Below are 41,717 nucleotides of genomic sequence, written 5' to 3'. Positions count from 1 at the left end.
GTGTTCCAAGCCGCGTATGCCGACGCCTGCGATACGCTTCCCATCCGAGGAAATACAGCAAATTCAAGCAGAAAGCCTACCCGCGCACAGGTCTCCTAAAGCGTAAGAAGCGAATCTGAAAGATCGCGACGCGCTTTTAGGCGGGCATCAATGACAGACGGATCGATCATCCGTGATTACGCGACCTTGAGGTCGGCTCAAAATCGCTCCATCTCGCGGCCGACCTTCGTCAGAAATTGGCTGCGGGAACCTTCCGTCGAGCGGTTCATGTCGTAATGGGCGAGGAAGACGACCGGGGCGAAAGGCTTGATCTGGGCGCGCAGCACGCGCTTGACGATCTTCTTCGGCGGATTGCCGGCGATGAAGGCGCGAAATGGATCGGCGCCATAGGTCAAAACCGCGCCGAGCTTGCGGATATGCTGCAGCTTTGAGCGCACTTTGCCATCGACGAGTTCGAAGGAAACGCCGGGGAGCCAGACCCGATCGAAATAGCCCTTGAGAATGGCCGGAAAGCCGAAGTTCCAGACCGGAGTGACGATCACGAGAGCCTCGGTGCGTTCCAACCGTTCGACATAGGGCTTCAGCGCCTCGGTATTTTCGGGATAGTCGTGATAGATCAGCCGGTCATGGCGCGAGAGCACGGGATCGAAGCCCTCGGCATAGAGGTTGCAATCGTCGACTTCATGTCCCGCACGCTTCAGGCTCTGGATGGTCTGGCGATGCAGCGCGCCGCCAAAACTTTCCTCGACCGGATGGGAATGAAGGACGAGAACCTTCATGAGGCCTCCATCAGCGCGGCAAGGCCGGGGAAGAGGTAGTTCTTGCCGGATTTGAAATCGAAATTCGGGTCGTCCCAGGCGATCATCTTGCCCGGATTGAGTAGACCCTTCGGATCGGTTTCCTTCTTGAAGGCAAGCTGAACGGCATCCGTCTGCTTCATGCCGCCCTCCTCCAGCGTATAGCGGTGTGGATTGAAGATCGGGCAGCCGTGATCCTGATGAATCCTAATGATCTCCTCGAGCCGCGCCTCGGAGGTATAGCGCACAAGTGGCAGTCCGGAGCATTGGATCTGCCCGTCGAACTTGATGAATTCGAGATGGCCGGGCACCTCGTCACCGAAGATTTCGACCATCTTCCGGACCTTGGCGACATGGTCCGGCCCCGGATACTGCACCTGCAGATATGTGATCGACGGATCGACCTTGATGGCGCGCAGCGTCGTGTGGTTCCAGGCGAGCTCATAGGCATGCGGAATGCCCTTCATGCTTTCGACCTTGTCGGAGCGGAAGGTGATTTCGCCCTTCTGCTGCATGGTGAAGGCGACGAAAGGATCCATCGAGTGTGGCGCGATCATCAGCGCCACGATCGATTGCCCCTGACGGATGTAGGGCTTGTGGCGAGTAAAATAGTCTTGCGGGATGGGGGCGGCGATCGGCGCGATTTCCTTGACCAGAATGCCGTTGCATTTGGCGAGCGCGTCCGAAAAGCGCACTGCATCCATGAAGTCGTCATAGCCGACCAGCACGTCGATCCAGTCATAGGCCGGCGCCAGCGGCATCTCGATCTCGGTAATGATGCCATTGGTGCCATAGGCATGGCTGACCTTGGTCAGGTCCCAGCCGGTTAGATCAAGCGTGCGGGGCTCCGCCTCCATCGTCACGACGCGCAGCCGCAGGATATTGCCGAGATCGCGCAGGCCACCCCAGGTGATCGAGCCGACACCGCCCGACCCGCCGGCGATGAAGCCGCCGATCGTCGCGGTCTGTGCGGTCGAGGGGTGGAAGCGCAGCTCCTGGCCCGAATGGGCCTTGGTCTGGCGATCGAGCTCGGCAATGACGATGCCAGGCTCGCAGATAACGCGGCCGGGATGGATCTCTTTGATCCTGTTCATGGCGGCGAGATTGAGCACGATGCCGCCGGAAAGCGGCATGGCCTGGCCGTAATTGCCGGTGCCGGCGCCGCGCGGCGTGACGGGAACGTCGTGCGCATAGGCGACCTTCAACGTGCGGATCACCTCTTCCTCGGTTTTCGGGGTGACGACGAGATCGGCCGTGACATTGTCGAGCTGGGCCTTGAGGATCGGCGAATACCAATAGAAGTCCCGGCTTTTCTGGCGCACGAGCGCCGGATTGTCTTCGACGGCAATGCCTTCGAGTTCTTTCTTGATGCGCTGATAATCCGGCATGTCAGGCTCCAATGACGCTGTCGAGTTCACGATAATCCGGCAGGCTGCGATCGATCACCTTGCCCTTGCGAAGGACGACGCGATCGGACTGCGGACGGGAAAGGAATTCGCTCCAGCGTCGGGCGCTGAAAAGCACGAGGTCGGCGGGGTTGCCGACGGCGATCCGCCCGATATCCGGGCGGCCAAGTATCTCCGCGGGCGAGGTGGTGACGACCCTTGCGGCCGTATCCAGCGGATGGTCGAGATGCAGGATGCGCACGGCCTCACGGAACACCTCGACCGGATCGAGATCGCCATAGGCGTAGAAGGGGTCGCGGGTATTGTCAGAGGCGACGGCGGTTGGCACGCCGGCTGCGGCAAGCTCGTGCAAAAGGGTTACGCCGCGCCAGCGCGGTGTGCGCCCGGCATGGCGGTCCTGCAGATACATGTTGCACATTGGCAGCGAGACGACGGAGATCCCGGCCTTGGCGACGAGATCGATGGTGGCGTGGGCAATATTCTCGTCCTGTCGGGCAAGCGAGCAGCAGTGGCCCGCGGTCACCTTGCCGGTAAAGCCGTTGCGAAGCACGGCCTCGGCGATCGCCTTCAGCGTCAGCACCTGCCTGTCCTCGGTCTCGTCGACATGCAGATCAATGTCGAGGCCATTGTCGGCAGCAGCGCGGATCAGTTTGTCCAGTTGCGCGTCGATGTCCGGGTTCATTTGTGTGACGCCGCCCATGAGGCCGCCGGCGTCTCGAACGACGCGGAGCAGATCGGCAAAGAAGGCATCGTCGACCATGCTGTCGAGCGGGAAGAGGGCGACGGCCTGCAGCGCGATCTTGTCCTTCCAGGCCTCGCGGACCGAGGTGAAGACCTCGAAGGAAATGCGGTGCTGCGGAGCTAGTGAATCCAGATGGGTCCGGATCAGGCCTGTGCCATGGGCGTAGGCCGAGCGCAGTGAAAACTCCATGCGCTTGCGCACGTCGTTGGCCGACCAGTTGGCCTCGCGGTCGGTGCGCACGGCATCGAGCGCGCCCATGAAACTGCCGTCCGGGTTCGGCCGCCGTTCCCAGATGTGCCCCTTGTCGAGATGGGTGTGCATGTCGGCGAAAGTCGGCCAGACCATGCCTTCCTTCATATCGACCTTGGCATATTCCACTGGCGCGGTGCCAGGCGCGAGAATGCCGCTGACGAGACCGTCGGTGACGACGATATCGGCCTGGACGAGACCCTCGTTGCCAGGCGTCTTGGAGCCGGAAAGCGTCACAGCGGGAACGGTGGCATTGCTCAGCACGAAGCGGGCGGCATTCGGCGGCGACATGAAGGCGTGGGTCATTAGTTCTCCCGCTTGAGGCTGCTCTCATGCCAGCGATGCAGGCTCAGCCATGAGATGAAGGAGGTAAAGGCGAAGATGGCGACGCCGAGCGCAGACAGGAGAAGCAGGGCTGCGAAGAGCCGCGGCATGTTCTGGCGATATTGTGCCTCCAGCAGGCGGAATGCCAGACCTGAGTTCGGACCGCCGGAGCCGGCTGCGAATTCCGCGACCACCGATGCGATCAGCGACAGGCCGCCGCCGATCCTCAAGCCTGTCATGAAATAAGGCTGGGCTGCCGGCAGTTTCAGATGCAGCAAGGCCTGCCAGCGCGAGGCGCCGTAGAGATCGAAAAGGTTGAGCAGGTTATGGTCGACGCTCTTCAATCCCTGCACCATGTTGGAGAGGATCGGAAAGAAGGCGACGAGGAAGCCGCAAATTAAGAGCGCTGCTTCGCGTGTCGGCGCATAGATCAGGATCAGCGGCGCGATCGCCACGATCGGCGTCACCTGCAAGATGACGGCCAGCGGATAGAAGGCGAGTTCGATCCAGCGGGACTGCACGAGGAAGATCGCAAAGCCGACCCCGCCGATCAGCGCCAGGATCAGCGATATGAAGGTGATCTCAGTCGTCACCCACAGAGCCGGCCACAAGATGCCCCAGTCGGAAACGAGCGCCTTGGCGACGGCGATCGGGCTTGGCAGAATATATTGCGGAATGCCGGTGCCGACGACCAGAAGCTGCCAGAGGACAAGAAGCGCAAGGACGGTCAGGATGGGCACGAAGATGCCGAGCGCGCGTTCGATACTGCGCTTCCTGGCTGCGGGGGCTGCTGGCGCATTGGCCGATTCAATGGAAAGAGTGGCGGGCAGGCTGGTGCTGTCGCTCATCAATGGGCCTCCGGCCAGCCGATGGCCTCGATCAGGGAACGGGATACTTTTTCGCACACCTGCCGATATTCCTCCGATGAACGATAAAGAGGATCGCGCTCGCCGCTGGTTTCCAATGGAAAGTCGGTGTGGACGCGGCCCGGCCGAGCCTTCATGACGACGATGCGATTGGAGAGATAGGCGGATTCATAAACGGAATGCGTGACGAAAATGACGGTAATCCCCGTTGTCTGCCAGAGGCGCAAAACGTCGTCATTCAGCTTCTGGCGCGTGATTTCGTCGAGGGCCGCAAAGGGCTCGTCCATCAACAGCAGCTTTGGCTTCGTCACCAAAGCGCGGGCGATCGAAACCCGCATCTTCATCCCGCCCGACAATTCGCGGGGATAGGCTTGCGCAAAATCCTGAAGGCCGACGGTTGCCAGCGTCTCCATGATCTGATCGTGCGCCGCCGCTTTCGACACGCCCCGCAGCTTCAGCGGCAGATGGACATTGCCGAACACGGTCTTCCAGGGAAGCAGTGTCGGCTCCTGGAAAACGAAGCTGATATCGCCCTCCGGCAGACCCTTGGCGTTGATGCGCGAACTGGGCCAATCGATCCTGCCGCTGGAGGCACCGCCCAAGCCTGCAATGATCCGCAAGGCCGTCGACTTGCCGCAACCGGACGGGCCGAGCAGGCTGATGAACTCGCCACTTTCCACATGGAGCGACATGCCGGACAGCGCCAGCGTGCCGTTGGAGAAGACCTTGGAGACCTGTTCCATGACGACGAGCGGCCGCTTGCGTGTCTCGGTTTGAGTGGATTTGGTAGCTTCGGACACTGGCATGGTTTAGCTCTTTGTTGATCCACCCTCCCTTTGAGGGGGAGGGTCGGAGCGAAGCTCCGGGGCGGGGTGATTTGTTGCTATCTCAGGCTATCACCCCCACCCGCCGCTTTGCGGCGACCTCCCCCCTCAAGGGGGAGGTGCCTAGGCTTACTTCTTCAGCGACATGCCGATGCCCTTGCAGACAAACTGCGTGTCGAAGGCTTTCTTGTAGTCGATGTCGGCATCGAAGAGCTTGATCTGCACCATCTCGTCGAAGAACTTCTTGTAGTGAGCTTCGGTGATGCAGCCGATGCCCTTGTCGAGTGCATCGCCGGATTCCACGATGCCATATTCCTTCATCTTGGCGATGGAATAGGCGATCTGACCATCCGTCATATCGGGATTGTCTTTCTTGATCAGTTCGTTGGCCGCCTTGTTGTCGCCGTAGAGGTAGTTGTACCAGCCCTCGATCGAGGCATTGACGAAGCGTTGCACGAGATCCGGGTTCTTGTCGACCAGCGCCTTCTGCGCGGTGATCATCGTCGAATAGGGCGAGTAGCCGGCATCCGCGATCAGGAAGACCTTCGGCTTCCAGCCCGCCTGTTTCTCGATCTCATAGGGCTCGGAGGTGACATAACCCTGCTGCGCGGACTGCTTGTCGGCGAGGAAGGGTGCGGGACTGAAGTTATAGGGTTTGAACTGTTCGTCCTTGAAGCCCGGGAAATTCGCCTTCATCCACTCGAAATAGGTGATATAGCCATCCTTACTCAGGAAGAGCGTCGGCAGCTTCGCCAGATCCTCGAATTTTTCCACGCCGGCATCCGGATGGGCGATCAGCACCTGCGGGTCCTTCTGAAAGATGGCCGCGACATCCACGATCGGAATGCCCTGCTTGACCGCATCGATCTCCTGCTGCGGGCCGCCCATGTAGAAATCCAGCTTGCCGGAGATCAGTAAGGCCGAATTGGCCGCGTTGGGGCCGCCCTGGACGATCGTGACATCAAGGCCGTATTTCTTGTAGGTGCCGTCGGCGACCGCTTGGTAGAAACCGCCATGCTCGGCTTGCGCAAGCCAGTTCGTGCCATAGCTGACTTTGTCGAGCGCATTTGCAGGCTCAGCGGCCATGATCGCGGCGGCAAGCCCCATGGCGGCAAAGAATGTTTTTGTCTTCAAGGCTTTATACATGGCTGACTGTTCCCCTTATCTGCCATGGGACGTCGTGGTTGGCGCCCATTTCCTGCATTTGAGCGGTTGCGTTGCTCTTTGAAAAGCATCAAAATTCGTGCGCATTGATGCCTTTTCGGCATCTGTTCCCGGGTCTGTGCCTAAATTGTGCGGTCTGGGCAAAAATTAAGCAATGGGGACATGCATGCTGCACTCGCGACGGCTTCTCTATATCAATGAAATCGCCCGCTGCGGCTCGATCCGCAAGGCGGCGGCACGGCTCAATGTGGCCTCATCGGCGATCAACCGGCAGATCCTGGCGCTGGAGGAGGAAATGGGCGCGCCGCTTTTCGAACGGCTGCCTCGCGGGCTCAGACTGACGGCGGCCGGCGAGCTCTGTATCGAGCACATTCGTGAGGTTCTGAAGAATTACGAGCGGCTGGAGGGCCGCATTCGCAGTCTCAAGATGCAGCAAGCGGGCAAGGTTCGTATCGTCGCCACCGTCGGCCTGGCGTCAGGTCCGCTGCCCGAGATCATCGCGCGCTTTCTTTCCGAGCATCCCAGGGTCTTCGTCCAGCTGCGCAATGATGCCGGATCGACGACGATGGCGCCGGTCGTCTCGGGGGAAGTTGATCTCGGACTTGGCTTCAACATTCCGGCCATGCCGGGCATTCGCTCCCTTGCCAATTTCGACATACCGATCGGCGTCGTTCTGCCGCCCGGCCATCCGCTGATCGGGCCTGGTCCCATCAATCTTGCCGATGTCGTGGAGGAGCGGCTATTGCTTGCGCAGCCCGGTACCAGCCTGCGCGAGGTCATCAATCTGATGCTTTCGCGCCTTTCCGTGCAGGTCGAGCCGGTGCTGGAGAGCAATGCGTCGGAAATGTTGAAGCAGCTGGTAAAATGCGGAGCAGGGCTGACATTGCTCAATCCGCTCGATGTGCTGACGGAGTGTCGCCGAGGAGAGCTGGTCTTCCGGCCGATCGCCGAGCCGCATTCGCGGCCTCAACCGATGAAACTCATCGCCCGCGCGCGAGCACCGCTCGACGCCGCCACCAGCCTTTTCGTCGAATACCTGCTTGCTGAATTAGCCGGGATCGTCGAGGAGCTGCAGGCGAAGGGACATATCATCCCGCCCTCCGAACGACGCCGCGCGGACGCCTATTTCGAATAGAGGTTGGCAAGCGGGTAGTCGCGCAGATCCCGCAGCATCTCGATGAAGCCTGCGATCTCGTGGCGGCAGATGAGTGCGCCCTTTTCCGCCGTGCCATTGGCCGCATTGCCGACCACACCGTTCGGATTGAGATCATGCGCGATCCAGGCGAGCGAATGCGGCGGCAAGGGCTGCAGATACTTGGAATGTTCCTTCATCCATTCCGCCTTGGAGGCGAAATTCTCAGCCTTTTGCATCCGGACCAGATCAGGCCGGAAATGCAGCATGAGCGAGGTCTCGACGTCGCCGCCATGGATGCCAAAGCGCTGCTCGTGCTCGTCGATCATACCGTCAGGCGTACCGAAGCGGGTCCACTGCGTGGCGACGACGGCCATCTGGTAACGCACGCGCAGTTCGCGCGCGACGATGCTCATGATATCGACATTGCCGCCATGAGAGTTGACGATCACCATCTTGCGGATGCCTGCTTCAGCGACCTTCGCGCCGATTGCGGTCCAGACCGGGATCAGCAACTCTGCGCTCAGCGACAGCGTGCCGGGGCCGTAGACGTGTTCGTTGGCCTTGCCGATCTCCTGCAGCGGCAGGACCAGGAAATCGAGATCGTCCGGACGCTGGACCTTCAACTCGGCCAGCATGCCCTCGGCGATCGCGACATCCGTGGCAATCGGCAGATGTGGACCGTGTTGCTCCGTTGAGGCGATCGGCAGGATCGCGATGGTGGTATCGGGCGAGAGACCGGCGAAATCATAGGTGTTGAGTTCATTCCAATAGAAGGGCTTCGTCATTGCCATGTCCTCTCGTCAGCGCCTGGTCACTCAACGGATACGGCAAGGATGGTAACGGTGGAAAGCATCAATTTGCGCCCGTGCCGCTGCCTTTTTGCGTACGCCTGGAACGACAGCGGCATTTGCCAATCGAGGACCGATCAGGTCCGAAACTCGGATGGCCTCTTGATTGCTCCATCATTACGAAATTCCTCCACCTGTGCGTTGCAGATGAGGATTGACCTCACGGCCGATGCAGGACATGCGCGGCCTTCACTGCCGCAGATGCGCGGTTCTCGACACCGAGCTTCACATAGATTTGTTCCAGATGCTTGTTCACCGTGCGGGCCGAAAGGCCGAGGATCTCGCCGATGTCGCGGTTCGACTTGCCCTTGGCAAGCCATAGCAGCACCTCGGATTCGCGCTGCGTCAACGCAAAGCTCTGACGCAAGGTCTCGTCATCGGCGCTCTGATTGCTCGCCGTCAGGCGGAAGAGATATTCGTCGGCGCCGATGGCGCCGAGGAAGGTGAATTGCAACGCGGCCTGACGGCCATTGCTGATGGAAAGAAGATTGTCGCGTGCCGGGCCGAGCCGTTCGCGCTCGAGCATGAAGGCGGCGATGTGTTGGGATGCCAGTTCGAGGCCGTCGTCGCTGCCGGTGGCGGCGTTGATCAGGCGGGTTGCCTGCGGGGTAGACCAATGGATGGCGCCGTTGCCCTTCACGGCGAGGAGATGGCGTCCCGCAGCGTCGAGCGCCACCCTGGCGCTCTGGGCGGAGCGGGCATTGCGCAGGTGAACGCGGATGCGGGCACGCAGCTCGTCGACATTGATCGGCTTGGTCAGATAATCCACGCCGCCCGATTCGAGCGCATGCACCACATGTTCGGTTTCGGTGAGCCCGGTCATGAAGACGACGGGAATCTGGGCAATGCCTGCATTGGCTTTCAGCCGGCGGCAGGTCTCGAAACCATCCATTGCCGGCATGACGGCATCGAGCAGGATGAGATCGGGCGTGATGCGCTCGACGATGTTGAGCGCCGCCGAGCCCGAGGTCGCGATCAGCACGGAGAAGCCGGATTGCTCGAGCGCATCCGTCAGGAAGCCGAGCGCCTCCGGTGAATCATCCACCAGCAAGACTATATCGCGGGGAAGGGCGGGCTCAGCCAATCTGTTCTACCTTTTCGATGTCGAAGCTGCGTAGCACGTTTAGAAAACCATCGAGATCGAAAGCTTGGACATGCGCACGCAAGGCATCGGTGAAGGGTTTGTTTTCTTCAAGCTTGGCAAGATCCGCAAGCTTTGCCTCGATACCCCTGACATAACCGATCTCGCCAAGCCGCAGCAATTCGCGGACATGCTCGATACCGGGGCTTTTCAGGGGCGGTGGCGGCTTCGGCGCGACCGGGATGGAGGCATCGGCGTAGAGCCATTTCAGCCCGAGATGCAGCGCGAGTTTGTCGCGAAGCTGGCGGATGTCGACCGGCTTCGAGATGGCGTCGTTATGGCTGTCGTCACTGTCCGTCGCTGCGGCTGCATCACCGATATTGGCCGACAGCATGAGGATAGGCGCCGTCTGGCCGTTTTCCCTGAGCCGTGAAACGAGCTGCCAGCCGTTCATGCCGGGCATCGAGATATCGACAAGGAACAGATCCGGCTTGATGCCCTCGATCAGCGTCAGGCAGTCCGGCCCGCCGGCAGCGGTGAGCACGATGAAATCGAGCGGCGACAGGATCTCGCGCATCAGTTCGCGGTGATCCTCATTGTCGTCGACGACGACGACGGTGCGCCGCGGCCCCTCGTAGCCGATGATACGCTGTTCCTGCGCCGGTGGTTTCATCGGCCGGATCACGGCCGACAGCATCAGACGCACCCGAAAGGTCGAGCCGACGTCTTTTTCGCTTGTGACAGAAATCTCGCCGCCGAGCGTATTCGTCAGCAGCTGGGTGATTGTGAGACCAAGGCCAAGCCCCGGCATGGGCCTGACGCTGTCGGCCTCGCCGCGCTGGAAGGGCTCGTAGATACGCGTGATATCTTTCGCCGCAATGCCGCGGCCGGTGTCGGAAACGGTGAAGGTCGCGACCTGGTTTCTGTAGCCCACCTCGAAGCGGACGGTGCCTGCATCGGTAAACTTGATGGCATTTGAAAGCAGATTGACGAGGATCTGCCGCAGCCGTTTCTCGTCGGTGCGGACATAGTCGGGCAGTGCGGCGGAACGTTCATGGATGAAGCTTAACCCTTTGGCCTGCGCCTGAGGCTGGAACATGTCGACGATCTGGTCGAGGAAATCGTGGATGTTGATCTCGTTGGAATAGACCTGCAGACGGCCGGCCTCGATCTTCGAAATATCCAGCAGCCCGTCGATCAGACCCGACAGATGCTCGGCGCTGCGCCGGATGACTTTGAGGGAGGATTGCCGGGGTGCCGGAATGGTCTCGTCGCGCTCCAGAATTTGCGCATAGCCGAGCACGGCATTGAGCGGCGTGCGCAATTCGTGGCTGAGGCCGACCACGTAGCGGCTCTTGGCGCGGTTTGCCGCCTCCGCCGCCTCCTTGGCGCCCTGCAGAGCGGCATCCGTCTTCTTGTGGGCGGCAATTTCCTTCAAGAGCAGCGTGTTCTGACGCGAGGATTCCTCTTCGGCGACAACGCGGCTGTCATGGGCAAGCACATAGAACCAGCACGCGACGCCGGCGATGACGGCAAAGACGAAGAAGACGATGAGGATCGTGCGGTCGACCACCGCGGCGGTCTCGGGAGAGGCTGCGCCCACCTGATGCGCGATCATTGCTAGAATAGCGCCCATGGCGGTCAGCGCCACGGCGACGGCAATGCCGTAGCGACCGAGGCGCGTAGCGAGCTTGGCGACGATACTTTCCGGCAGCAAGGTCTTTGCGACCGTGCCAACCTGCGTATTGAGCCGAGCCTTCGGCTTGCACATGTCATGGCAGCGGCTGTCGAGTGAACAGCAGAGCGAGCAGATCGGCGCGGCATAGGCCGGACACCATGCCATGTCCTCCGGCTCGAAGGGGTGTTCGCAGACCGAACAGGTGATGGTGCTTAGATTCTTCCAGCTCTGGCGCGGCTTGCGGGCGAGGTAGTATTTGCCCTTGGTGGCCCAGGCGATGGCAGGCGAAGCGATGAGCGCGACGATCAGGGTGATATAGGGCGCAAGCGATGCGGCAATCGAACCGAAGGCGCCGAAATGCGCGATGAGGGCAATGGTTGCCGAAAGCGCCATGGCGCCGAGGCCGACCGGATTGATGTCGTAGAGATGCGCGCGTTTGAACTCGATGCCAGGAGGAGCCAGCCCGAGCGGCTTGTTGATGAAGAGATCGGCGGAGACGGTGCAGAGCCAGGCCATAGCAATGATCGAGAAGATGCCGAGCGTCTCCTCCAGCAGCCGGTAGATGCCGAGTTCCATCAACAGGAGCGCGATGGCGACGTTGAAGACCAGCCAGATGACGCGGCCCGGATGGCTGTGCGTCAGCCGCGAAAAGAAGTTCGACCATGCGAGCGAGCCGGCATAGGCGTTCATGACGTTGATCTTCAGCTGCGAAATCATCACGAAGGCGGCCATCAACAGCAACGCCGCATTGTGCCAGGGGATCATGTAGCCGAAGGCGGTCAGATACATCTGCGCGGGATCGGCGGCGCGGTCGGCCGGCACGCCTGACGTCAGCGTCAGGACGACCAGAAATGAACCGGCCAGCAGCTTCGGCGCCCCGATGATGACCCATCCCGGTCCGGCGAGGAAGATCGCCAGGCGATGACGCCATTTGCGGTGACCTTCCGGCGGTAGGAAGCGCAGGAAGTCGGCCTGCTCGCCGATCTGCGACATTAGCGCCAGGATGACGGCGGAAGCGGCGCCGAACTCCACCAGGTCGAAGGGAGCGGCGGTACCCGGTGCGCTTGCGGGATGATGGATACCGGCAAAGGCCCGCCAGAGATCGAATTTTTCCCAGTCGGCAAAGGCGATGAAGACGAAGGGCAGGATGTTGAGAACGATCCAGAAGGGCTGCGTCAGCAGCTGAAATCGGCTGATAAGACGGACACCATGGGTGACGAGCGGGATCACCATAAGGGCGCTGATGATGTAACCGATCCAAACGGGTATGCCCAGCGTCAATTCCAGTGCGCCGGACATGATCGAGGCTTCGATCGCAAACAGCATGAAGGTGAAGCTGGCATAGATGAGCGAGGTGATGGTCGAGCCGATATAGCCGAAGCTCGCGCCGCGCGTCAGAAGATCGATGTCGACGCCGTGGCGGATGGCATAGCGGCTGATCGGCAGGCCGACGGCGAGCATAGCGAGGCTTGCGACGATGATGGCGTAGAAGGCGTTGGTGGTGCCATAGGAGAGCGTTATCGTGCCGCCGATCGCCTCCAGCGCCAGAAAGGAAATGGCGCCGATCGCGGTTTGCGAGATGCGTTGCGAGGAAAACTGGCGGGCGCTCTTGGCGGTGAAACGCAGGGCATAGTCTTCCAGCGTCTGGTTCGCGACCCAGCGGTTATATTCGCGTCTTACTGGAATGATGCGTTGCCGCGCAGCCATGCTTACCCTTCAGCAGTCCCGCCATCGTCACTCCGGCAGTTCAGAGATGTCGTAACATGGATCGAGGTGGTGCTTAAGGGCATGAGAGTGCCGAAAACTGCACATTTCGCCCCGGCGCCTACGTCATTTTACGTATGTGGTTTCCAGAAGGAGCGCCGGATAGTCGCGGAAGGCAACGGTTAATCCTTGTTTACCGGCCGTTGCGGCAGACAAAAGAGGGGAACCACGGATGAAATTCAAGACTCTCGTCTCCGGCGCGCTGCTCGGCGCCATCATGTCCACCACAGCATTCCACGGCGCCTTCGCGGCCGACGACACCATCAAGGTCGGCGTCCTGCATTCGCTGTCCGGCACCATGGCGATTTCGGAAACGACGCTGAAGGATGCCATGCTGATGCTCATCGACGAGCAGAACAAGAAAGGCGGCGTTCTCGGCAAGAAGCTCGAGCCCGTCGTTGTCGATCCGGCCTCCGACTGGCCGCTCTTTGCCGAAAAGGCCCGCGAGCTGATCCAGAAAGACAAGGTCTCCGCCGTATTCGGTTGCTGGACTTCCGTGTCGCGCAAGTCGGTGCTGCCCGTCTTCAAGGAACTGAATTCGATCCTGTTCTATCCGGTGCAGTTCGAAGGCGAAGAGTCCGAGCGTAACGTCTTCTACACCGGCGCTGCCCCGAACCAGCAGGCAATTCCTGCCGTCGACTACCTGATGAAGAACGAAGGCGTGCAGCGCTGGGTGCTTGAAGGCACCGACTATGTCTATCCGCGCACGACCAACAAGATCCTCGAAGCCTATCTGAAGTCCAAGGGCGTCAAGGACGAAGACATCATCATCAACTATACGCCGTTCGGCTTCTCCGACTGGCAGACGGAAGTCTCCAAGATCAAGGCTTTCGGCGCGGCCGGCAAGAAGACCGCCGTCGTCTCCACCATCAACGGCGATGCCAACGTTCCCTTCTACAAGGAACTGGGCAACCAGGGTGTGAAGGCCGAGGATATCCCGGTCGTCGCCTTCTCTGTCGGCGAAGAAGAGCTTGCCGGCGTCGACACCAAGCCGCTTGTCGGCCATCTCGCTGCCTGGAACTACTTCCAGTCGGTCGATACCCCAGCCAATGCCGCCTTCATCAAGGAGTGGCATGCCTACACCAAGAACGACAAGCGTGTGACCAACGACCCGATGGAAGCCGCCTATATCGGCTTCAACATGTGGGTGAAGGCGGTCGAAAAGGCCGGCACGACCGATCCGGATAAGGTGATCGACGCGCTTGTCGGCGTCTCGGTGCCGAACCTGACGGGTGGCTACGCCACCATGATGCCGAACCATTACATCACTAAACCGGTCCTGATCGGCGAAGTGCAGGAAAACGGCCAGTTCGACGTCGTTTCGCAGACCCCCGCCGTGGTCGGCAAGGAATGGTCCGACTACCTGGCTGACAGCAAGGACCTGATCTCGGATTGGCGTATGCCGATGAACTGCGGCAACTTCAACGTCACCACCGGCAAGTGCGGCGGCAAGGGCTCCTGATATCAGCCGACGCAAGATCGCCGCGGGCAGGATTTTCTGGCCGCGGCAGCTTGAGGGGACTAGCGCAATGTTCGACAAATTCGTTTACCGCATCGCCCTGGCGCTGGTCGCCGGCTTCTGCCTGATGCTGGCGCTGACGGCGACAAGCCTGCGCGCCCAGGAAGAGGCCCACGGCCTCATCAATTCCCTCGGCCAGGCCAATTTCCAGAAGGCCGGGGATATCGTCCAGAGCTTGGCGAAGTCAGGTGATCCCAAGGTCGTGCCGGCATTGCAGGCCTTTTCCGACGGTGATCTCTATATCAGAAAATCCGACAATCAGGTTTTTATCGCCAAATCCTCCGGCGACATGATGGATCTGGTGGATCCCTTGACCGGCCAGGTGGTCGGCCAGGAGGCCAAGGACAATCTCGGCAAGATCAAGATCAACAACAATCTGCGCCGTGCGGTTCGCGCGGCTCTCGGCGGTCTGACGCTGATGAGCCCGGATCGCGCGACAAGGCTCGAGGCGGCGCAATCCATTCTGAAGGCACCGAGCGCGGATTCGCTCGACGCAGTCGAGACGGCGCTACAGAGCGAGAAGGACGCGGACATTCGTGGTGTGCTTGAACGCGCAAAAGCGGTTGCCGTGCTTGGCTCGGACCGCCCGATCGAAGACAAAAAGGCAGCGATCGAGACGATCAAGAACGAAGGCGGGCGGGATGCCATCGGCATTCTCTCGTCGGTTTCCGTCGATGATAGCCTGAAGCCCGATGTGGCTGCCGCCATTGCCGGCATCCAAGAGCAGTTGAAATTCTGGGATGCGGTGCAGAATGTCTGGTACGGCCTGTCGCTCGGCTCGGTGCTGCTTCTGGCCGCCATCGGTCTTGCCATTACCTTCGGCGTCATGGGCATCATCAACATGGCGCATGGCGAGATGGTGATGCTCGGCGCCTACTCGACTTTCGTGGTTCAAAGCATCATCCGCACCTCTTACCCTGAGCTCTTCGACTGGTCGCTGGCGATTGCCCTGCCGGTCGCCTTCCTCGTCACCGGCGCCGTCGGTCTCGTCATCGAGCGCGGCGTCATCCGCTTTCTCTATGGGAGGCCGCTCGAAACGCTGCTCGCCACCTGGGGCATTTCGCTGATCCTGCAGCAGGCGGTGCGCTCGATCTTCGGGCCAACCAATCAGGAGGTTGGCAACCCCTCCTGGATGTCCGGTTCCTTCGACCTCGGCTATCTCTCGGTCACCTGGAACCGGCTCTGGATCATCGTCTTTTCGCTCGGTGTTTTCGTGGCGCTCCTGCTGCTCCTCAAGCGCTCGGCTTTTGGATTGCAAATGCGGGCGGTGACGCAGAACCGGCGCATGGCGTCTTCGATGGGGATTCGCACCTCCTGGGTCGATGCCTTCACCTTTGCGCTGGGATCCGGCATTGCCGGCATGGCGGGTGTGGCGCTCTCGCAAATCGACAACGTCTCGCCAAACCTCGGCCAGAGCTACATCATCGACAGTTTCATGGTCGTGGTGTTTGGCGGCGTCGGCAATCTCTGGGGGACGCTCGTCGGCGCCTTCTCGCTCGGCATTCTCAACAAATTCCTCGAACCCTATGCGGGGGCGGTGCTCGGCAAGATCCTGGTTCTCGTCCTTATCATCCTCTTCATCCAGAAACGTCCGCGCGGCCTCTTCGCGCTCAAGGGAAGGGCGGTGGAAGCATGATTACGGCCTTCATTCTCCGTTCGCTCGACCGCCGAATCAGCATCGCCATCGCGATCCTGCTTGCCGTGGCGGTGCTCGTGCCGCTGTCGAACCTGGCTCTGCCGGAAACAAGTGCACTACATGTGCCGACCTATTTGATGTCGCTGTTCGGCAAATATCTGACCTATGCGCTGCTCGCCTTGGCGCTCGATCTGGTCTGGGGCTATTGCGGCATTCTCTCGCTCGGCCACGGCGCCTTCTTTGCGCTCGGCGGCTATGCGATGGGCATGTATCTGATGCGGCAGATCGGTTCCCGCAGCACCTACGGCAATCCGATCCTGCCCGATTTCATGGTCTTCCTGAACTGGAAGGAGCTACCCTGGTTCTGGTACGGTTTTGATCATTTCTGGTTCGCCATGCTGATGGTCCTCGTTGCACCCGGCCTGCTTGCCTTCGTCTTCGGTTGGTTTGCTTTCCGGTCGCGCGTTAACGGCGTCTATCTGTCGATCATTACGCAGGCGATGACTTATGCGCTGCTGCTAGCCTTTTTCCGCAACGATATGGGCTTCGGCGGCAATAACGGCCTGACCGACTTCAAGGATATTCTCGGCTTCAACATCCAGGCCGATGGCACGCGTGCCGTGCTGTTCGCCATCACGGCCGTGTTCCTGGCGCTGGTATTGATGCTGTCTTCGGCCATCGTGCGTTCGAAGTTCGGCAAGGTGCTCGTGGGCGTGCGCGATGCTGAAAGCCGCACGCGCTTCCTCGGCTATCGCGTCGAACACATGAAGCTCTTCGTTTTCGTCGTATCGGCCATGATGGCCGGTATTGCCGGCGCGCTCTACGTGCCGCAGATCGGCATCATCAATCCCGGAGAATTTGCGCCTGCCAATTCGATCGAAGTGGTCATCTGGACGGCCGTCGGCGGCCGGGCCACCCTGATAGGGCCTATCATCGGCGCCATCCTCGTCAACGGCGGCAAGACTGTTTTCACCGGCCTGTTTCCCGAGTTTTGGCTCTTCGCGCTTGGTGGCCTCTTCGTGGCCGTGACGCTATTCCTGCCAAGGGGCATCGTTGGCACCATCGCGCACTATTTCGGCAAGACACGCCGGCCGGCAAGCCCGCCGCCCAAGGCCGCGAAGGATGAAGCCGACAAGTCCGTACAGGCTGCGGAGTAGAACCATGATCCCGGATATCAAACCCAACAGCATGCTCTATCTCAACAATGTCTCCGTCTCCTTTGACGGATTCAAGGCTTTGAACTCGCTGTCCATCGTCATCGAGCCGGGCGAACTTCGCGCCATCATCGGCCCGAACGGGGCCGGCAAGACCACGATGATGGACATCATCACCGGCAAGACGCGACCCGACGAGGGCGAGGTGTTCTTCAACGGCCAGATCGACCTGACGAAGAAGGATGAGGCCGATATCGCCCAGCTCGGCATCGGCCGGAAATTCCAGAAGCCGACCGTCTTCGAAAGCCATACCGTCTGGGACAATCTCGAACTGGCGCTCAATCGCAATCGCGGTGTATTCGCGACGCTCTTCTATCGCTTGACGCCTGCGGATCGCGATCGCATCGACGAAATCCTCGAGACGGTACGTCTGTCGCATCGGCGCGACGAGTTGGCGGCCAACCTTTCCCACGGCCAGAAGCAGTGGCTGGAGATCGGCATGCTGCTGGCACAAGAGCCGAAGCTGCTCTTGGTCGATGAACCGGTGGCAGGCATGACGGATGCCGAGACGGCGGAAACCGCCGTGCTTTTGAAGGAAATAGCAAAGACGCGTTCAGTCGTTGTGGTCGAGCATGACATGGGCTTCATCCGCGACCTTGGCGTCAAGGTGACATGCTTGGCGGAGGGTTCGGTTCTGGCGGAAGGCTCGATCGATTTCGTCAGCAGCGATCCGAAGGTGATCGAGAATTATCTGGGGCGGTAGTGGGCTTTTTGTGGGTGGGGAGAGTCCCCTCATCCGGCCTGTCGGCCACCTTCTCCCCGAGGGGAGAAGGGGAGGATACACCTCCGATTACCCAATGACTGATACTGGCGAGGATACAGAGGTCATCCCCTCTCCCCTCGGGGAGAGGGTTAGGGTGAGGGGGCTCGAGGGAAAAGAAAGAAGATAAAGCCATGCTGATAGTCGAAAACGCAAACCTGCATTATGGCGCCGCTCAGGCGCTGCGCGGCATCTCCATCAAGGCCGAGATGGGCAAGATCACCTGTGTGCTTGGGCGCAATGGTGTCGGCAAGAGTTCGCTCCTGCGCGCCGTCACCGGGCAGCATGCCTTGTCGGCCGGCACCGTTGCCTTCAACGGCGTGACACTGAACGGCATGGCGCCGTTCGCGCGCGCCAAGCAGGGCATCGGCTATGTGCCGCAGGGACGCGAGATTTTTCCGCTGTTGACGGTGAAGGAAAATCTCGAGACCGGTTATGCGCCGCTTTCCCGCCGTGACCGAAACATTCCGGATGACATCTACAGTCTGTTCCCCGTGCTGAAATCCATGCTGTCGCGCCGTGGCGGCGACCTCTCGGGCGGCCAGCAGCAGCAACTGGCGATCGGCAGGGCGATGGTGACGCGGCCGAAGATCTTGGTGCTGGACGAGCCGACCGAGGGTATCCAGCCGTCGATCATCAAGGATATCGGCCGGGCAATCCGTTATCTTAGGGATTCCACCGGCATGGCGATCCTGCTGGTCGAACAATATCTCGATTTCTGCCGGGAACTTGCCGACTATGTCTACATCATGGATCGCGGCGAGATCGTGCATGAGGGGCTGGCGGAGACGCTGGATACGCCAGAGGCCCGGCGCCATCTGACTGTCTGAGCAAGGACATTCCTCACAGCCAGAGTCCGGATTGCCGACGCTTTAGCGGCAGTTTCAGGCGTTGTGGGCAGTTCGCCACAGTGTCGTCTCTCAGACCCTCTTACAGATGGACGATACGGGCTGTTTCGTACGATGATATGCGTTCCGTGGAAGCGGCCCTCACGCATTTGTGACAGTTTCCCGAATTCCTGGGATATCTTTGCGACAAATCGTGGCTAGAGTGCTGGCAATTGTTCTATCTCTTGAAGGCGCCCCGACTTTGAAAGAGAATCCCATGCAGCAACGTAAAAGTGTATCGGTCGAAGAGCTTCCGGAAAATACAGCACTTGCGATATATGAGCTAATCGGCGGTACGTTCCGCAACTATTCCGAGATCCTTTATATACGTGTACCGGATGTGACTGATGATGGCAGGTCCATGGGTGGCATCGAAATCACCATTCGCAAGACGGCTTCTGCTGCATCACTGCAATGAGCGCGGCTGAACACTTATAACAAGCCTTTCTTCTCTGGTAGAATCCGGGCATGTGTCAGCGCAGTTCAGCGGTTATACGCAAGCGATCTCCAATCTCATTGCAACTACGCGCTGACCGATAAATAACAGGCTCATCAACCGATGAGCGCGCATGCGTACATAGCGATACTCATAGTAATGATGCACATATATAAGATTGAGTGGATGATCGTATCTAAACCATATCTCGCGACATGATTTCGCAATTGGCCACGTCGAGACCAATTGACACACTTTGACCATTTTCCGGCAAAGCTATGCGACAAACCAAGAGTAATCCTGCTGTAAGAACATATTAGATAGGGCTTAAGGCAGTGATCATCAGCTTCATATCGAGCAATCCGACGAACAAGAAGGTCGGTTCAATCAGAGGGTGTGATGGCTCTGTGCCTGCGAGTTATCCATCTACTCCATGGAATGCCGATACAGACGTAACGGCGGAGATCGTTGATATCAGTCCTCACATGCTTATCCATCGGTTTGATCCACGTACCGATTCTTGCGCAGATCGATCGGATCTTCGCGAGAATATGTTCATTCAGCGAGAGCGATGAATAACATGAACCATGGTCCATCCGCTGCCTGCTCCACCATGTTCAACGGATCAAGAGCGCGCGGTATCGCGTCAGCAGTTGCAAATGCAATTGGCAGCCCAAGCAGAGCACGGGCGGGAAGCTACCCGATCGCGCCAGACAAGCTGCCGTATGCCCTATCCGAGCAGACTTGACGATGATTTCCGGAGACGATGGTCGCGAGTTTGCGCAGAGCCGTGCCGCCCGGGAAACAACCTTTTCGCTCCTTCCCTCCCTTCAGATTTAGATCCGCACGCAACGAGGAATATATGAAACGACATCTAACGCGGGCCGTGGTTTCAGGATTCGTGTTCACATTCTTGGCTGGTTGCAACCAGCAGCCGGCGGCACAGAATGGCGGCAGAACCGTGAAATCCGAGGTCAGTGCGATGACATTGCATCCGCAATCGGTCGCCATCACCGCCGATCTACCCGGTCGCATCAGCGCCAATCTGGTCGCCGAGGTTCGGCCTCAGGTTGGGGGCATCATCCGCAGCCGCAATTTCAAGGAAGGCAGTGAGGTCCGGGAAGGCGACGTGCTCTACGAGATCGATCCGTCGTCTTACCAGGCATCCTATGACAGTGCAGTTGCCGCCTTGCAGAAGGCGGAAGGTGCCGTGCCGAATGCCCAGGCCAAACTGGACCGCTATGCGGGTCTGAGTGCGCAAAGCGCCGTCAGCCAGCAGAATTTCGACGATGCGAAGTCCACCCTGGTACAGGCACAGGCCGATGTTGCCTCCGCCAAGGCGGCGCTCGAGACGGCACGGATCAACCTTAATTATACAAAGATCCGGGCGCCGATTTCCGGCCGTGTCGATGCGTCCACCGTCACGGTCGGCGCGCTTGTTACGGCTGAACAAACGACGGCGCTGACCACCATTCGCCAGCTCGATCCGATCAATGTCGACGTCACGCAGTCGAGTACGAATCTCCTGAGATTCCGACGTGCGGTGGAGGAGGGGCGCCTGAAGACAAGTGGCGACAATGTTTCGGTCCATCTGACCTTGGAGGATGGGACCCAGTATAAGGAAAGCGGCACGCTGGAATTTGCCGAGGCGGCCGTAGCCGAGACGGTCGGAACACTCAATGTCCGCGCCAGCTTCCCCAATCCGCAGCGGATTCTGCTGCCAGGCATGTATGTTCGTGCCACCATTCAGGAAGGCATTGCCGAAAACAGCTTCCTCGTGCCGCAGCGCGCCGTGACCCGCAACACGAAGGGCGAACCGATCGCTTTCTTCGTCAGTGCGGATGGCAAAATCCAGCAGCGTGTGCTGACCGTTCAGCGCAGCATCGGCAACAGCTGGCTCGTAGGTAAAGGAGTAGAGGAGGGAGATCGTGTCGTTGTCGAAGGCATACAACGTGTGCGTGACGGCCAGGACGTGAACGTCGCGCTGGTGACGGTCGATGATGCCAGCGGAAATCTTGAACAGGCATCGGCGGCCGGCACATCCCAATCCGGCCAGCAGGGCAAGGCCGACGGCACGGACAAGGGCGCCGTCACCGGTTCGACGAATTGAGGGTAAAACATGTCTCGTTTCTTCATCGACCGGCCGGTCTTTGCCTGGGTGATCGCCATCGTCATCATGCTGGCGGGCGCACTTTCGATCCTCACGCTGTCGGTCGCGCAATATCCGCAGATCGCACCGACGACGGTGCGCATCACCGCCACCTATTCCGGCGCCGACGCCGCAACGGTCGAAAACTCGGTGACCAAGGTCATCGAGCAGGGCATGACCGGTATCGACAATCTCGACTATATGGCGTCGACCTCGACGGCGACAGGGCAAGCCTCGATTTCGCTGACCTTCACCAACAAGGCCAATCCCGACGTCGCGCAAATGCAGGTACAGAACAAGCTGCAGCTCGTCACCGCGCAACTGCCGCAAGTTGTCCAGAATACCGGCATCACCGTTTCGAAATCGACCAGCAGCTTCTTCCTTGTTGCGGCGTTTGTGTCGACGGATCGCAAGCTTATGCCGACCGATCTAGCCGATTATGTTGACAGCACCCTCAACGATACTTTGAAGCGGGTTCCAGGCGTCGGCGACACCACGCTCTTCGGTGCGCGCTATGCCATGCGCATCTGGGTGGATCCGGACAAGCTTGTCAAATACCAGCTGATGACATCGGACGTCGTCTCCGCCATCCAGGCGCAAAACGTGCAGGTCTCGTCCGGCCAATTGGGTGCCCTGCCGCAGCTTGGCGGCCAGCAGCTCAATGCGACGGTCACCGCCGGCAGCCGCTTCCAGACGCCGGAGGAATTCGAGAACATCATCCTCAAGAGCCTGCCTGACGGCTCCATGGTTCGTGTCAACGATGTCGCTACCGTGCAGCTGGGCGCCGATAGCTACGTCACGTCGGGTGTCTATAACGGCATGCCTGCCGCAGGCCTTGGCATCAGTCTGGCGACCGATGCAAATGCGATCGATACGGCGGCGAGGGTCCAGTCGACGATCGATAGCTTGCGCAGCACGCTGCCGCCGAATGTCGAGATCGTCTATCCCTACGATACGACGCCGTTCGTGAAGCTGTCGATCGAGGACGTGGTCAAGACGCTGTTCGAAGCCATCGTGCTCGTCTTCATCGTCATGTTCGTCTTCCTGCAGAATCTGCGCGCCACGCTGATCCCGACGCTCGCCGTCCCCGTCGTGCTCCTCGGCACCTTCGGCGTGCTGGCGATGTTCGGCTATTCCATCAACACATTGACCATGTTCGGCATGGTGCTGGCGATCGGCCTTCTGGTCGACGACGCCATCGTCGTCGTCGAGAACGTCGAGCGCGTGATGGAGGAAGAGGGATTGTCGCCGCGTGAGGCGACGATCAAGTCGATGCAGGAAATCACCGGCGCACTGATCGGCATCGCCACGGTGCTTTCGGCCGTGTTCATCCCGATGGCCTTCTTCTCCGGTTCCGTCGGCGTCATCTACCGGCAGTTTTCGGTGACGATCGTCTCGGCGATGGTGCTGTCCGTCGTCGTCGCTCTTATCCTCACGCCAGCCCTGTGCGCCACCATTCTCAAGAAGCCGGCGCATGGGATACGTGAGCGCGGCCTGTTCGGCTGGTTCAATCGCAATTTCGAGCGGGGAACGCGCGGTTATCAGCGCACCATCCATGGCATGATCCGCCGTGGTGCCGTGTTCCTCGTCATTTTCGTGCTGATCGGCGTCGGTGTCGGTTATCTGTTCAATCGCTTGCCGAGCTCCTTCCTTCCGGAAGAGGATCAGGGACGCCTTCTGACCAGCATTCAGCTGCCCCCCGGCGCGACCGCTGAACGCACCCGCAAAGTGCTCGATCAGGTCATGAATTATTATCTCAACAACGAGAAGGACTATGTCGACGGTGTCTTTGGCAGCGTCGGTTTTAATTTCAGCGGTCAGGGCCAGAACGTTGCCGTTGCCTTCGTAGATCTGAAGGACTTCGATCAGCGCAGGGCGCCGCAAGCCTCCGCCCAAGCGATCGCCAGACGCGCGATGGCCGCCTTTTCCAAGATCAAGGACGGCAATGTCTTCGCGCTGGCGCCGCCGGCAATCCCGGGCTTCGGCAATAACAGCGGCTTCGACTTCTACATCAAGGATATCAACGGCGCAGGTCACACCGCATTGATCGCCGCCCGCAACCAGTTCTTGGGTGCGGCGTCGGGGAGCACGAAGCTGAGCGGCACGCGCCCGAACGGATTGGACGATACGCCGCAATATTCGATCCATATCGATCAGGAGAAGGCTCGCGCCTTGAATGTCGATCTGGCAGATATCAATGGGACCTTGTCGACCGCCTGGGGCGGCACCTATGTCAACGACTTCATCGATCGCGGCCGCGTCAAGAGAGTCTATGTGCAGGCCGACAGCAAGTTCCGCATGCAGCCGGAGGATTTCGATCGCTGGTATGTGCGCAATTCCAGTGGCGACATGGTACCGTTCTCGGCCTTCGCCTCAGGTATCTGGACCTATGGTTCGCCGCGCCTGGAGCGTTATAATGGTGCTTCTGCCGTCGAAATTCAGGGTGCTGCTGCTCCCGGTGTCTCCTCGGGCGACGCCATGAACGAGATCGATAGGATCATGGCGACACTGCCGCCCGGCTTCAGTCATGATTGGACCAGCCTGTCTGCCCAGGAAAAGCTCTCGGGCAACCAGGCAAGCCAGCTCTATGCGATCTCGATCCTGGTCGTCTTCCTGGCACTCGCCGCCCTTTATGAGAGCTGGTCGATCCCGTTCGCCGTCATGCTGTCGGTGCCGATCGGCATCTTCGGCGCGTTGCTGGCCGCAACCATTTTCGGCCAGTCGAACGACGTCTACTTTAAGGTCGGCCTGCTGACAACAATCGGTCTGGCGGCAAAGAACGCCATCCTGATCGTCGAATTCGCCATCGAGCAGCAGAGTAAAGGCAAGGGCCTGATCGATGCGACGCTCGAGGCGGCAAGGCAACGTCTGAGGCCGATCCTGATGACCTCATTCGCCTTCATCCTCGGCGTGCTGCCGCTGGCGATCGCAAATGGGGCCGGTTCCGGCAGCCAGAACTCGATCGGCATCGGTGTCATGGGCGGCATGATCTCGGCAACCGTGCTCGGCATCTTCTTCATCCCGCTGCTCTTCGTCTCCGTCCGCCGTGTCTTCAAGGGCAAGAGATCGACCGATGCAACGGGGCAAGAACCGGACGTTGCCGCCGCGACGCCGGATACGCCGTAGCCAGCATGCATGTAGGCCCAGCGTCAAGGCTGGGCCTGCCGCAGCATGGGGAATGCCCTAGGAACGAGCTTACGTCGAGAGCATCGGAGATCGCCATTGCCTTCAGCTCATTCAGTTTTGATGGCTACTTTGTTTCGAGAGTGCAAAGCACCCCACACTCGCCATTTTCGAAGGCCGATTTGAACGTGAGCGCTTTCTCGTGTTCAGCGCCGGCTAAAGCCGGCAGGATTGCCTCGGTTTGAGCGACCAGTGCCGCCCTGTCGGCGCGAGGGGTTGAGGTGGCGATGACTGCGGCGTCGTCTGCAAGGGCACTCAGCAGGATGTCCCTATTGGCAGGGTTCAGACCCGGCGAGCGTACCATCAGGATCATGCTCGTGATCATTTCATTTATGCCGAGGCGTACTTGCTGTAATCCCGTCCGACGTGGCGCGGTCATTTCGCCGGCGGGAAGCGTGCTGACAAAGTCGGCAATTGCCTCGAGCTCGGCTGCTTGAACCTTTAACAGATAGGCGGCGGCCCGAGAGACCTCGTCCTGATACTTGGCCGTATTGGCGGCCGTATCGGGCAAAGCTCCAGGCTGAGATGTAAACAGCAAGTAGGTCTTGTAGAGCGCGCCCGCGCGATCAGCGATCGGCAAAAGTGCCGGAACATCAGACGATCTGTAAGGCGGGGCACCCAGCGTGGTCTTCACGTTCCAAAAGCGTTCGAGGACCCTGGCGTGATCCGGTATTGACCAGCGTGGCAAATCACCTTGCGCGCGGGTCTGGCGCGCCAGCGCATCAAGCGCTTGATACGAAGCCGCCGCCTCACTTTGGTTTGACGGCGACATGTTTGCAGAAGCCGTTGATGACAAAAGGCCGAACCAGATGGTGGCGAGAAGTGTTGGGAACGCGTATTTCAAAAAATCACCCTGGCTATTTCAGTGATGTTGATCGCCTTGACACATGTTCGTGTAAGTAGCGCGACCGTGATCCATGACAACCAGACGCCGATCACGCGTTCGGCGCTTTCTAGCCGTAGTTAAAGCTGTCTTCCTATTCGGCTACCGGGTCCCTCCATCAGCGATACGCTGCCCATTTTCGTCGAAGAGATGGACGGCGTTATGAGCCGGAGCGATACGCAACGTATCGCCGGGTGCGGCCCTGATCCGCTCGCGGAACACGCAGGTGATCGTCTGCGTGCCGAGGCGGGCAATCACCATCGTTTCGGATCCCGTCGGTTCGACGACGACGGTTTCCACCTCGATGCCGTCGGCCACCAGCTTGATATCCTCGGGGCGAATGCCATAGGTCACGGCAGTCGGCGGATACTGTTCGCTCGGCAGGATAAGTCCGTCGGTGGTGCGGAAACCGGCGTTGGTCATGCTGCCCTTGATGAAATTCATCGCGGGAGAGCCGATGAAACCCGCGACGAAGAGATTGACCGGGCGGTCATAGAGCTCGAGCGGCGATCCGGATTGCTCGATCAGGCCGTCCTTCATGACAACGATCTTGTCGGCCATCGTCATTGCTTCGATCTGATCATGCGTGACGTATATGGTTGTGGTCTGCAGCCGCTGGTGCATCTCCTTGATCTCGGATCGCATCTGGACGCGAAGTTTCGCATCGAGGTTCGACAGGGGTTCGTCGAAGAGGAAGACGGCGGGGTCGCGCACGATCGCGCGGCCCATGGCAACGCGCTGCCTCTGGCCGCCGGAGAGCTGCTTCGGATAGCGCTCGAGAAGGTTTTCGAGTCCTAGGATCTTTGCGGCATTACCGACGCGCTGATCGATTTCCGCCTTCGGCATCCGCTTCAGCCGCAGGGAGAAGCCCATGTTCTTGGCGACAGTCATATGAGGATAGAGGGCATAATTCTGGAAGACCATCGCGATATCGCGATCCTTCGGCGCGAGATCGTTGACGATATGCTTGCCGATCTGGATATCGCCCGAGGTGATCCCCTCCAGGCCGGCGATCATTCTGAGCAGCGTGGATTTTCCGCAGCCCGAGGGGCCGACGAGCACGACGAACTCGCCGTCGCGGATATCCACCGACACGCCCTTGATCGCTTTGAACGCGCCATAATCCTTGCGCGCGTTGTTCACTCTGACATGTGCCATCTTCCGTCCCTCCGGATAGCTTCAAAGCCCGTTCAAGACCTTTCGGAGATAGGCAAGGCCGAGGCGCTCGCCTTCCTTCCGTTGAGCAAGATCCTTGCCTGGCCAACCGAAAGCTGCATCCTCGTGCTCGATCGACAGCGTGCCGTCAAAGCCGTTGGTGCGCGCCTGACGCAGGAAACGCGGCCAATCGAGAAGTCCATGGCCCGGCAACTTGTATTGCCACCACCCCTTGCCATGATAGCCGACGGCCTGCTGAACGGCCGCGTCGATCGCGGTATCCTTGGCATGAAGGATGGCGATGCGATCCTTGACCGCATCCATGGCGGCATAGGGATCGATACCGATCCGGATGAGATGGGAGGGATCGAATTCGAGGCCAAAACGTCTGTCGGGAATTCGTTTGAAGAGCTCTTGCCAGCCTTTCGGCGTGGTGCCGATGAAATTGTCCCTGGGGCCGGGCCAGTTCTCGATCGCGAAGATCAGCCCGCTCGACGTCGTCCTGGCGATCAGCCGGTTGGCGAAGTCGGCGAAATCGCCATAGTTGGTCTCCTCGTCGGCGCTGTCGTCGCGGCCGGGAAAGATTATGAAGATCGGCACGTCGGCTTCGCCGATCGCGTCGGCGAATTCCTCAGTGATGGCTCGAAGCTCGCCGCGTTTGGCGCGATCGGCATCGAGCTGATTGCCGAAAAAGGCAATCGAGGAGACGAAGAGGTTTCGGTCGCGGGCAAGGGCGACCGCCGCTCGCACCTTGTCCGGCGTCTTGATATGGCCGCGGACATCGATTTCGATCGCATCGAATCCGGCTGAGGCGGCGAAATCCACCACCTCCTCGAATGGCCTGTCATTGAATGTCGACGTATAAAAACCGATCCTCATCAAAATCCTCCCTGCGGCCGCGACAGCCGGCTCAGTTGTTCAGGCGGTCCATGAATTTGAGTGGTGAACGCGTGCGCTGGACCTCGTCGGCCGAGGCGAGCATGAGGGCTGCCGCCATCGGCATTGCTGCAGCGCCGATCGCACAGGCGTCCTCGCCGAGCGAGGCACGGTGGATCGATGGCAGTGTTGCATCCTCCATATCAAGGTGGTCGTGGACATAGCGCAGCAGCTCATCGATCATGCGGATTGGCAGGCGACCGCCTAGGATAATGGCGTCGGGATCGACGATCATGCCGATGTGCTTGACCGCAACGGCCAGATGCGCGCTCATCGTCTTCAGCCATTGCGAGACCAGTTTCCTGCCGCGGGCATCCAGCGTGAGGAGGTCCGAGGGCACGCTTGCCTCGATGCCATGTTCGCCCAGGAACTTGTAGAGGAAGAAGAGCGAGAATATTTCGCCGAGAAGCTCGACTTTCTGGCCTCCCCTAGGGCGGGGATCGACGATTGGCAGCCAGCCGATCTCTCCGCTTAGGCCCATGGCGCCGCGATGGCCGGCGCCGTCGAGCACAAGCCCGCCACCGGGGCAGGCATTGACCGAAATATAGAAGAAGCTGCGGCTTTCGGCGCCAAGCCCGTAGTCGAGTTCGGCAAGTGCTGCCGCATTGGTTTCGTTCTCGATGAAGACGGGATGCTGTGTCAGGTTTTCCAATGCGGCCCGCACATCGAAATCCATCCACTCTCCGTAATCGTCGGGCTTGCCCAGGAAGGCGATCTCGCCGAGCCAGTCCGGCATCGCAAGTCCGATACCGGCGAGATGCGCGTCGTCGATCAGACGGCTTCGCTGGAAGTGCGATATCGCATCAGCGGTCAGCTGCATGAATTCGCCGGGCAGGATGTAGCGCTTCTCATGATGGACGCGGGCGCGCACGTTGCCGACAGCATCGGCTGCAAGGATCGTCAGATGATCGCGATCGATATTGATGCCGATCGCAAAGAAGGCGTCGGGGTTGATCTCAAGCTCAATCGCCGGCTGCCCCCTCAGACCGTGGCGCCGGCGGGCTTCGATGATCAGCCCTTCGTCCAGCAGGCGATCGACGATGCGGGCGATCGCCGGCTTGGTGAAGCCGGTCTGCCGGGCGATTTCCGCACGCGAAATCGGTGCCTGCCGGTGGATGCAGCGCAAAACGACGGCTCGATTATGTTCGCCCGCGTCCTCGACATTGGCTCCGGTCAGGTCGGGAGACAGTTTGACACCGGTCGTTTGGTTCATCGTCGGGATCCTTTATCAGTCTGGCACGCGCAAACCGGCCTCATCCCTTTACCGAGCCACTGGTCATGGAGCCAAGGATCAGCCGCTGCAGCGACAGGAACGCCATGATCGCCGGTACGACGGAGATGAGGCAGGCGGCCGCCAGCAGCTGGATGGACGAGTCGGTTTGCATGCCACGGAAGTTAAAGATCCCGACACCGATCGGCATCAAATTGTTTTGCGTGAGCAGCAGAAAAGGCACGAGGAATTGCGACCAGCCGGCAATCACGGTGATGATGAAGACGGAGGCGATGCCCGGTGCCGACAGGGGCAGCACGATCCGCCAGAAGACGGAGAAACGGTTGCATCCGTCGATCATCGCGGCTTCGTCCAGGCTGCGGGGAATTCCGTCGACCGTGCTCTTCAGGAGCCACGTCGCAAGCGGCACGCCGAGCGCGATATAGACCATCGTCACGGCGAAATGCGTATCGAGCAGGCCGAGGCGGTTCATGTAGCGGTAGAGCGGCACCATGATGACCAGCGGCGAGATCATCTGAAAGAGCAGAAGCCCCATCATCGACAGGCCCTTGCCCCGGAACTGGAAGCGCGAGAAGGCGTAGGCCGCGGGCATGGCAACGATCAAAACGCCGAAGCCGCTCAGAGCCGCAAGCTTCAGGCCGTTCCAGAGATAGAGCGGGAAGTAGCTGTTGTTGAGCACGGTGATGAAATTGTCGATGGTGGGATTGTGCGGGATATAGCGCGCCACGCCGCGATAGATCTCCCGTTTATCGCGTAGCGCCATCGACAGCAGGTAGGTGAGGGGGCCGGCAAAGAAGACGAACATCGCCAGCATGAAGAGATAGCTCAGGAAATCACCGAAGCGCGTGCCGGTGCGCCTGCTCATCGTTCATCCTCCTTCGGCAGGAATGATGCGTAGACGACGGCCAGTCCGAGGCTGATGATGAGCATCAGCACCGAGAGCACACTGCCGCCGGACAGATCGTAGTTGCGGAAGACGATGTTGAAGACATAGAGCGATATGACTTCGGTAGCGCGGCCGGGCCCGCCGCCGGTCAGCGTTATGATCGCGTCGAAAGTGTTGAGCGTCATGATGGTGATAAGGATCATGTTGACGAGAATGGCGGCGCGCAGCTGCGGAATGGTGATGAAGAAGAACTGCTGCGAGCCCGTCGCACCATCCACTTCCGCCGCTTCGTAGAGCGAGGGATCTATGGCTTTCAATGCGGCATACATGACGACCATCGAGAATGCCGTTCCGCGCCAGATGTTCGAAATCAGCGCCGACCAAGGTGCGATCGCAGGATCGGAAAGCCAGGCGACCGTCGGCAGGTGCATGAGCCGCAGAATGCTGTTCAGCGCACCATAGGGTGCTTCCGAAAACAGCATCTGCCAGATGATGCCGCCGGCAATGCCGGGCACGACCCAGGCGATGAGCGCCGTGGTTCTGAGAATCGTTGTGCCGAACAGGCCGCGCTTTTCTCCGCGAATGACGACGACGGCAACGGCAAGGCCAAGAATCTGCTGGCCGACGACGCTACCGCCGACGAAGACGAGGGTTGCCCAGAGAATGTCGGGAAGCTGCGGCGAACTCAGCATGTTCGCAATGGAAGCGAGCGTATAATCCTGATTGTCGCCGATCAACGTGGCGTTGGTGAAGGACAGGCGGAACACGTCGATCACCGGATAGAGATAGAAGATTCCGATGACGATGATCACGGGCATGATCCAGGGAAGCGGCGCTCCGGCGAAGCGGCGCATGAACGATCTGCTGTGCGGCCGGGTGGCAGCCTCGATGGCGATTGGGGTCATTGGGCTTCTCTGTCCGGGTTAGACACTGTCGGCAACGCCCGCAAGGGCGCTGCCGCGATCACAATCGTTAGAGACGCTTGTAAGCCTCCATCGTCGCCTTGAATGCCGCGTTTAGGGCTTCTTCCGGCTGCTTGGTTCCCGAGAGGACGTCGCCCATCATGATCTGGATCTGGTTGGAGATTTCCGGATAGATCGGCGCGCCCGGGCGGGCCTGGCCGTTGGCGAGAGCTTCGGCAAAGGTCTTGTTGGCTTCGGTCGCGAAGACCTCATATTTGTCGAATAGCGATTTGCGTGTCGGCAATTGCTGCTGCAAAGCATTGCCCGGCCCCATATAGATGTCGCGGGCAAGATTGGCGCACATCTCGACCTTATCCTTGTCCTTGCTGAAGGAGGCGATCGTCCAGCCGCCCGTGCCGGTCGAGCGCTGATCGGCCGTTGGGCCGGGAATCGGCGAGAAGGTCCAGTTGGCGAATTCGTCCGGGTCCAGCGTTGCCTTTAACTGGGCGAGCTGCCAGTTGCCGCCGATGAAGAGCGCCGTGGTTCCGGCAGCCGCCGCGGCGTTCAGGTCGTCATAGTTGCCAATCGTCGTTACGCGCTTGGGTGCGGCACCGGAATCGACGAGATCCTTGTAGTAGGTCAGCGCCTTGAGGAACTTCTCCTTGTTTTCGCCTTCGCCGAAAACAGGCTTGCCGCTATCGTCGACGAGCTTGCCGCCGAGCGCCCAATAGTTGGCAAGCCAGTCGAAGGTCGACCCTTCGTAGCGGGCGGCATTGAAGAGGATGCCCTCCATACCTTCCTTGACGGAGGCGAGGCCGGCCTTCTTCAGGTCGTCCCAGGTCTGCGGTGCATCGGGAACGATGGACTTGTTGCGATAGAGCACACGGAGATCAGTGTCCCACCACCAGGCGCGGATCGTCTGGTCCTTGTCGGTGATACCGTTGCGGATGAAGGGGAAGAGATCGGCGACTTCATCCTTCGAAAAATAAGGCGTGAAGTCGGCGAGCACATGATTGACCATGAACTGCGAGAGGACGAAGGAGTCGACGGCGGCGCAATCCGGAGCATTGCCGGCCTTTGCCTGTTCGAGCATTTTTGCCTGTTCTGTGCCGATATCAGCCGACATGAACTGCATCTGCAGCTTCCAGTCGGGATGCTTCTTGATGAAATCGACGAAGAGCTTCTGATAGCCCTGGGCGATGGCCGGATCGGCATTGTTCTGACTATCGTTCGTGAGCCGGACAGTGAGTGTTTTCGGCGCGTCGGCGAGGCCGATCCTGTCCTTTGTCGCCAATTCTTGGGCAAATGCGGCAGGCACTGAAAACAACATTGTGCTCAGCGCTAGCGCGCCGACGAACGCTCTCTTCATGATGGGTCTCCTCCCCATTTTAAACGGATACAGCATGGTGGCCAGTTGACCTCTCCTCATTTCCATGCTGCACTAATTAGATTAAGTTACTTTGGTTTGATGTCAAGTCGCAGCTCGGGAGGATTGAGATGCTGGTGACATTCGACAGCAGCTAGCGGCCTCAAGCCCCATTTCACGATCACGGAACAGTCGAGCCATCGTGGATATCGCGGTGGGTAGCGAGGCTTTTGCCTCGGCTGTGAAAATAGCCAAACCTGACATCTATGGAGGATCAGATGCGCCTACTCATTCTCGGCACGGGTGGAATGGCCAACAAGCATGCGGCAAGTTTCAAGGAGATCGAAGGCGTCAGCGTGGTGGGGGGCGTCGATGTCGTGCCCGAGCGGCTCGCCGCTTTTTGCTCGGAACACGGTATTCCCAATCGTTTTGCCTCGCTGGAAGAGGCCTTGGCCTGGGGCGAGTTTGACGCTGTTGCCAACGTGACGCCCGACGCTGTTCACCACCCGACGACGCTGCAGGCGATTGCGGCCGGCAAGCATGTCTTCTGCGAAAAGCCGCTTGCGACAGATGCGGCCAAGGCGATGGAAATGACCGAGGCTATCGAAAAAGCAGGCAAGGTCGGCATGGTGAATTTCACCTACCGCAATTCGCCTGCCTTGCAGAAGGGCCGGCAGATGGTGCTCGCCGGCGAAATCGGCGCGGTGAGGCATGTCGAAGCCTCTCATCTGCAGAGTTGGCTTGTTGGCCGGCATTGGGGAGATTGGAAGTCGGAGAGCAAATGGCTGTGGCGCCTCAGCAGGAAGCACGGTTCGAACGGCGCGCTCGGCGACATCGGTATCCATATCGTCGACTTTGCGTCCTATGGTTCCGGACTTGATGTTGCTCATGTTTTCGCGCGGCTGAAGACCTTCAGCAAGGCGCCGGGCGACAGGATCGGCGAATACGATCTCGATGCGAATGACAGCTTCACAATGAATGTCGACTTCACGACGGGAGCGATCGGCACGATCCAGGCGACGCGCACCGCCGCGGGGCAGATGGACCAGCTGCGCTTGAGGGTTTACGGCGAGACGGGCTCGATCGAGATCATCTACGACACAGGAAAATCGACGCTCCGCGCGTGTCTCGGCGAAGATGTTCACACGGCGACCTGGCGTGATATCCCCTTCGATGACGTTGAGACGAACTACCAACGCTTCGTTCAGGCCGTCAGGATGGGCAAGACCCAGGAACCCTCCTTCCGCCGCGCGGCAAACATACAGAAGGTCCTGGACAAGGCACTCGCCTCGGACATCAGCCATAAAGACGAGGCGCTTGCCTGACTCCAGAAGCGAGATTCAGCCGGAGACCGGCGGCAGAAGAGTGTTGAGGAAAGGCAGAAGTGCCGCTCCCAGCGCCACGCCGCCGCCGCTGAAGCTTGCCGGCTTCATCGGCGAAATCCAGGGCGTCAGGAAAGGCCGTTTCGACGTGTCGCGGCGCTCGACGGAAAGCTGATGGATCAGCGTCTCGATGACGCCGCGCGGCAGGTCGCCGCCGATCATGATCACGCTCGGCGCGATGAAGCCGGCAATCGCGATGATCGGGTCGAGCAGATGGCTTGCGGCCTCGCGTATCCACTGCGCTATCAGCGGGGAAGATGGCTCCTCGCCCGCCAGAAGGCGCCGGAATTCGTCGTCGCTTACCAATCTGCGCAGCGCATCGAAGCCGGCGACCGTGTTCAAGCGGATATTGTCGGGACCGGTGCGCATCTCGCCGATATTGCCCGCGCGTCCATGAACGCCCGAATAGGGAACGCCACGAACGAGAAATCCGGCCTGGACATCCTCGTCGATGATGATCATCGCGAGTCCGCCTCTCGGCGCCGGTGTGCCGATCGTGCGCTCGGCGAGCAGGCTTGCCGTGCATTCGTTCTCGACATAGGTGCGCGGGAGTTTCGATGCGGCATCCAGTTGATCGCTTTCTTCCGGGCTCCAGTCATTCGAGCCAACGCCCAGGCCGATGATCGGCAAGTCGGCATGGCGACCAATCATGTCCTCGATCGCCGAAAGGATCGATGCGACCCGCGTTGTCCGGGTGAGGGGAAAATAAATGCGGTCGTGAACCTGGCCGCTGAGATCGACGAGAACCGCTTCGCCGCGATTTTGACGCGCACGAATGCCGATCGAGAAGGCTCCTTCTGGCCGCAGGGCAAATTCAGTTGAGGTCGCACCGCCGCCGGCGCCATTGCGCCGATGCGATGTTACCAGCCCTTCATCGCCAAGCCGGCGCAGAATATTTGTAATTCCCGGCCCGGTCAGTCCAGAATGCTTTCCGAGCTCCATGCGGGTCAAAGGCCCGTGTCGGCGGATCGCCTCCAGGATGACGCGAATGTTTCTGTCGGCGATTTCTCCCGACCGCAGACCGAGTGTCTTGCCCCGCGTAACATCCGTCTCCTCCGGCGGGCGCCACCGTGGCCCGGATCGAAGATACCGCATGATCTATTTCCTTGCGCACCTTGACGCTTGTGTATCATGGACAAATGATGATGCCCCTAACTATCAGCATCGCCGGAAAAAATAATGCGCGGAACAAGACGTGGCTCTACGTCTCCATATGCTGATGACAGTTTTCGGCACCATTCTCATGGCCACTCTGAATGCTGATCTTTGCTGGTTGAATCGACTTGCCGTGTGCCTCGACTGATATTTTCGCGGCAGGCAACCGAAGAGGCGTGTCGGTCGTCTTTGGATTGCGATGGGAACGAAACGCCGGTCGCCGGAACTCCTCATTGATTAGTGTCATTCATAAGTTCATGCAAATTGCCGCGCCTAATCGAGGCATGGCCATCACACTATATTCGATGCCTCTGGCAAGCGATGAAGGATGACTATGAACTGGTCACAGGATGAGCTTTCGAAGATCGACGAGGCAGACGATCTGAAGATTGCGCCATTTCGCGAGGATGGTATCACCTACGGCACCCCGACCTGGATCTGGGAGGTCGTCGTCGATGGCAGTCTCTACGTGCGCGGCTACCATGGTCGGAGGTCTCGCTGGTATCAGGCGGCAGTCCGTCAGAAGGCCGGCCGGATCATCGCGGCAGGCGTGACACGAGAGGTCGCTTTCGAACCGGTTGAAGGGTCGATCAACGACCGCATCGACGATGCCTATCGCGCTAAATACGGCAAGAGCCAATACCTAGCTCCGATGATCAGCGCTCAAGCGCGTGTTGCTACCGTGAAGATCGTTCTGCGCGAGAATTTCTGAGGACGACGCCGGATCGGGATGATCTTCGCGCTACGCAATCGTCTGAGGAATGGAACGCGCCTGCCGCATCGCAGTGACGTCGGCCATTCGACAGCAACTCGAAGAAGGAGAGCAATATGATCAAGCGTAAACTGGGCCAGGGTCTGGAGGTTTCCGCCTTGTCGCTCGGCGCTATGGGCTACGGTAAGGCGCGCGAGCTTCCTGACCGGGCGGAAATGGTCGCCCTTCTTCGCACTGCGGTCGAACGCGGCATGGATTTTTTCGATACCGCCGAAGTTTATGGCCCGTGGACGAATGAGGAAATGGTGGGAGAGGCGCTCGCCCCCGTCCGCGACAAGGTCAAGATCGCCACGAAATTTGGCTGGGACATCGATCAGGAAACAGGCCGGCATCGTGGTGGGGTCAACAGCAAGCCGGCGCAGATTCGCCGCTCTGTCGAAGGCAGCCTGAAGCGTCTGCGCACCGACCATATCGATCTCTATTACCAGCACAGGGTCGATCCCGAAGTGCCGATAGAAGATGTCGCGGGGACGGTGAAGGATCTGATCGCGGAAGGAAAAGTATTGTGGTTCGGCTTGTCAGAAGCCGGCGCTCAGTCCATTCGGCGGGCACATGCCGTGCAGCCGGTTGCGGCATTGCAGAGCGAATATTCCCTCTGGACTCGCGAACCTGAGGCCGAAATCATTCCGACCATCGAGGCGCTCGGTATCGGGCTCGTTCCCTACAGCCCGCTGGGAAAAGGATTTCTGACCGGCACGATCGACGTCAATACCAAGTTCGACAGTTCCGATATCCGGGCCGAAACTCCTCGCTTCTCGGAGGAAGCCCGCATTGCCAACCAAAAGCTGGTCGACCTGATCCTCAAGATCGGCGAGAAGCATGGCGCGACACCGGCGCAGGTAGCGCTAGCCTGGCTCTTGGCCCGGAAGCCCTGGATTGTTCCTCTGTTCGGCACGCGCAAGCTCGAGCGGTTCGAGGAGAACATCGGCGCATTGGATATTGCTCTGGATCAGTCCGATCTCGACGAAATCGAACAGGCTAATATCGTGATCCAGGGCGCCCGCTATCCAGAGGCCATACTGCGCCGTTCTGGGCTCTGAGTATCGTCGATGCCAGGCCCAGGCCGCTTCGGCGGGCATACACTAACTCTCAGCTGATCGGCAAAGTCACGTCCATCCTCGTGCATGCGAGGCGTCTGACGGGATGGATGCTCGACAACAGTCAAATCGAAGGGAATGTCAATGAAACGGATCTTGGCGGCCACGGCGATCTCGCTCACGATGGGCGAGCCTGTCTTTGCTCAGGAAGGAATGGGCGGCGGAGCTATGCCAGAACGTGCCTCGTCATTGACGACCGGCGACATCCGTTCGGTATCGCCCGCTCTCGGCCGGTACACCGAAGAAGATGTGGTTGGAAATCTGTGGCAGCGGCCACAGCTCTCGCGACGTGATCGCAGCATTGTCACGCTGTCGGTCCTGATCGCCCGAAACCAGGGCTTCGATCTGAGGCATTATGTAAATGTCGCTCTCGATAGCGGCGTCACTCCGAGTGAAGTCTCGGAGATCATAACTCATCTTGCCTTCTATTCAGGATGGCCGAATGCCATGTCTGCCATCGCCGTGACGAAGGATGTGTTTGCCGAACGCAACATTGCGGCCACTGAGCTTCCCGCGGCTTCTCCACAATTGCTGCCTTTGAATGAGGAAGCCGAGCAGCAGCGCGCAGCGGCCGTTGAGAAAAATGTGGGACAGATTTCGCCGGGCTTGGTGCTCTTTACCGCCGAACCGCTCTTTCTCGATCTCTGGCAGCGGCCGGGTCTTGCGCCACGGGACCGGAGCCTTGTGACCGTAAGCTCGCTGATCGCCTCGGGCCAGAGTGCCCAGATCACCTATCACCTCAACCGGGCGATGGATAATGGCCTCACCGCCGAAGAAGCCGGAGAAGTCGTGGCCCAAACGGCCTTCTATGCAGGATGGCCGAACGCGTTCTCCGCTTCGACCGTTGTCGGTGAGGTATTGCGCAACCGACCGAAATGAACGCCAAATTGGTCGCCGAGAGCGTGAAGGAATGGCGACGCTGATCGGCATAATCACTGCTCCAACCGAAGCCGCTACTATTTCATGATTATGTGCTTTATAAATGAACATATGGTCATGAGAAGGAATCATGAGTGGAGCGACAGAACATCAACGACCTGATGGTGTTCCTGCTGGTCGCGAGAGAACGCAGTTTCACGAAAGCCGCCGCTAAGCTCGGAGTTTCACAGTCGGCGCTCAGCCACACGATCCGCCAGCTCGAGGAGCGGCTTGGCGTGCGGCTGCTGACGAGAACGACGCGCAGCGTCTCGCCAACCGAGGCCGGCGAGCGGATGCTTACCAGCATTGGTCCACTTTTTGATGAAATCGGAACGGCGATCGATGGCCTCAACGCACTGCGCGAAAAACCTGCCGGCACTATCCGTTTGACGGCAGGCGATTACCAGATCCAGCATTACATTTGGCCGAAGCTTCGAAGCTTTCTTCACCAGTATCCGGACATCAGGCTTGAGCTGGATGTAAATTACGGCTTGCAGGACATCGTCAGCGATCGTTACGACGCAGGCGTACGTTTTGGCGAACAGATCGCCAAGGACATGATCTCCGTTCGGATCGGTCCGGATGTGCGCTTCGCGGTGGTCGCCGCGGAGTCCTATTTTGCCTCTCGGGATATCCCGGGGCATCCAAAAGAGTTGACCCAGCATCGCTGTATCAATCTTCGACTTCCGACATATGGTGGTCTCTACGCCTGGGAATTCGAGGAGCAAGGACGCGAAGTGAAGGTCAGGGTGGACGGACAGCTCGTCTTCAACACCATCTATAATGTTCTCGAGGCGGCGCTCGACGGCTTCGGTTTTGCCTATGTCCCCGAAGATATCGCCAAGCCCCATCTCGAAACCGGGCGGCTGCACCGGTTTCTTGAGGATTATTCACCCTATTGGGAGGGTTTTCACCTGTACTATCCCAGCCGCCGTCAATCCTCTCCAGCCTTTTCCCTTCTTGTGAACGCATTGCGTCATTCAACATGATTGGACACTGGGCGAATTAAACGGCCTCCTGGCCAAAAAGTTTCGGCAATTCGCTGGCAAGAGCGTCGATCGCGAGCCTGGACCGTAACGGCAGATGCTGTGCAGCCGGCCAGACGGCATAGGCTTCGATCGTCGCACTTGGTCTGTCCGTCCAAAGTTCAACCAGTCTGCCAGCGCGTATGTGATCGCTGATGAGCCAGTGGGGCTGCCACGTAAGTCCCATGCCTTCGACCGCAGCATCCGTGATGGCTTCAAGATCATCGAAACGGAGTCTGGAACTGACGGGCACATCAACGAGGTCCCCCGATACGTCCGGAAGCCGCCAAGGTAACGCATAATCGTTGCGCCAATAGACGAGCATGTCGTGATCCCTCAACTCGGCAAGGGAATGCGGCTGTCCGCGTTCTGCAAGATATGCGGGAGACGCACACAGCGCCTTGCGCTGGCCGACGAGCCGCCGAGCGCGCAACGACGTCCCATTGCCAAGCGCGCCGTTGCGTACGGCAAGGTCGAAACCATCGGCGATCATATCAACCTGACGATCGTTGAAGCTGAGTTCGAGTTCGAGCTTCGGATGCTGGCGAGCATAGGAACGCAGAATGGGCGCAACGCAGTAGCGGCCAAACAAGACAGGTAATGACACGCGAAGCTTGCCAACGACCTCGCGGCGTCCCGTTTCCAAGAGGGATTCGCCCGTGCGCAATTCCTCGATGGCACGCAGACAGCGCTCGTAATATTGCTGGCCGTCTTCAGTCAGAAATTGCGTGCGCGTCGTTCGTTGAAACAGGCGGACGCCCAGCCGCTCTTCCAGCCGTGCAATGGCTTTGCCGACTGCGGAGGGCGTGAGGGACAGCCGATCGGCCGCGCGTTTGAACCCTCCAGCTTCGACCGCTTCCACAAAAACTTCTATCCCGTCAAATCTGTCGCGCATGGCGAAACCTTTTCAGACGCTTTTATGGCGCGATTGCGGAATTTCAGGAAGTAAAGAAGTGAAAAACAATCGCCACTACTGAATATCATTCTAAGATATTGATGAGATCAAGCAAATGACATTTTTCAGTGCGGTTGGGGCAGTTCGCCCCAAAATCGTTTCCCGTCATGCGCATTTTCATTGCAGGAAGATGATCAAGTTGTTGATTTCAATCGTATATGACAGTGGCTTCGGCCACACCGCGCGCGTTGCCGAGGCTGTGGCGGCCGGGATTGGTGAAGTGCGAGAGGCCGAGGTGAAACTGATCGCCGTCGCGGACGGGCCGATGGACTGGGAAGCGCTCGAGCGCAGCGATGCCATCATCTTCGGATCGCCGACCTATAACGGCCTGATCAGCGCCAAGCTCAAGCAGTTCTTCGAGGATTCGACCAAGGCGGCGTGGTCGGCCCAGAAGTGGCGCAACAAGATTGCGGCCGGCTTTACGAATTCCGGAGCCCAGCATGGCGACAAGCTGAACTCGCTCATATCGATTGCTCTATTCGCAGCCCAACACGGCATGATCTGGGTCGGCCTCGATATGATGCCGGGCAACAGCAGCAGCACCGGCAGCGTGGACGATCTCAACCGGCTGGGAAGCTGGCTGGGGGTCATGACCCAATCCAACGTGGACCAGGCCCCGAACGACGCGCCGATCGGCAGCGACTTGAAAACGGCTCAATACCTCGGCCGGCGCGTGGCGGAGACGACCCGCCGGTTCCAGCCCACCCGACTGTAAACCAAGGAAACCTGATCATGAAATTGCTTTGTCTTGACGTGCCACAGCCTGGCGCCTCCCTGGAGAAATATGGGCCGCATATGCAGGATGAGGCCCGTCACGCCTGGCAGATGTACAAAGGCGGTATCATCCGTGACATCTACTTCAGGCAGGACCGTCCCGGTGTTGCCATCATCGCGGAAGCAGAGTCCATCGAAGCCGCCAAGGCGACGCTTGCCGAATTTCCCCTCGCCAAGGCTGGCCTGATCGGTTGGGAGGTGATTCCGCTCGGTCCTTTTGCGAACTGGGAATCGCTCTTCGCTCCCGGCAACGCCTGATCTCATCTTCGTTCGAGCGATTGGCGCGCGGCTGAGCCGCGGATGTCGAGATCATCCCATCCAGAAGATCAATGAAGCCTGTGAGCCATGTTGAAGAGCGACGTGAACTATCGCTTCGCGATCGCCATGGCCTCGCTTAAATCCCGAGGGAACCGACCATGGCAAATACAATCAAGCCCATCCTGTGTGTAGTCACCAGTCACCCGATCCGGGGCGATAGCGGCGAGCCGACCGGGTTTGCCATGGTCGAACTCACACATCCGCTGGAAGTCTTTTGCGAAGCTGGAATTCCCTATGAAATCGCTTCGATCCGCGGCGGCCACCCGCCGATCGACTTCTTCGATCTGTCCGATGCGGCCAATGCCCGCTATTGGAAGGATAAGGAGTTCCGCAGCGCGCTGGCCAACTCATTGATCCTGAAGGATCTCGATCCGTCGCGCTACTCGGCAGTCTTCTTCGCCGGCGGGCATGGCACGATGTGGGATTTTGCCGACAGCGAGGCAGTACAAAAGGTCATCCGCGAAATCTGGGAAGCGGGCGGCATCGTCTCGGCTGTCTGTCATGGCCCCGCCGCGCTGGTGAATGCGACACTGTCCGACGGCAGTTATCTCGTGGCTGGCAAGAAGCTTGCCTCCTTTACCGATGAGGAGGAAGCCGAGGTCAAATATACGAATGTGGTTCCATATCTTCTGGCGACCACTCTCAAGCAACGCGGCGCCCTGCATCAGGCTGCGGCCAATTGGTCGGAGAACATCGTCACCGATGGCCGTTTGATCACTGGGCAGAATCCAGCTTCGGCGCATGGCGTCGGCCAAGCTCTCGTCGAGCGATTGACCGCCAGCGGCTGAGCGACGGTCTCCGGCTCCCTTTCAGCGAGCCATCCTCCGTGCACGGACCGGCAAAAGCTGAAATCACCGAGAAGCAAAATATAAAGGTTTCAGGGATGAAGATCATCGCGATCGAAGAACACATCCTTCCTCACGAGGTAAAGGATGCGTGGAACACCATACCCGGCGCCGGTGACGGGACACTCGGTCTCAATCAGGGGGTGATCGGCGAGCGGCTTGCCGATATCGGAGACCAACGGCTGCCTCTAATGGACGAAACGGGCGTTGATGTTCAGGTTCTCTCCTTGACGACACCCGGCCTCAATAACCTCGGCCGTCAAGGCATCGATCTCGCGCGGCGTGCCAATGACCTGCTGGCGGAGGCCGTCGCTACCAATCCGTCCCGTTTTCAGGCTATGGCGGCTCTGCCATCCGCTAGAGCGGTTCAGATTTTGTTTGAATCGTGGATTCCCTTTTGATGTCGAATATGATTCAAGATGCTGGCTGAGAGGAGGTCAGCATTGATGGTCGCA

General features: G+C 59.4%; 36 protein-coding genes. 18 read left to right on the top strand and 18 right to left on the bottom strand.

The genetic code is table 11. The features are described 5' to 3' along the window. Positions 1 to 197 precede the first annotated feature (197 nt). The 6 genes from PH562_RS29055 to PH562_RS29030 all read right to left on the bottom strand — a co-directional run bounded on the left by PH562_RS29055 (position 198) and on the right by PH562_RS29030 (position 6,354). Positions 198 to 779: an NAD(P)H-dependent oxidoreductase gene (locus PH562_RS29055; protein ID WP_113232624.1), complete on the bottom strand. Its 582-nt coding sequence runs from the start codon at positions 777 to 779 to the stop codon at positions 198 to 200. After that, complete coding sequence (locus tag PH562_RS29050; RefSeq protein WP_285177269.1) at positions 776 to 2,185, bottom strand: FAD-binding oxidoreductase; 1,410 nt, start codon at positions 2,183 to 2,185, stop codon at positions 776 to 778. The genes PH562_RS29055 and PH562_RS29050 overlap by 4 nt, the downstream gene beginning before the upstream one ends. Before the next feature lies 1 nt (position 2,186). Beyond that, positions 2,187 to 3,500 carry a cytosine deaminase gene (locus tag PH562_RS29045; RefSeq protein ID WP_285177268.1) on the bottom strand — a complete coding sequence of 438 codons (1,314 nt, stop codon included), beginning with the start codon at positions 3,498 to 3,500 and terminating at the stop codon, positions 2,187 to 2,189. After that, a complete protein-coding gene (locus PH562_RS29040; RefSeq protein WP_285177267.1) occupies positions 3,500 to 4,366 on the bottom strand; it encodes an ABC transporter permease in 867 nt (288 codons plus the stop codon). Before PH562_RS29040 ends, PH562_RS29045 begins: the two co-directional genes overlap by 1 nt. Continuing rightward, positions 4,366 to 5,190, bottom strand: a complete 825-nt coding sequence (locus tag PH562_RS29035; RefSeq protein ID WP_285177265.1) for an ABC transporter ATP-binding protein — start codon at positions 5,188 to 5,190, stop codon at positions 4,366 to 4,368. The genes PH562_RS29040 and PH562_RS29035 overlap by 1 nt, the downstream gene beginning before the upstream one ends. Before the next feature lie 147 nt (positions 5,191 to 5,337). Next, positions 5,338 to 6,354 (bottom strand): ABC transporter substrate-binding protein, encoded by a 1,017-nt coding sequence (locus PH562_RS29030; protein ID WP_095438614.1) that lies wholly within the window; start codon positions 6,352 to 6,354, stop codon positions 5,338 to 5,340. Between the two features lie 184 nt (positions 6,355 to 6,538). On the opposite strand from PH562_RS29030, the gene PH562_RS29025 reads away from it, so the two are divergent. After that, a complete protein-coding gene (locus tag PH562_RS29025; RefSeq protein ID WP_285177261.1) occupies positions 6,539 to 7,507 on the top strand; it encodes a LysR family transcriptional regulator in 969 nt (322 codons plus the stop codon). On the opposite strand, the gene PH562_RS29020 is transcribed toward PH562_RS29025, so the two are convergent. The 3 genes from PH562_RS29020 to PH562_RS29010 all read right to left on the bottom strand — a co-directional run bounded on the left by PH562_RS29020 (position 7,495) and on the right by PH562_RS29010 (position 12,821). Continuing rightward, complete coding sequence (locus PH562_RS29020) at positions 7,495 to 8,292, bottom strand: creatininase family protein (protein WP_285177260.1); 798 nt, start codon at positions 8,290 to 8,292, stop codon at positions 7,495 to 7,497. The two genes, PH562_RS29025 and PH562_RS29020, sit on opposite strands and share 13 nt — an antisense overlap. Before the next feature lie 223 nt (positions 8,293 to 8,515). Continuing rightward, the gene (locus PH562_RS29015) at positions 8,516 to 9,439 is read right to left on the bottom strand and encodes a response regulator (RefSeq protein ID WP_113232631.1); all 924 of its coding nucleotides are present in this window, start codon (positions 9,437 to 9,439) and stop codon (positions 8,516 to 8,518) included. Next, entirely contained in the window at positions 9,432 to 12,821 is a 3,390-nt protein-coding gene (locus PH562_RS29010; RefSeq protein ID WP_285177256.1) for a hybrid sensor histidine kinase/response regulator, read from the bottom strand. Before PH562_RS29010 ends, PH562_RS29015 begins: the two co-directional genes overlap by 8 nt. Before the next feature lie 229 nt (positions 12,822 to 13,050). Between PH562_RS29010 and urtA the strand changes: the two genes are divergently transcribed. From urtA to PH562_RS28970, 8 genes are all read left to right on the top strand, one after another. Next, entirely contained in the window at positions 13,051 to 14,340 is a 1,290-nt protein-coding gene (gene urtA, locus PH562_RS29005) for an urea ABC transporter substrate-binding protein (RefSeq protein ID WP_285177254.1), read from the top strand. Positions 14,341 to 14,407: 67 nt separating this feature from the next. Next, positions 14,408 to 16,033, top strand: coding sequence for an urea ABC transporter permease subunit UrtB (gene urtB, locus PH562_RS29000; RefSeq protein ID WP_285177252.1), 1,626 nt, complete (start codon positions 14,408 to 14,410; stop codon positions 16,031 to 16,033). Then, positions 16,030 to 17,190: an urea ABC transporter permease subunit UrtC gene (urtC, locus tag PH562_RS28995; protein ID WP_285177250.1), complete on the top strand. Its 1,161-nt coding sequence runs from the start codon at positions 16,030 to 16,032 to the stop codon at positions 17,188 to 17,190. The genes urtB and urtC overlap by 4 nt, the downstream gene beginning before the upstream one ends. Before the next feature lie 4 nt (positions 17,191 to 17,194). After that, entirely contained in the window at positions 17,195 to 17,950 is a 756-nt protein-coding gene (gene urtD / locus PH562_RS28990) for an urea ABC transporter ATP-binding protein UrtD (RefSeq protein WP_034503825.1), read from the top strand. Between the two features lie 191 nt (positions 17,951 to 18,141). Then, the gene (gene urtE / locus PH562_RS28985) at positions 18,142 to 18,837 is read left to right on the top strand and encodes an urea ABC transporter ATP-binding subunit UrtE (protein ID WP_285177246.1); all 696 of its coding nucleotides are present in this window, start codon (positions 18,142 to 18,144) and stop codon (positions 18,835 to 18,837) included. Positions 18,838 to 19,111: 274 nt separating this feature from the next. After that, complete coding sequence (locus tag PH562_RS28980; protein ID WP_069613983.1) at positions 19,112 to 19,312, top strand: hypothetical protein; 201 nt, start codon at positions 19,112 to 19,114, stop codon at positions 19,310 to 19,312. An 880-nt stretch (positions 19,313 to 20,192) separates the two neighbouring features. Then, positions 20,193 to 21,440 carry an efflux RND transporter periplasmic adaptor subunit gene (locus PH562_RS28975; protein ID WP_285177243.1) on the top strand — a complete coding sequence of 416 codons (1,248 nt, stop codon included), beginning with the start codon at positions 20,193 to 20,195 and terminating at the stop codon, positions 21,438 to 21,440. 9 nt (positions 21,441 to 21,449) lie between these two features. Beyond that, complete coding sequence (locus PH562_RS28970) at positions 21,450 to 24,605, top strand: efflux RND transporter permease subunit (protein ID WP_285177241.1); 3,156 nt, start codon at positions 21,450 to 21,452, stop codon at positions 24,603 to 24,605. Positions 24,606 to 24,729: 124 nt separating this feature from the next. Here the strand turns inward: PH562_RS28970 and PH562_RS28965 are convergent, their stop codons facing one another. The 7 genes from PH562_RS28965 to PH562_RS28935 all read right to left on the bottom strand — a co-directional run bounded on the left by PH562_RS28965 (position 24,730) and on the right by PH562_RS28935 (position 32,024). Next, positions 24,730 to 25,506 (bottom strand): hypothetical protein, encoded by a 777-nt coding sequence (locus tag PH562_RS28965; RefSeq protein WP_285177240.1) that lies wholly within the window; start codon positions 25,504 to 25,506, stop codon positions 24,730 to 24,732. Positions 25,507 to 25,647: 141 nt separating this feature from the next. After that, entirely contained in the window at positions 25,648 to 26,703 is a 1,056-nt protein-coding gene (locus tag PH562_RS28960) for an ABC transporter ATP-binding protein (RefSeq protein ID WP_285177238.1), read from the bottom strand. A 21-nt stretch (positions 26,704 to 26,724) separates the two neighbouring features. Further along, positions 26,725 to 27,579, bottom strand: coding sequence for a sugar phosphate isomerase/epimerase family protein (locus PH562_RS28955; RefSeq protein WP_285177237.1), 855 nt, complete (start codon positions 27,577 to 27,579; stop codon positions 26,725 to 26,727). 31 nt (positions 27,580 to 27,610) lie between these two features. Beyond that, positions 27,611 to 28,849, bottom strand: a complete 1,239-nt coding sequence (locus tag PH562_RS28950; RefSeq protein WP_285177236.1) for an ROK family transcriptional regulator — start codon at positions 28,847 to 28,849, stop codon at positions 27,611 to 27,613. Between the two features lie 40 nt (positions 28,850 to 28,889). Next, the gene (locus PH562_RS28945; RefSeq protein ID WP_285177234.1) at positions 28,890 to 29,732 is read right to left on the bottom strand and encodes a carbohydrate ABC transporter permease; all 843 of its coding nucleotides are present in this window, start codon (positions 29,730 to 29,732) and stop codon (positions 28,890 to 28,892) included. Then, positions 29,729 to 30,658 (bottom strand): carbohydrate ABC transporter permease, encoded by a 930-nt coding sequence (locus PH562_RS28940; RefSeq protein WP_113232643.1) that lies wholly within the window; start codon positions 30,656 to 30,658, stop codon positions 29,729 to 29,731. The genes PH562_RS28945 and PH562_RS28940 overlap by 4 nt, the downstream gene beginning before the upstream one ends. 67 nt (positions 30,659 to 30,725) lie before the next feature. Further along, positions 30,726 to 32,024, bottom strand: a complete 1,299-nt coding sequence (locus tag PH562_RS28935) for a type 2 periplasmic-binding domain-containing protein (protein WP_285177231.1) — start codon at positions 32,022 to 32,024, stop codon at positions 30,726 to 30,728. Between the two features lie 275 nt (positions 32,025 to 32,299). Between PH562_RS28935 and PH562_RS28930 the strand changes: the two genes are divergently transcribed. Then, positions 32,300 to 33,346: a Gfo/Idh/MocA family protein gene (locus PH562_RS28930; protein ID WP_285177228.1), complete on the top strand. Its 1,047-nt coding sequence runs from the start codon at positions 32,300 to 32,302 to the stop codon at positions 33,344 to 33,346. Between the two features lie 15 nt (positions 33,347 to 33,361). Here PH562_RS28930 and PH562_RS28925 read toward each other — a convergent pair whose 3' ends face one another. Continuing rightward, positions 33,362 to 34,498 carry an ROK family transcriptional regulator gene (locus PH562_RS28925; RefSeq protein WP_285177227.1) on the bottom strand — a complete coding sequence of 379 codons (1,137 nt, stop codon included), beginning with the start codon at positions 34,496 to 34,498 and terminating at the stop codon, positions 33,362 to 33,364. Positions 34,499 to 34,892: 394 nt separating this feature from the next. On the opposite strand from PH562_RS28925, the gene PH562_RS28920 reads away from it, so the two are divergent. The 4 genes from PH562_RS28920 to PH562_RS28905 all read left to right on the top strand — a co-directional run bounded on the left by PH562_RS28920 (position 34,893) and on the right by PH562_RS28905 (position 38,334). After that, positions 34,893 to 35,270, top strand: a complete 378-nt coding sequence (locus tag PH562_RS28920; protein ID WP_285177226.1) for a DUF2255 family protein — start codon at positions 34,893 to 34,895, stop codon at positions 35,268 to 35,270. A gap of 116 nt (positions 35,271 to 35,386) precedes the next feature. Next, positions 35,387 to 36,370 carry an aldo/keto reductase gene (locus PH562_RS28915; protein ID WP_285177224.1) on the top strand — a complete coding sequence of 328 codons (984 nt, stop codon included), beginning with the start codon at positions 35,387 to 35,389 and terminating at the stop codon, positions 36,368 to 36,370. A 141-nt stretch (positions 36,371 to 36,511) separates the two neighbouring features. Beyond that, a complete protein-coding gene (locus PH562_RS28910; protein ID WP_285177223.1) occupies positions 36,512 to 37,306 on the top strand; it encodes a carboxymuconolactone decarboxylase family protein in 795 nt (264 codons plus the stop codon). 134 nt (positions 37,307 to 37,440) lie between these two features. Beyond that, entirely contained in the window at positions 37,441 to 38,334 is an 894-nt protein-coding gene (locus tag PH562_RS28905; RefSeq protein ID WP_285177221.1) for a LysR family transcriptional regulator, read from the top strand. A gap of 16 nt (positions 38,335 to 38,350) precedes the next feature. On the opposite strand, the gene PH562_RS28900 is transcribed toward PH562_RS28905, so the two are convergent. Then, entirely contained in the window at positions 38,351 to 39,265 is a 915-nt protein-coding gene (locus tag PH562_RS28900; protein WP_285177219.1) for a LysR family transcriptional regulator, read from the bottom strand. Positions 39,266 to 39,464: 199 nt separating this feature from the next. Between PH562_RS28900 and PH562_RS28895 the strand changes: the two genes are divergently transcribed. The 4 genes from PH562_RS28895 (at position 39,465) to PH562_RS28880 (ending at position 41,663) form a co-directional block, all read left to right on the top strand. Next, on the top strand, positions 39,465 to 40,040 hold the full coding sequence (locus PH562_RS28895) for a flavodoxin family protein (RefSeq protein ID WP_113232657.1): 576 nt from the start codon (positions 39,465 to 39,467) through the stop codon (positions 40,038 to 40,040). A gap of 17 nt (positions 40,041 to 40,057) precedes the next feature. After that, positions 40,058 to 40,357 carry a YciI family protein gene (locus PH562_RS28890; protein ID WP_285177218.1) on the top strand — a complete coding sequence of 100 codons (300 nt, stop codon included), beginning with the start codon at positions 40,058 to 40,060 and terminating at the stop codon, positions 40,355 to 40,357. A gap of 158 nt (positions 40,358 to 40,515) precedes the next feature. Beyond that, positions 40,516 to 41,205 carry a type 1 glutamine amidotransferase domain-containing protein gene (locus tag PH562_RS28885; protein WP_285177217.1) on the top strand — a complete coding sequence of 230 codons (690 nt, stop codon included), beginning with the start codon at positions 40,516 to 40,518 and terminating at the stop codon, positions 41,203 to 41,205. Between the two features lie 38 nt (positions 41,206 to 41,243). Then, positions 41,244 to 41,663, top strand: a complete 420-nt coding sequence (locus PH562_RS28880) for an amidohydrolase family protein (RefSeq protein WP_285177216.1) — start codon at positions 41,244 to 41,246, stop codon at positions 41,661 to 41,663. The last annotated feature ends 54 nt before the right edge of the window (positions 41,664 to 41,717 follow it).

The organism is Rhizobium centroccidentale, assembly GCF_030182565.1.
GTDB lineage: Bacteria > Pseudomonadota > Alphaproteobacteria > Rhizobiales > Rhizobiaceae > Rhizobium.
This window is presented reverse-complemented; position numbering and strand designations above follow the sequence as displayed.

What these genes read in the sequence shown, in the direction of transcription:
- PH562_RS28960 (WP_285177238.1), bottom strand. Translation starts at nt 26,703, where the DNA reads ATGGCACATGTCAGAGTGAACAACGCGCGCAAGGATTATGGCGCGTTC.
- PH562_RS28940 (WP_113232643.1), bottom strand. Translation starts at nt 30,658, where the DNA reads ATGACCCCAATCGCCATCGAGGCTGCCACCCGGCCGCACAGCAGATCG.
- urtA (WP_285177254.1), top strand. Translation starts at nt 13,051, where the DNA reads ATGAAATTCAAGACTCTCGTCTCCGGCGCGCTGCTCGGCGCCATCATG.
- PH562_RS28915 (WP_285177224.1), top strand. Translation starts at nt 35,387, where the DNA reads ATGATCAAGCGTAAACTGGGCCAGGGTCTGGAGGTTTCCGCCTTGTCG.
- urtB (WP_285177252.1), top strand. Translation starts at nt 14,408, where the DNA reads ATGTTCGACAAATTCGTTTACCGCATCGCCCTGGCGCTGGTCGCCGGC.
- PH562_RS28900 (WP_285177219.1), bottom strand. Translation starts at nt 39,265, where the DNA reads ATGCGCGACAGATTTGACGGGATAGAAGTTTTTGTGGAAGCGGTCGAA.
- urtD (WP_034503825.1), top strand. Translation starts at nt 17,195, where the DNA reads ATGATCCCGGATATCAAACCCAACAGCATGCTCTATCTCAACAATGTC.
- PH562_RS29025 (WP_285177261.1), top strand. Translation starts at nt 6,539, where the DNA reads ATGCTGCACTCGCGACGGCTTCTCTATATCAATGAAATCGCCCGCTGC.
- PH562_RS29055 (WP_113232624.1), bottom strand. Translation starts at nt 779, where the DNA reads ATGAAGGTTCTCGTCCTTCATTCCCATCCGGTCGAGGAAAGTTTTGGC.
- PH562_RS29030 (WP_095438614.1), bottom strand. Translation starts at nt 6,354, where the DNA reads ATGTATAAAGCCTTGAAGACAAAAACATTCTTTGCCGCCATGGGGCTT.
- PH562_RS28920 (WP_285177226.1), top strand. Translation starts at nt 34,893, where the DNA reads ATGAACTGGTCACAGGATGAGCTTTCGAAGATCGACGAGGCAGACGAT.
- PH562_RS28925 (WP_285177227.1), bottom strand. Translation starts at nt 34,498, where the DNA reads ATGCGGTATCTTCGATCCGGGCCACGGTGGCGCCCGCCGGAGGAGACG.
- PH562_RS29035 (WP_285177265.1), bottom strand. Translation starts at nt 5,190, where the DNA reads ATGCCAGTGTCCGAAGCTACCAAATCCACTCAAACCGAGACACGCAAG.
- PH562_RS28970 (WP_285177241.1), top strand. Translation starts at nt 21,450, where the DNA reads ATGTCTCGTTTCTTCATCGACCGGCCGGTCTTTGCCTGGGTGATCGCC.
- PH562_RS28950 (WP_285177236.1), bottom strand. Translation starts at nt 28,849, where the DNA reads ATGAACCAAACGACCGGTGTCAAACTGTCTCCCGACCTGACCGGAGCC.
- PH562_RS29045 (WP_285177268.1), bottom strand. Translation starts at nt 3,500, where the DNA reads ATGACCCACGCCTTCATGTCGCCGCCGAATGCCGCCCGCTTCGTGCTG.
- PH562_RS28955 (WP_285177237.1), bottom strand. Translation starts at nt 27,579, where the DNA reads ATGAGGATCGGTTTTTATACGTCGACATTCAATGACAGGCCATTCGAG.
- PH562_RS28885 (WP_285177217.1), top strand. Translation starts at nt 40,516, where the DNA reads ATGGCAAATACAATCAAGCCCATCCTGTGTGTAGTCACCAGTCACCCG.
- urtE (WP_285177246.1), top strand. Translation starts at nt 18,142, where the DNA reads ATGCTGATAGTCGAAAACGCAAACCTGCATTATGGCGCCGCTCAGGCG.
- PH562_RS28975 (WP_285177243.1), top strand. Translation starts at nt 20,193, where the DNA reads ATGAAACGACATCTAACGCGGGCCGTGGTTTCAGGATTCGTGTTCACA.
- PH562_RS28930 (WP_285177228.1), top strand. Translation starts at nt 32,300, where the DNA reads ATGCGCCTACTCATTCTCGGCACGGGTGGAATGGCCAACAAGCATGCG.
- PH562_RS28935 (WP_285177231.1), bottom strand. Translation starts at nt 32,024, where the DNA reads ATGAAGAGAGCGTTCGTCGGCGCGCTAGCGCTGAGCACAATGTTGTTT.
- PH562_RS28945 (WP_285177234.1), bottom strand. Translation starts at nt 29,732, where the DNA reads ATGAGCAGGCGCACCGGCACGCGCTTCGGTGATTTCCTGAGCTATCTC.
- PH562_RS29040 (WP_285177267.1), bottom strand. Translation starts at nt 4,366, where the DNA reads ATGAGCGACAGCACCAGCCTGCCCGCCACTCTTTCCATTGAATCGGCC.
- PH562_RS28980 (WP_069613983.1), top strand. Translation starts at nt 19,112, where the DNA reads ATGCAGCAACGTAAAAGTGTATCGGTCGAAGAGCTTCCGGAAAATACA.
- PH562_RS28910 (WP_285177223.1), top strand. Translation starts at nt 36,512, where the DNA reads ATGAAACGGATCTTGGCGGCCACGGCGATCTCGCTCACGATGGGCGAG.
- PH562_RS28890 (WP_285177218.1), top strand. Translation starts at nt 40,058, where the DNA reads ATGAAATTGCTTTGTCTTGACGTGCCACAGCCTGGCGCCTCCCTGGAG.
- PH562_RS29050 (WP_285177269.1), bottom strand. Translation starts at nt 2,185, where the DNA reads ATGCCGGATTATCAGCGCATCAAGAAAGAACTCGAAGGCATTGCCGTC.
- PH562_RS29010 (WP_285177256.1), bottom strand. Translation starts at nt 12,821, where the DNA reads ATGGCTGCGCGGCAACGCATCATTCCAGTAAGACGCGAATATAACCGC.
- urtC (WP_285177250.1), top strand. Translation starts at nt 16,030, where the DNA reads ATGATTACGGCCTTCATTCTCCGTTCGCTCGACCGCCGAATCAGCATC.
- PH562_RS29020 (WP_285177260.1), bottom strand. Translation starts at nt 8,292, where the DNA reads ATGACGAAGCCCTTCTATTGGAATGAACTCAACACCTATGATTTCGCC.